Genomic DNA, 57671 nt, shown 5'->3' on the forward strand with positions numbered 1-57671 from the left:
GTGACAATAAAACAGTAGAAGTGCTTTTTCCGGAAGATCATTCCATTAAAGATCTTGCTGGTAAGACAGTCGTTTTTGAATTCGCGATCAAGGAAATTGCTTCTCCTTTGCCTGTGATCATTGATGATGCTTTAGCTGTTAGATTGGGTTTTGAATCAGAAAGTGTTATGAGAGATTTGCTGTCCAAACAAATCAATCAAAGAGTCGAAATAGTTATACGACAAAAGATTAAGCGTCAGGTTTTGGATTATCTTGATCAGAAATATAAATTTGACGTTCCTCCATCTCTCGTAAAAAATGAATACGATAATATTATACAGCAGCTTAAATCAGATCTGAATTCTTCTGGAAAAGGTGAGAAAGATCAGCTTTCTGTCGCTGAAGAAGATCAGGATTATAGGAAATTGGCAGAGCGTCGTGTTCGATTAGGAATTGTTATCGGCACAATTGGCGAGAATGAAGGCATACAGGTGACAGAAGATGAGATGAAATCAGCTCTTTATCAGCATTTGCGTCAATTTCCTGGAAATGAGAAAGAGATTATTGAGTATTTTCGAAAATCCCCTGATGCAGCTACCTCTGTATTACGTGCTCCGTTATTTGAAGAGAAAACTATAGATTATCTCCTAACAAAAGTGAGCATTACAGACAAAAAAGTTATGGCTGACCAGTTGCTCTCTCATTCAGATGAACTTGCATAGATTCCGTGAGAAGTAATTCTTGAATATTTCTAGTGCATAACGGTTTTGTGCGAAAAAGATTATTAGTCACGAATCCGACAAGAGCAAGAAGGGATGATTTTTTCTTCTTGTTTGGATTCTGGTTTTTCCTCCGGATTCCTCTCGGAATGATCTGGAGATTCGTATGCAGGAATGTCATCGAAATGTAATTTTTTACTATTTTTAAAAGAATTGTCTACGGCACGATATAGGAATGGATTATGTCCATAGAATATAGATAATTGACGATCTGCTTTGGATCTGTGATTATGGGGGGCGATAAAGTAGAGATAGAGAGCAGATGCCAGACCTGTACGATCTGCACCGCCTTTGCAGTGTATAAGAAGAGGTTTTGGAGCAGAACTCATTAATGAGACGAGATTCCTAATTCTTTCTTCATTTAGTTCTTTAGATGGTGACATAGGAAAATTGAGCAACTTTATCCCTAATTTTCGTGATATTGCTTCTTCTTTGGTATACCATTCAGCAGTATCTTCGCGAAGATTGATTATAGATTTTATTGCATGGTTTTTCCAAAGATATTCTATAAATTCATCATCTGGTTGTGCAGAGCGATAGACTATGCCAGGTAGTACTTCGTGGAAATTTTTTCTATGAGAGGAACCTACTAAAAAAAATAGCCCGTACGAGAGGATAGGCAAGAGGGTCAAGATAATGAAAAGTCTCTTTAAAACCCCTTTTTTAAAGGTAAGATTTCTCATAGTATATAACTCCATCTAAGATTTAGTTTGATCTAAAACTAGATTAGTCGTAAACCCTTGAAGCTGACAAGGTTATTTTTTCCAACAATGATATGATCATGAACAGCAATATTGAGGGGGGCGAGAATAGATATAATACTTTGAGTCATCTGTATATCAATATTTGAAGGATTTGGATTACCGCTAGGATGGATTATGCACAAGGATTACGGAACTTGCAGAAAGATCCAGACAACGGCGGACAATTTCACGAAGGTAAACGGGAGTATGATCGACAGTTCCTTGGCTTTGGACTTCGTCTGCGATGAGAACATTATGCTTGTTAAGAAATAATATACGGAATTGTTCGCGTTCTGCATGAGCCATTGTGGTTTTACAGTAGTCAAGTAAAGTTGACCAAGATTCAAGAACCTTGCTATTTGTTAATTTGCCTTTCAATATGCGTTGGGATGCTATGGATATCAGATTTAATTCAAGCGCCACTTGTTTTTCCAACTCCTGGAATTTCTTCTAAAAGATGTAGAGGAGCGCCGAATACACCGCCTAATGTTTCGAAACGCTTTAAAAGTGCTTTAGCAACAGATTTTGTATCTCGGCGTGGAATAATCCTAAAAAGAATTAATTCAAGTATTTCGTAGTCAGCTAAGTGCAATATCGCCTCCTTTGAGAAAGCGATCTCGTAAACGATTACGATGACCAGCATAATCTATGTCGTTTGTACCTGAAGAAGATATAGGGGAGCTACTCATAGATGAAACTTTTTTATCATATTAAATTTTCATTAAATAGGGGAAAGTCCAGGTCTTTCTAATCCACTGATAGAAGATGTAAAAATCTCGCATCCTGTTTTAGTGACTCCGACTGTATGTTCGTATTGTGCGGATAAAGAATGATCTCGTGTAACGGCGGTCCAGCCATCTGATAGAACCTTTACGTGAGGTGTGCCTAGATTCAACATCGGTTCTATGGTGAAAACCATGCCCTCTTGAAATTTTTCTTTGGAGGGATAACGTGGATCATAGTAGTGAATAATTTCTGGTTTTTCATGGAAAGAACGGCCTATGCCATGTCCACAAAAAACCTCAACAATAGAGCAACGTTCCATTCTAGCGTATTTTTGTACTGCTTTGCCAATTTCGTCAATGCTATGACCAGGCTTTACGGCAGAAATTCCTCTACAAAGTGCTTCATATGTGATTTCAAGAAGTCTTTCTGCTGAGCGTTTGATTTTTCCTACTGGATACATGCGACTGGAATCACCGTGCCAGCCATTTAGAATATAAGTAACATCAACATTAACAATATCCCCATCACGTAAAATCTTTTTTGAAGGTATTCCATGGCAAACTACGTGGTTTACAGAAATACAGCTTGATTTTCGATAGCCCTTATAATTCAGCGTTGCAGGAATTGCACCGTTATCAATGCCAAATTTAAGTACAAAATCATCAATTTCAACAGTTGTGATTCCAGGTGTGATAATAGATACCAAAGAATCAAGACAACGAGACGTTATCCGACAAGCCTCTCGTATGCTTTGAAATTCTTCCGAGGTATATATGTTGATGGGGGTTTTTTCCCCGAAAAGAGAGGAGGGCATATGATATTAACCTATTATCAAAAGATTGTTTGAAAATCAGATATATAATATCCAAAATTAAGATATATCGCACTTGGTTTGTGGAGTGTTTGGGTCATTTTTGGTTCTTATGCTCATAGAATATCACAAATCGGATACCGATTTATGAAATTGTGAAAAGACAATGCAAAAGAGCATTTCTACCACTTCCGACTATTTTATTAGATCTATGCAGAGAATGAAAGAAGTTTATCTTAATTTAGGCGAGAATAGTATACAAGCACGTTTTAGAAGCAGATTGTTTCTCCTCTGTACAGTATATTTCGTGAGGAATATTCAATATCCTTAATGCTAAAACTCTAGATAAGGATGCCATACGTATACGTGTGGATTGTGGTAATGGCATAAATTGAATCAAGAACCTTCTCTAGCCGAAGAATAAAAGTAGGATGATAAGGATGAATTTTGGCTTTTTTTGGGCGCAATATTGCTTGTGAATATAGTTTTTCCGAAAAGTTTTTGTTTATTGAGTTCTAAGAATATATTTTTGAGTGGTTTTTTTACCAAAATTTTAAAAAACGCCATCGGGATAGTTTGATTCTTATCCCACATCTTGTGGAAACTATGCAGTACATACTTTTGAGCAAAAAGGAGAAGATAGTATTATTATTGATGATTGTGGTACTGAGAAAATTCTCATAAAGAAATCAGGGATATGATTATCATATTGAATATTAAAAAAATTGCGTTGCAATCCGATATTTCAAGATTAATGAGGATAGCGATGTTTTTCTGATGATCGTATATTCTATAATTTTTCTTCGCGGATACGTTAATAATCCAATAAAGACATAATTTTGTGATTTTTTATCTTATGTTGTGATTTTCGCGTTTCGGATAGTGGGATGATGTCTTCGAAAAAAGAATCTTTGGTTGGATTGACACGAGGAGAATTGCAAGATTCTCTGGAGAAGATTGGTATTGCAAAGTTGCAAGTGAGAATGTGAGCATTTCAGATTTGGAAGTGAATCTATATTAGGGGGTGTTCGTGATTTTAATTTTATGACCAATATCTCTAAGGATGCATGGTGTCTTTTAGATCAAAAATTGCAGTATTGTCTATTCTGATTGTCTCTGCGTACTATATATTTTGGGCTTGAATTAAAAAAACGCTCCAATAGTTGCAGATAATCCTCGCACGATCATGTTATCGCTAGCTTTGGGTCCTTGCCAATCCAGGGATTTTTTAGCTGCAATGCCAAGAAGAGAACAGGTGTTGATCTCCAAATTATGATACTCATCCTCGTAGCTATATGTTCCGTTCCAAGCGTCCAATGCTAGATATAAGCTCTTTTTTTGTTTTTATTCGTAAGGTTGGGGATAGGAATTGAGCTTTCACTCTCCTTTCTTTGAAAACATATTTTTATATGCAAAAAAGGTTTGTTTAGGAATGGAATGCCCTGACTAATCCGATCAGTAGCAACGGCACCTCGATTCTCAATCGAAAAACACCTTCTTGAGGCATCGCAAAAGGACGATATAAATCACGCTTGGATTCCTATATATGACTATCAATCGTAGCCATTAAAGAAAGCATGGAATCTTCCCCAATATCAATGGATCGCATTGTTTTTGCGAGATAGTATGTTTTACTTATGAATCCTCGAGATGAGGTCAGATTGCGTTTTGGCGCGATGCATTCCCGTAAATTTCATATAAATATGTCTATTTGTTTGATTTAAAATACAAGGATTCTGAGCATTCTTATACCGAAATGTTCGTATCGTATTTGCGAATTTTTGATTGATATTTATTCTTCATGAATTGAGTTTTAAAGAGACGGTCTATCGTATCTATCAGAAATTCGGAGCATTTCCTTTTTATAAGAATCATAACGACTACTTTCATACCACAAGTCTACGGATTGCAATGTTGGCATCAAAAGCTCAATTTCTTTTTTTGCCACGACGATTATAAAATTTTTTCAAAAGCAAAGACTTTTCTTAATATTTTCCTTATTGGAAATGGTAATATTCTTCCATAGGACAATAGGATTGTTGATATAGTAATGTGCCCTTTTTTCTATAATAATAGATTAGGGTTCTTTATATCTTGTCATCTGATATGTATTATAGTCTACAATGTTATAAGGCTGTATAGGATATGAGATATTGATATATATTTTCTGGATTTATAGGTGTCCGTTTTCTAGGCTAAGAATTGAGTGAAAAGGGGGGAGGGTGTAATGGAAGACTTTCACCAGATTAGGCGTTTGCCGCCTTATGTTTTTGAAGAAATCAATCGGTTGAAAGTTGCTGCGCGTGCAGCTGGATCAGATATTATAGATTTTGGGATGGGTAATCCTGACATTCCTACTTCTCCATCTATTGTTGAAAAGCTGCGAGAAGTTGTGCAAGATCCATGCACACATAGGTATTCTGTTTCAAAGGGGATTCGGAATCTGAGAGAAGCACAATCGTCTTATTATGCGCGTCGTTTTGGTGTTCATCTTGATCCGGAAAGTCAAGTCATTGTGACTTTAGGTTCCAAAGAAGGTTTCGCTAATATGGCTCAGGCTATCACTGCTCCTGGAGACGTGATTTTATGTCCTAATCCAACGTATCCTTTGCATACTTTTGGTTTTTTGATGGCTGGTGGTGTAATTCGTTCGATTCCTATTGAGCCAAATAATGATTTTTTCGTATCTCTTGAACATGCAATGCGACATTCTTTTCCAAAGCCATCGGTGCTTATTTTAAATTATCCTTCCAATCCAACAACATATATCGCTACGATAGATTTTTATAAAGAAGTTGTTGTTTTTGCTAAAAAACATCAAATAATTCTCTTGTCAGATCTGGCATATTCTGAAATTTATTTTAATAATTGTCCTCCTCCTTCCATATTAGAGGTTCCAGGTGCCGTGGATTGTGCCGTGGAATTTACGACGATGTCGAAGACGTTTTCTATGGCTGGTTGGCGTATAGGTTTTGCGGTCGGAAACGCACGTTTGTTGTCTGCATTATCTCGCGTGAAATCATATCTTGATTATGGTGCGTTTACACCTATCCAATTAGCCGCAGCTCATGCTCTTAACCATTGTACTGAAGATGTGGAAAAGATACGCAAGATTTATAAATCACGTCGTGATGTTTTGGTAAAAACATTTACAGAAGCTGGTTTTGATGTACCATTGCCAGATGCTACGATGTTTGCTTGGGCGAAGATTCCTAAGCCATTTCGGCATCTAAGATCTTTGGAATTTTCTAAAATATTGCTGAAAGAAGCAAATATAGTAGTTGCTCCTGGTATTGGTTTCGGAGAACGTGGAGATTCCTATGTGCGGATTTCATTGGTAGAAAATGAGAATCGTATTCTTCAGGCTTCTCATAGTTTAAAGAGATTTTTTTCTAATCTCGACGAAAGAATAGATTAATGTTACATTTTTTTACATGGACTCAAAGGGTGATTTCTTGAATTTGCTGCCCTATATTTTGAAAATATTCGAGATAAGTTGGATGGGGGGGGATGGAAGGTATTTTAAAAGTTGGTATTGTAGGACTTGGCACAGTTGGTTCTTCTTTAGTAAGAATGATTCAGCAACGAGTCAATCAATTGCAGATTTCCTGTGGGCGGAAAATTGTTGTTTCTGCTGTGTGTGCTCGGGATAGAAGCCTTGATAGAGGCGTAGATTTTTCTGATGCTGAGTGGTTTGATAATCCCGCTACAATGGCTGATAAGGCAGAAATTGATGTTTTTGTTGAGCTTATAGGTGGGGAAGGTGATCCTGCGTATTCGGCTATACGCGTCGCTTTGATGCGAGGATGTCATGTGGTTACTGCAAACAAAGCTTTGCTAGCCAATCATGGTGTTGAATTGGCGATTTTGGCAGAAAAAAACGCCGCTATTTTCAGTTTTGAAGCTGCTGTTGCTGGTGGCATTCCGATCATTAAAGTCTTGAAGGATTCCTTGCCATATAATGAGATCGTGCGTATTTACGGGATTTTAAATGGAACTTGTAACTATATCCTCTCATATATGGACAAGATGGATGTTTCTTTCGAAGATTGCCTGCGTGAAGCCCAAAGTTGTGGCTATGCCGAAGATAACCCAGAATTTGATATCTGTGGGGCAGATTCTGCTCATAAACTTGCGATTCTTTCATCGATAGCATTTGGCGTAAATACGTCTATTGATGGAATGAGCTTTAAAGGTATTTCTAGTATTACTCTTGAGGATATCAGATCGGCTTCGGATTTTGGTTATCGCATAAAACTTTTAGCTATGGCTCAACGTACTGATGATGGGGGTATTGAAAGACGTGTATACCCCGCCATGTTGAAATGTGATTCTTCCATGGCTTTTGTAGATGGAATAACGAATGCGGTAGTCATCGAAACAGATATTTTAGGGAAATTACTTATGGTTGGTCCTGGTGCTGGTGGAGATGCGACAGCTTCTGCTGTATTAGGAGATATCATTGATATTGCCAAAATCCATCAGAAAAAATCTCTGTCTTTTGCTTTAGGACGTCCAGCTTCTTCCTTAACTTCTTGTCAATCCAATCGTGTGAATGAGCAGAAAAAAGAATATTTTATTCGTATGAAAATACGAAATTTTGAAGGTGTTTTAGATACAATTGCCTCTCAAATGGATAAGTTTTGTATTTCTTTGCGGATATTGACATGTCCACATAGTGACACTTCTTTTCAGGAGTGCTCTGTGGTCATGATAACGAATGCAATTTCGGAGACATCTGTTTATAGTGCAATTGAATTCATTAGTAATAACAATAGTTTAATTGAACATCCTCAAGTGATTTGTATTGAAAATTTATGAAAAAATAAGTGAATTTTGAATGGTAAGAGAAAGCATCAGGAATTCGACTTGCGATTCTTACTATGGCAACCCTGGGATGATATATTTTATACTTAAAAAACGATATCTTACGCTATAAAACCTTATTTTGATTTGGATAAAATTATATACCATCAAGTTCAACAAAATAATGTGTATAACTATGTGCTATTTGAGTGACGAGCATGCTATGTATGAGCGCATGTCATAAAAATACGAGATTATTTTCTAAAGGAAGAAATCATCAAGCTAGGTCATATCTTTTTTGAGAATATATTTCGTTATTTAAATTATTGATTTTACTTCAATTTCTAATTTTTATCCTCATCTTTATAATATGGTACGGAGTTGTTGTCTATAGAAGCCATGCGTGTAGATGTTTTTTTTCTGGAGAGGAAGGAGGGTGGAGGAGGGTGTAACTAAAGAAAATGATATAAACACCATTCCTGTCTATAGAAAAGGTAAGATCTTTTTTGGCATATAGAAACATTCATTTGAGAAAGGTATTTTAGGTCATAACTATTGCAATCTTTATTTCGATATTGCAGTTTTTTATAGGTATCGTGCAGTAATGAATTTATGTGCATTGAGATAATTGTTTTTGGTAAAATGGATTGCTTGGAGGTTTATAGTCACAAAAATTCTTTAGGATGATGATTTTATTTATAAGTGATTCGATTATGATTTTTGTTAAATTTTTCGTTTTTAGAAATGGAAAAATGATTCAAAAGTTGAGTGAAATTAAGTGATATTATCTAGGATTTTTCCGTGATAGAGGGGAAAAATACACCCGAAAAGTATAGTTATCATAATGAACATATATTGAGAACGTGTCAGCAAAAAGATGTATTTCTTTCAGGCGTTTATATCTATAGAGGTTGAAATTTTGAATTTTACGAGTATCCTTGAACCGATTTTCATACTATCCCATGTTGGTAGTTTATAAGAACTTTTCAAGTGTATTTTAAGTCTCAATCCCCGCGAGGATATTATGTACGATTTCTTTTTTGAACATTATTTTCATGCAGATTATTTTTCAAATAACCGCAATAATGGTCAATTTCGGATCTTTGCGTTTTATGACTTTTGAAATAACGCCATTTTCTTTTGCTTTTCTATGATGTTAAAACTATGCAGATTCGTCATCCGATGGATAAAATGTTTTTTGTTTTATGTCTTTATATCGGATACAGAATACTTGGATTCATTTGGTAAATATATTGTAGGAATTGAGTATGGATTTTTGATAGGAAAACACTTCTCTTGTTATAACGATATTATGTCGTTGACATCAAAAGTAGATAAACAAAGAACAAGGATTTTTGAAAACAAACCTTCTAATAATTCACCAGTAGAAAAACTCTCATATATCAACCAAAAAACACGTTGAGGAAAATATCAATGCACTTCTGAATGGACTTTTGCTGACTCTATCTTACGACGCTTCGCAAGAGTTCGTAACCGTAAAGCGTGTGGCTTTGAACCCTTGCGTCCCTGTGATCATATGTGTCCAAATTATCCTCAAAGGTTACAAGTCTATCAAAACACAAAGAGCGATCACTTTTTCGTGTTTTAAAATGATGTTTTTTTTTAATTAAGGAAGGTTTCCCTGTCTTGAACGATTCTAAGGCTTCTCAGGTTTTTTTAAATGTGGAACGTTCTGTTTCCGGATTGCGTTGGGTGTCTTTTCTGAATCAGAATGGTCTTAATCGTGCTCTCGCAATTTCTCAAGTCCATGCCATTCCCGATATCGTTGCCCGTGTTTTAGTCGGTCGTAATGTTGCTATGGACTATGCCAAATTTTTTTTAAAGCCGACTATTCGTTTATTGATGCCAAATCCTGCAACGCTTACAGACTGTGATAAAGCTGCACATCGTATTGTTAAGGCAATTTATAATTCTGAAAAAATCGCTGTTTTTGGTGATTATGACGTAGACGGTGCTGTTTCTGTCGCGTTGATGATGAGATTTTTCGCATATTTTGGCATTGATACTCGTATGTATATACCAGATCGTATCTCAGATGGATATGGACCTACCCCAACTTTAATGAAAAAGCTTATCGATGAAGGAGCTCAGTTTATTGTTACCGTAGATTGTGGTTCTACAAGCCAGGAAGCTCTGAAATTTGCTGTTTCTCAGGGGGTTGATACAGTAGTTATTGACCACCACCAAATGAAGGCGGAAGAAATATTTGCCTATGCATTGGTAAATCCAAATCGTCTAGACGATATATCTGCACAAGGACATTTATGTGCTGCTGGGGTTGTTTTTCTCGTCCTTGTATCTGCTTGCCGTATCTTGCGTCAAGATAATAAAATTTCGATGAAATATTTTGATTTATTATCTTTCCTGGACATTGTAGCCCTTGCCACAATATGTGACGCGGTGCCATTGATAGGATTGAATAGGGCATATGTTACGAAAGGCTTATTAGTAGCTCGTCGTCAATGTAATCCAGGTCTTCAGGCATTGATCGAACTTATGAGTGTTTCTGCACCAATAACGGCTGATCATTTGGGATTTATGATAGGCCCACGGATTAATGCGGGAGGACGTATAGGAGATTCCGATCTTGGAAGTCGTTTATTGATATCAGACGATCCTCATGAGATTAAAACCATTGCGTTGAAATTAGATTTGCTTAATAAAAATCGTCAGTTGATGGAATCGGCAATGTTAGAGCAGGCGGAAGCCGAGGTTTTGGCTCAATATGGGGATGCTCAGAAAGCTTCTGTTATTGTTGTAGCAGGAGATAACTGGCATCCTGGTATTGTGGGACTACTTGCTTCTCGTTTGAGGGAAAAATTTGATCGACCGTCTTTCGCTATTTCGTTTGACAATGACGGCAAGGGAATTGGTTCGGGGCGCTCTATTGAAGGATTTGACATTGGGAGAATGGTTTCCTTGGCTTTTGAAAAGGGGATTTTATTAAAAGGCGGAGGGCATGCTATGGCTGCAGGTCTCACTGTAGAGCGCATGTATTTTGATCAATTGAGGATTTTTTTTGAAGAATTTGCACAAAAGATAGTTCCAGATTTAGTGTCTATGCCGACTTTAAAGATAGATGGTGCTCTAAATGCTTCTGCTGTGAATGTGGAATTGATTGATATTCTTGAGTCAGCAGGTCCTTATGGCTCAGGACATCCTCATCCTGTATTTGCGTTTCCATGTCATAAATTGCGTAGCGTGCGTGTTGTTGGTCTAAACCATTTTCAAATGACATTCGAATCACAGGATTCTGTAACTCTTCAAGGGATAGCGTTTCGAGTAAAGGATACTCCGCTCGGTAAATTTTTAATGGAATCGCGAGGAAAGTGTGTGCATGTAGTTGGCAATTTATCTATCAACTATTGGAGAGGACAAAAACGCATTCAATTGCATGTATTAGATGCTTCTCCTGTCATGTAAATTCATATGTAGTGTCAAGGTAAAATAAAAACCTCATTATATTGCGAGCCGAGGAAGATTTTATGTCAACTTTAGGCTAGGGAACAGCTATTGGTCTATCTTTCCTAATTTTCCATTTATATCAATAGTTGAAAAATTCTCTATTAAATTTAGACTAGAGAATAATTAGGCGTCTCTCTTTTTGGTTATCTATTCTAAAAAATATCTTCATTATGTTCATTTTCCATATGGTGAACAACGGGTAGTCCTGTTTTTCGCAAGAGTACATGATTGCGTTGCTATTTTATCAAAAATCTGTGAGATAAACGCAATTGATGATATGGAAAGAATCTTAATTTTTCCGCTTTGTAAGATGGATGAGAGATGATTTTTATAGCAAAAACAGTGTTAGCATGACTTTCAAAGAAAATCATTTTAACTTTATAAGCTAGAAAAGAATAGTCTTCCTCCTAGTAGAGGATTGCCTTTGTGCCAAGGCATGTCCGAATGAAACGAGACTATAATATCTATGTGCTTCAAAGAAGACAAAGATATAAAATATGGTACGCCCTAGGGGAATCGAACCCCTCTTTCCAGAATGAAAATCTGACGTCCTAACCGATAGACGAAGGGCGCAAGGGACACCAAGTTTCTTTTAGAAAGGAACAATAATCTCCACAGGTACATCCTTATATATAAAAAAAAATGGAATTACAAGACGTGATTGCTCCTCTTGTTTTTCCGCACTCAGAGAAAAAGAACCAGAAGATGCCTCTGCTCAGCATTTAAATATTTCTACTCCTCAAATGGGATTTTTATCTCTCTAAGATTCGGGGGAATACTTTTGATAACAAAAGAATTTCAGGGAATGGTTAAAGGAAGTTTTACATATAATAAGAAAAGGATGGTCGGATTATGTTCAAATTTATGGAATATTGCATACGCTGGAAAGTTTCCTAATTTAAAGAGATTTTCTCAGCTATCAAGCTATTGTAAAAGCTTATTAAGAATGAAAAATATGGGTAATGTTAGTGTTGCAAAAGATATCCGCATAGCCATTATTCTAGAAAAGGGATTTTTTGGGTAATGAATGCGGTGTTCTTCCTCGAAGAGTATATCATATTTCATTATATCTTATGGCTGTTATTCCATTTTATTTTATAAAAGTATTTTTTAGATCTCTTTTATTATATTTCTCTCTTTTTTATGAGTTGAATAGTGAACTTAATGAGAAAGTTGCAATATTCTGTACGTGAATATTGTTGTAAGATTATGATTGTTAAAAAGGAACATTGATTCCTCATCTGAAATTTATGTAAAACATCAACATAAATGTAATAATTTTATCCGTCTGTATGAGGAAGATATGGATTTCCCATCTTGGGATGTATCGCAATGATTCTAGATGGTTTTATCATTGTCATTGCAATATTTATTTGAGTTCCAATAGGTATAAGAATTAGTTTTTGTCCAAAAATTTTTCAAAGAATACAAATAATTAGTGATTTTAAAGCTGTGATTTATTGAGGTCAGATATATTATAGAAACAATGCTATATTTAATATTTAAATATTCTTGAGTATGTAACATAATATGTTTATGAAAAATTTCACTGTCCTTATAAGAAAAATATAGTAGAAGAAATATAGACTGTTGATAGGAATATAAAGATAAATTGGTGATAAAGCCTTTACAGATCTAATTAAATTATTTTTCTTTATAGATTTAATATAAGTTGTTATATACGTTAATAAGACGTTTAACGTGTAAATATCATGAGTTTTTTTTAAAATTGGTATTGAAAAATAATAGGCTTGGTCAAGAAGATATAACATCTCATAATCAATGATATTCTAGGACATAATATGTTTCATTTAGATGCAGTAAGAAAATATTTTTTCAATAATATTACATATTATTTTGGAATTCTAAAATTGCATTTCGATGTATAGAAGTAGTTTTTCGTATAAATCAAGAGGAGGGACAATATTATGGATGAAATTTAGTTCGGATTTTACGAAGTTCATGTAACAATAGTATATTATCTAGATGTAATAATAAATACCAGTATCTGGTGGATTGTGTAGTAGAAGGAGTAGTTGTGTGACGAAAAATTAGTGTGGTGCTGTATGTGGGATGTTTTTATTGTCGTAAAATGATTAGTAAAACATCAAAAGGTTTTTTCGAAGCTTTCCAATGGAATGAGGAGAATCTATCAATGGAGAACATAAATGCCTCAAAAGAGGTTTCAAATACTGAAAATCCGTTAACTAATATCTCTGAACTTATTGAAGTCACTGGTGTTGTTAAGTGGTTTGATATAGCAAGAGGATTTGGTTTTTTTGCTCCAGATGATGATAGTTTAGGGGATGTTTTATTGCATGTAACATGTCTTCGTCGAGATGGTTATCAGACTATTTTTACAGGATCACGGATTATTGCCTTGGTTCAGAAGCGTGAACGTGGTTACCAAGCTTTCAAGATACTTTCTATGGAAAACAAGGTATCAGAAAATTCTTCTTCGTTTTTGACTAGTAAAGATCACATAGAAATTGTGCAGGAAGAAGATGTAGAGAAGGTGGTTGTTAAGTGGTTTGATCGCATAAGAGGTTTTGGCTTTCTGATGAGAGAAAATTCTTCGGATGATATTTTTATCCATATGGAAACTCTTCGCAAGTATGGTATAGCGGGGCTTTATCCCAAGCAAGAAGTTCTTGTTCGATTAGATAGGGGAGAAAAAGGTTTGATGGCTGTTGAAATCCATCCTGATGTCTCTGCGACATTGTTTAGTAAGTCGCACTAAGTTAAGAATTGAAATTCGTTTATTTTATTTCAAAAATAAAGTAGAAAGAGGACGGCACGAAAAGTTCAGTGTTAGGAGGCGTCCTCTGTTTTTTATCAGGTAAGGTTATATAAAAAAGGTATAATTCTCTTTTTTACTTTAAACGATATAGTATAAGTTCAAACCTCCGTTATTTTCCCCCTTAATATTCTCCTTTATTATTTTTTTTGGGAATATCAGAGAAAAATCTACAAAAAAAACCTGATTACATGAAACGTTATCGGAAATAGATGCGTTTTTTCTTTTGCAAGAAGAGATTAATGACGAAATAAATTTTCTGTAGATCTTCTTTTAGCTAAAAATAGACTAAAATAACTTTTGGATGAAGTGAACTCAAAGCGATATTTGAAACCAATAGAGGTTTTAAAAGATGCGTTTTCATCTCTTATAAGAGATGTACAGAAAACCTATGCGAGCATGTAGACAAATCGATTTATAGGAGGGAAGACGTGCGGAGTGGTACGGTAGATCCTATGGGTGAAGATCTGTTGATTGACTCTATGAGTTATATTTGTTGGTTTTCCGGATAAAACCATTTTAGCGATATCTGCGCGAAGTTTTTAACGATAAGAAGATTGATGATTTTAAAGCTCTTATTTCTTTTGTTTTTAAGGAAAAGGTGAGTAAATGGTCAGTTGTAGTAGTTAGGATTTGATTGATTGGACAAACTCGGAGAGTGTATTTTGGTTTTAAGAAGTCTTGGATGAGCCAAATGTCTCAGAAGAAACATCCTCAGAACAACAGGCGGAAGGAATGGCTCATCCAAGGTATATTAAAGTGATCTAAAGCCAAGTATTGAAAATCTCTCCTATTTTTCTGACGTTGCTTTCAATCCCTAAAGAGGAAAAACATAACGTTCGTTATCGTGAAAATTTTTAGAATAGAGCGGATATTATTTTCTAACATAAATCACATATCAGGTATTGGAGATTTTATTTTTAATATTTTGGTTGTTCGGGCATAGTAGCATGCGTACGCGCAGACATCTGGACAGAATTTTTGTCCGCAGCACGCGTACGTGTAGACATCTGAACGGAATCTATGCGCTCTGTTGCTTTTAAAGTATTAGATAGGGTTTCCAATTCTTCCTGTTCTTTTTTTAATTCTGTATCTGCTAGCCTTTATGGAAAAGTATCTCGCTTTCTATAAAAAAATTCTCATGCGATTTGCGTTGCTGTTGTTCTGGATATGTTTTTTGTTCAATGCTTGAATCATTTAGGAAATTTTTATATCTTGTTGTTTTCTGTTTGGCTTCGTTATATCTGTCATTTTTTTCTTTTAGAGTTATTTCAAGCTCTTCTATTGAAGTCTCCTTTGTAAGATCAATGGAATGAGCATCATAAGATGCTAAAGAAAAACATATCAAACTTAAGAATGAAGGGATAATATTTAAAACGATTCTCATAAAAAATACTTAAAAACAATAAATCTTATATCTTGGAAATTATTTTTCTGTTGCATATACAATCAGATATACCCTCTTTGAGCAAGACCACTGCTTATCGCAGTTTTGAATTCTCACCGCTAGACGTTAAAAATGAGTTATTTTATACCGATGATTTTGGTAATTCTCTTGTAAAGTTCATTCGCAAAGATCTTCAGAGGAACCAGCAATACATATTGCGTTGCATTTTATCTTATTATTGCATCAGATGTTATTACTACATGATATTATATTATATTGTATTCATATCCATATCTCAAATTTCCGTCTTGCGTTTTTTCCTTTTTCCTTTACCTCTAATATCTGCTCGCTTCCTGTATCTCAGCGCTCGCATTGCAGGTGCAATATCCAAGCCCTATCAAAAGATGATTGCAATAGCAAACTCTCCACAAGAATCTTCTCTTCTAAAGCTTCTCTAATTTTTTCTCCATATTTTTTAAAAATTAATTTTATGATAGAACATCAACTACATTGGGCCTGATGCCTCATCCTGAAAACATGATAGAAGAATTTCACGGGGAAATAGATGGGCATGGCATATTTGTATTTGTGCTTAAGCAGAAGTATTCAAAGCCTTGTCTGTTTTGCTGTTTTCTAGCACATATTGTCTATTGGAGATTTTTTTCAATCTTGGGTATACGGAATGGATTAGGCGCTAGTACGCTTTGAAAGCGCATAGATGCAGAGACTATGAGAATGCCTCTTATGAAATGCGCGAATGGATTTTGGCTGGGGGGGCGACTAAAATAAGTTTATCAGCTGAAGAGAAGTAGAAGCAGAATTGCTATTAAAAAATGAGGGATAAGCATAAAGAAAGCATCGCAGAATCGGTGCTTCTCAAATTGATATTTGAGCTATCAATGCCTCATAAACGGAGATGTTATCTTCATAAGAAGTTGATTTTACTTGGTAAAATAATTTTTTCTTTTAATTTTAATTGCGGTTTTCTGGACAGAAATCCTGGAGAGAATGTCTATCATATTCCTGCAAGAAAAGAGCGTCAAAGAATATATAACCCCAAGGGAAATATCTTAAAATTACTAAAATTCTTGGGATAAGATCTATTCTACTTGTAATCCAAGAAAACGCTTTTTGAATTTTGATACTTGTCCGTGACGATCATTGGATTTCTGTTTTCCTCCGATCCAAGCGGCGTGTGATAGGGGATCAATATCAAGATTCATAACAGCTCCCTCAGTTTTCCAAGTGGAGTAAGTTTCATATTTTGTACCATCTGTCATAACGACAGTGATGGGATGATACTCTGGGTGGATTCCTGATTTCATGTTTTTCTCCTAGTATAAAAAATCCTGTCAAAATAGACCCGTCAACCATTGTATAAGGAAATCAGATATTGGCAAGATCCTTTATCTAATATAAGGGATAAGACGATAACATAGTATGAGATATAACGGTAGTGGTTTCGATTGTTGTTGATATGAAAAATGCAAACAAAAAAGAGAGCGATGGAATCTCATTTTTGAGATTCCTATTATCGTATATTAAGCTTTGTCGATGGTTTTTTATTGGATCTTTGCTTTCACTCATTGTGTCCTCTGTCCTCACTTTGCGTTTGCCAGTAATGGTAGCTTATTTTTTAAAAAATCTTCAAATCGATTCATATTTTTTTACTATCGTTTTTATGGTTTTTCTTTTGGCTTGTGTGAGTTCATCGCGCTATTGCTTCGCGGCAATGCTTGGGGAGAATATGGCTGCGTATATGCGAAGAGATGCTTTTTCGAAGCTCCTTAGACTCCCCTCCTCTTTTTTTGACTCAAAAAATCATGGAGAAGTCTTTGCAGTATTAGTAAGGGATACGGAAAGCATTAAGACAACAATAGGATTGGGTTTATCTATTGTATTGCGCAATGTTATGGTATTTATCGGTGCCATATTTATGATGATTTGGATTAGTCCGAATCTTGCGATGATTATTTTAGGTATATTATCCTTGACGATCGTTCTGATTTTAGTGTTTTTAAAAGTTATACGCAACAAAAAAAAAATTGTTCAAGTTCAGGAAGGTAGATTATTAAATTTCATATCTGATAGGATTGGATCTATGTTCATGCTGCAGGCTTTTAATGCAGAAAATGATACCATTCGGCGTTATGAACAGCAAGCTGGAAATTTACATGAATTTGTTCGTCGAGCCATATTAATTCGCACACGTCTAACGTTTGTTTCTATCCTTTCTGTATCTTGCGGTATCCTTTTGGTTTTATGGCTTGGTATACGGCATGTTACATCTCAAAACATGTCGGGGGATATATTAACCCAATTTATGATTTATACATTTATGGCATTGGGTTCTATAAGATCTTTTGTATTGTTTTTGGAGGGAATATCACAGGCGATAAATGCTGTAGATCGGTTGCAAAATTTTATAAAATTAGAAATAGAAATCACTTCCCCAGCCGTTCCAATAGCATTGCCTTTGCCGTCGCGGGGACAGATTGCTTTTCGTGATGTTTCTTTTTGTTATCCTGGAACGCCAGAGAAATCTATTTTGAAGAATATCAGATTTACTGTTCGTCCTGGGGAAACGGTGGCTATTGTAGGTCTTTCTGGAGTTGGTAAAACGACTATTTTTTCCCTGGCGTTGCGTTTTTATGATCCCAATTCAGGTTGTATAGAGCTAGATGGTGTTGACCTACGTCACATTTCATTAGAAGAGATTCGTCGACATATTTCTTGGGTTCCGCAAGACCCAATTCTTTTGAATGAATCCTTGCATGATAATATTGCTATAGGATTTCCAGGATCGAAACGTGAAGATGTTCAGCGTGCGGCAATGGCTGCTCAGGCTCACGAATTTATAATGAATTTGGAGAGAGGATATGATACGATTATAGGAGAAAATTCTTTGGTTTTATCCACAGGACAATGTCAGCGTATTGCTATTGCTCGTGCCATTCTCAAAGATTCCCCAATCTTATTGTTGGATGAGATCACTTCAGCTCTGGATGCAGAAAATGAAGTAAAAATATGGAAATCTTTGCGTAAATTTCGGAAAGGGCGTACGACGATTTTAATTGCTCATCGATTTTCTGTCGTTCAGGAAACAGATACGATATTGCTTTTAGACAATGGAAGGTTATTGGAGCAGGGAATACATAAGGAACTTATTAGTAGATCTGGTCCTTATGCTCATCTGGTAGAGTTGCAGTCCTCTAGAAAAAGCATATTAGGGGCTTGTTTTGAGAAGGACGAGATGTGATCACCTTGGGAGGAAGTGAATTTATTTGAGGTGATTGCTTTCTAAATTAGGGATATGTTTTAAAATAAGTTTTTGAATATGAGGACAGTAGTTAATATGCTTCTTTCTGGGAAAACAGGCTCTTCAATTAAATCACATTTTGGATTTTTTAGGATTCTTGTTGGGAATTTTCCTCAAATATTTATTCCTTTTGGGGATTTTCCTCAAATATCTATTCCTTTCCTTGTGTCTTGTGCGAAGCGTTTTTGATTCTATTGTATCGCTTCTTGATGATGCAGAACATGGTTTTATTTTATAGGAGTGCTTGTTTTTTTTCTTTATTTTTTGGGGAGCATTGATGGCATAGAAGTGATTAATGCTGTAGTTCAATCTTTGGATATTCGTAAAGATAAGAGCATTAGTATTTTGTCTTCGCTGAATATAGATCATATTCCATTGAACCGGAGATATCCAAAAGCAGTGCCATCGATAATGGAAGTGAATAGAGATGTTGTTGAATTTGATAACGGCTGGGAAGAGACAACAAAGTGTCGTATTGAATGAGATGGTAGAAAAGTATTTGGAAAATCAGTTTTTATAAAATTATCTCAAATAGAAGTAGAAAACCTCGTACATTGTTATATACTTGCTAAGAACAAAGGGAGAATTTAAAAAGGTTGATGATCTCAATTGAGATGAGATGCGTAAAAAAGGCAAAAAATCTATGTTGGCTTTAGATAAGACCATAAACAAATGAAAAATCCCTCCCAGATACGTAGGAAGAGCCACTGCCATTTTATAAAATCAGAAATCGCTGAGAGGGGTTGCTTGAGCACAATTTTCGTTTTACATGATTCTATCCCCTCAAAACAGTATAAGGAATCCTGTTCCAAAGCTTTGGTGAGGGAATGAACAAGGTGTTTCTTTGAAAGATGGTTAGTTATTCATCTTCCAAGCGGAAAGCCCATGTATGTTTGATATTGGGAGGAGCTTGCGAGAAGCTGTTGTCTCTTTTCGTATGGGAATAAAACAAATTGTTCATTTGACAATGAGCGATGATTTTCCTTTTTCCCAGGCATTTGTAGTGATAGAAAGTTGTTCTAGGAGATCCCTTAGATTGTTTTAGGGAAATTAATAATATCAGGCTTTTTTTTATTAGATAGGGAATTGATGTTGTGGATAAGAGTAAGGCATTAGAGGCGGCGTTATCGCAGATAGAACGTTCGTTTGGTAAAGGGTCAATTATGAAACTTGGCTCTAAGGGTAATATTGTTGGCGAGGTTGAGATTATTCCTAGTGGTTCTTTAGGATTGGATATCGCGTTAGGTATTGGTGGTTTGCCGAAAGGTCGTATTACCGAGATTTATGGACCAGAAAGTTCTGGAAAGACGACGTTAGCTCTTCACACAATTGCACAAGCTCAGAAAAAAGGGGGAGTTTGTGCCTTTATTGATGCGGAACATGCATTTGACGCTATCTATGCTAGAAAGTTAGGAGTTGATCTTAAGAATTTGCTTGTTTCTCAGCCAGATACTGGTGAACAAGCATTGGAAATTACAGATACGCTGATTCGATCGGGAAGCGTTGATGTTTTGGTAGTGGATTCCGTCGCAGCGCTGACTCCGAGAGCTGAAATTGAAGGTGATATGGGTGAAAGTCTACCCGGAATGCAGGCACGATTGATGAGTCAAGCGCTACGGAAGCTTACTGCATCTATTTCGCGCTCTAATTGTATCTTGGTTTTCATTAATCAGATACGGATGAAAATAGGTGTTATGTTTGGTTCTCCTGAAACAACAACAGGAGGTAATGCTCTTAAATTTTATGCCTCTATCCGTCTGGATATTCGTCGTATAGGTGCTATTAAGGATCGAGATGAGATCACTGGAAATCAAACGCGCGTAAAGGTTGTTAAAAACAAGATGGCTCCTCCATTTAAACAGGTGGAATTCGATATTATGTATGGAGAGGGTATTTCTCGTGTTGGTGAGTTGATTGATTTGGGTGTAAAGGCTTCTATCGTTGAAAAATCAGGGGCATGGTTTTCATATAAAAGTCAACGTTTGGGTCAGGGGCGTGAAAATGCGAAGACATTTTTACGAGAAAATGTTGAAATAGCAAATGATATAGAAGCATTGTTGCGTCAAAACGCTGGATTTGTTGCGGATAGTCTCCTTTTGCCGGATGTTGTTGCGGATTCTAATAAGAATTATGAGGATGCCAAGGTTCAATAAATCTTTAATTTGATCAGGATTGTCGTCGCGAAGATGTTTTGAGAATTTGGATGAATTGCATATAGAATTAGTGTGGTAATCTAGAGAATAGTAGTTCTTTAGATATTAGCTGAAAGCTCTGGCCGATGAGCGGTTTAAATAGTATTCGAAAGACATTTCTTGAATTCTTTCAAAAAAATGGACATGAGATCATAGCGTCTTCTCCACTTGTTCCACACAATGATCCAACATTGATGTTTACCAATGCGGGTATGGTTCAGTTCAAAAATATTTTTACGGGACAAGAACAGTGTGCGTATCAAACGGCTGCAACGGTACAGAAATGTATCCGTGCTGGTGGCAAGCATAACGACCTTGATAACGTTGGCCGCACGAATCGACACCACACTTTTTTTGAGATGTTAGGCAATTTTTCTTTTAGTGGTTATTTTAAGGAACGTGCTATTAGTCTCGCTTGGGATCTCCTTACCAGGGAATTCAATATTGATCGTCGTCGAATTGTAGTGACAGTTTATCACGATGACGAAGATGCTTTTAAGCTCTGGAGAAAGATTTCAGGTTTATCCACTGATAGAATTATTCGGATTAACGGCAGCGATAATTTTTGGTCAATGGCGGATACAGGTCCATGTGGTCCCTGTTCTGAAATTTTTTTTGATCGAGGAGAGAATATTCCAGGAGGATTGCCAGGATCTTCGGATGAAAATGGTGGTCGTTATGTAGAGATCTGGAATCTCGTTTTTATGCAGTTTGAGCAGATAAGCAAGCAAGAGCGTATTGCCTTACCAAATCCATCGATCGATACTGGGATGGGATTGGAGCGTATTGCTGCTGTTTTACAGGGAAAAGAAGATAATTACGACATAGATACATTTAGAACTCTCATATTCGCTTCCGAGCAGGAAACGGGAGTAGAATATCGAGGGAAAAAGGTATTAAATCATCGTGTCATTGTCGATCATCTGCGATCATCTGCGTTTTTAGTTGCAGATGGTGTGTTGCCGGCAAATGAAGGGCGCGGGTATGTTTTACGGCGTATTATGCGTCGTGCTATGTGTCATGCCCAATTATTAGGAGCTACGGAACCCCTTATATATCGTCTTTTGCCAACTCTTTTTAAAGAGATGGGATCTGCATATCCTGAATTAATCCGAGCACAATTACTTATTTCAGATACGCTTCAGTTGGAAGAGATGCGATTTCTTAAAACATTGAATCGTGGACTTCCTTTATTGGATGAAGTATCGGCGCATTTGGAGAAAAATGAAGTTCTCGATGGAGATGTTGCTTTTAAGTTATACGATACGCACGGTTTCCCTTTAGATCTTATGCAGGATATTTTGCAAGCGCGTGGTTTAGGTGGCGTGGATATTGTGCGTTTTGATCAATCTATGGAGGCACAACGGGCTAAAGCACGGTCGCATCGTCTTAATTTTGGAGAAAAGGCAACAGAAAAAATTTGGTTTATGATTAAGGAAGAATACGGTGTGACTCAATTTGTGGGTTATAAGACCAATGATGTCCATGATGCTGTGGTGCAAGCCATAGTAGAGAGGAATAAAGTCATTGAAAAGGCGACAAAAGGGCAAGAAGTTCAGATCGTAGTGAATAAAACACCCTTTTATGCTGAATCTGGAGGTCAAATAGGAGATATTGGTAGTATAACTGGCATAGGAGTTCATCTTCGGGTTATTGATACACAGAAAAAAGAGGGGTTATTTGTTCATCGTGCCGTAGTTGAAGATGGTTTGTTGCAAACAGGTATGCCTATTACGCTAGAAGTAGATATCGAAAATCGTCACGAGTTAAGCGTTCATCATTCAGCGACGCATTTATTACATTGGGCATTGCGTGAAATGCTTGGTTCTCATGTCGTGCAAAAGGGATCGCGTATTATTCCAGAGAGATTGCGTTTTGACATAGTCCATTCAAAACCAATAGCCGGTGATGAGATAAAATCTATTGAGGATATGGTCAACGATATTATCGCTCACAATCTTCCTGTTACAACAAGAATTATGGGTATAGATGCTGCGATAAAATCGGGATCTACGGCTTTATTTGGTGAAAAATACGGGGAGAAGGTTCGAGTTGTTTCTATAGAATCCAAAACTGCAGAAGTTCATTCTTCTGAATTGTGTGGTGGTACTCATGTTTCTTTTACAGGAGAAATTATGCTACTGCGTATTATCTCTGAAAGTTCGGTTAGTGCAGGTGTTCGTCGTATTGAGGCTGTCGCAGGAAGGGCAGCACGTGCTTACTTGGTTGAGCAAGATGAAACAGTAAAATCGCTTGCAATGTTTCTTAAGGTGCAGCCATTTGATGTTTTAAAACGCACGGAAGAAATTTGGGAAGAGCGACGTAAACTTCAGCTTTCTATTGCTCAGAGAAAATCGATATTTAATGACAATAATTTATCTCTTCGAAGAATTTCGGAGATCAATTTTATAGGCCAGGTGGTTTCTGATGTTAGTCCCAAAGATATCAAAGGATTAATTGATAGAGCTCGAAAAAAGATAAAGTCTGGAATTATTGTACTGGTTTCTGTTTCAGAAGAAGGAAAAGCTTCTGTTGTTGTTTCTGTTACGTCAGATCTAGTTGATCGGTTTAATGCTGTTGACCTTGTTCGTTTGGCATCGACAATCCTAGGAGGTAAGGGAGGAGGGGGACGTCCTGACATGGCTCAATCTGGTGGACCTGATGGTAAGAACGCTGCAAGAGTTATTGAAGTGATAGAAGAATTTTTAAGCAAGAAAGACGGCATATAACAGATCTTTTTTTTTCAAGAAGAGCATGGTCATAATCTATTTTTATTGCGCTTTTAGGTCGTTTTGACTGCGATAGAATAGGATTATACGATAGGTAAGCATTCTTTTTCTCTTGGGAATTTTGTTATTGATGGGCTTTTTAAGATAATGATCTTTTAGAAAGAAGGTAGATATGCTAAATAGGGAGGATTGTTGTTTTCAGAGTAGGTTTTTCCGTATTTCAAAAAGATATTTCTTTTGTAAAATAACGTCATTGAGAACTATCTAATTGATATAGAATACTTATTGATAAAAAAATTATAGTAAAAATGACGTAGTCGATTTTCTTTTTTATAACAAGAGGATTATATTTTCTGTGGATATGTTTACGTTGGAAAGTCGTCAGGACAATTTCGTCACGAGTCTTGAGTTTTTCCAAAAAAATCGTTTGCGTGTCTTGAAGATCTTTCCCAATTTTGGGAAATTGATTGTTAAAATTTTATATGATTTTCTTAATACGAGGCGTATAATTTCTTTATAATGAGCGCAATTAATTTTCTTTTTATAGAAAAATTAATGTAAACGAACCATCTTTGATGGGGTCTCGTACTAGATCTTGTTGTCTCATCTTTTCTTATATTAATTTTCCGCTTTAACCAGGATGAATCATCTTTTCAGGCCTAACGATTCTATCATATTCTTCAGCAGAGATGAAACCACAGGCGATAGCTTCTTCTCTGAGACTTGTTCCATTTTTATGAGCCGCCTTTGCGATAGTCGCAGCGTTGTCATATCCTATTTTAGGCGCTAGTGCAGTGACAAGCATCAAAGAACGGTTAAGTGAAGCTGCGATATTTTCTTTACGTGCCTGAAGACCAGTCATGCAATTAGAGGTAAATGACATAACAGAATCACTTAAAAGCTGTATAGACTGTAGAAAATTATAAGCAATCATGGGTTTGTAAACATTTAATTCAAAATGTCCTTGGCTATTAGCAAAAGTAATGGCAAAATGATTTCCAAAAATATGTGCACAAACTTGAGTCAAGGCTTCACACTGGGTTGGATTGATTTTCCCTGGCATTATAGAAGATCCCGGCTCGTTTTCAGGTAATGCCAGCTCTCCAAGACCAGCACGTGGACCTGATCCTAAGAAACGAATATCGTTGGATATTTTAAAGATAGCGGTAGCCGTTGAGTTGATTGCTCCATGACAGAAAGTGATTGCATCGTGTGCAGCGAGTGCCTCAAATTTGTTGGGAGCAGTTATAAACGGTAATCCGGTAATATCCCTTATATTTTGTGCAATCTTTTCGGCAAATCCAATAGGAGAATTAAGACCTGTTCCTACAGCTGTTCCTCCTTGTGCAAGTTCATAAAGTCCGTTCAAGGTAATTTCGATGCGTTCAATGGATTTTTTTACTTGTGTAGCATAACCTGAAAATTCTTGTCCCAGCGTCAAGGGGGTGGCATCCTGGGTATGGGTGCGTCCAATTTTTATAATATCCTGAAACTCATCTACTTTTTTTACCAAGGACTTTTGGAAATATCGTAGAGATGGCAATAAACGGTGGACTATTTGCTCTACACAGGCGATATGCATCGCTGTTGGATAGGTATCGTTTGATGACTGGCTCAAATTGACATGATCGTTAGGATGAACAGGATCTTTTGAACCGACAACTCCTCCCAAGAGCTCTATCGCACGATTAGCAATGACTTCGTTAACATTCATATTTGACTGTGTGCCAGAACCAGTTTGCCAGACAACTAAAGGAAAGTGATCATCTAACTTTCCAGTTATAACTTCCTCAGCAGCTTCGATAATTGCATGTCCAATCTTAGGATCAAGTTTTCCTAGCTCTATATTAACATGTGCTGCGGCTTTTTTTATGATTCCGAGCGCACGTATGATGGCGAGGGGCTGTTTTTCTTCACCAATTTTGAAATTTTCGAGAGAACGTTGTGCTTGAGCGCCCCAATAACGATTTTTTTCTACTTCGATCATGCCGAAGCTATCTTTTTCAGTGCGAGTAATAATGGTCATTGTTTCTCTGTGTTTCCTTGTTTCTCAATAACTGGAATGTTAGTTAATAAAGCCATCATGAACGGGAGCGATTATATGTCTTTTTGCTTATGAATGCAAACAGAGAGGCTGATATTACGATAAGATTGATGAAGGAATGCTATTGGTTTTTTTTCAATTATATTGCAGATATTTTCTTTGCCAAAATGAGATTATCGTGGATTTATGTACGAAAAGACTGTTGAAGGAGAATAAAATCCTAATACAATAGGCTAAAAGGAGAAAAGAAAAGGATTTTTGGATGAATATCCCAATCAATTTGTTCAGTTTTTTGTATTTTTTGTATTATTCACAGAAGGTTATGAGAAAAAGGAGATCTCTCTGGAGAGATTAGGAACGGGCAACAGAAATTTTATAAGTGTTTAAGGTTTTCCTTTTTGAGGATATTTAATCAATGTATCAGGAGTAAAAGGCGAGTTAAGGCATGCATTTTTAGGTTCTTGATTATGTGGGTTGTCATTTTCATTTTTGATCTTCAATGCTAAATTTCGAATAGAAACGGTTAAAGATCTTTTTCAATTTTGAATAGAATGGGTCTCTCCATTAGCCTCAGAGGAAAGTTAATATGCTAGTTTGGAAAACTTTCGACAGGGTGATATTTTGAACAAGTGCGGAGTATCATTCAAATTTATCGCATGAGAACTTCGACTAACGTATTTTCTCCAGAAACAACTGAAAAATCTCGAGAGTAAGTTTTATCTTTATTGCGGGCAAAGACGACGTAATCTCCTTCAGAGAGGATCATAGAAGGAAAGGCTCCCGCACTGTCGCCAACTATATCACCGCTGGGTGTTGATATTGACCATGAGGTATTAGCGATGGCTTCTCCACCTTCTTCGGATACAAGTTTGAATGTTATTTTAGCTGCTCGATTTTGAATGGTTATATCAAGAAGTTTTCCTGCTTCTACCTTAACGATAGTGCTTACCATTGCATTATAATTTCCATAATGGGAAGTAACTTGATAATTAGCGGCATTTAACCGTACGAGTGTTCCAGAATTCACTTTATTAACGATCATCAGGGTTTTTTGATTAGGATCCTCTTGTAAGGTATGAATAGCAAAATTTAGCTCATCGTCCGTAATAATTTTATTGGGTTTGTAAGCGCTATATAAACGTATTCCTCCTGCATTAAGTATTAATACTTGTTTTTTGACTTGACCTGTTTGGGGTACATTCAATTTTTGGACAGTGCCAGAGTGACCGAAAGAAGCACTCACGAGATAATTTCCTGGGAGCAGTTGAAGATTGATCTGTCCTCCTCCTGAAATTTTTGTGATAGGTGATAATTCCCCTTTTTTGTTCAGAGAAACATCGAATACATTCCATAATATTCCATTGCGTATTGGTTTTTCATGTTCAGTTAATCGTGCTTCGAAAGAGATTTTTTGCGGAGTGAGAAATTTATTACCCTTAGAAAAATCGACAGGAAATCTAGATGTTTTAGGTGTTGCATGAATGTTACTAATGTCTTCTTCCTTGGCATATGATGGAAAAGAATAGATTCTCATCATTATGGTGCTGATAATAAGAGACAGAAAAAACTTCTTCTTGGTTTTGGATGAAGGCGAATCTAATTTCATTTATTATTTCCGTGTTGTATTAAATGGGATTGTAGTTCCCTTTATGCAATCAGGATTATATCCAAATTTTAGCGGACAGCTATCTCTAATAGTACTTTAACTATAAATCGATAAGAGCAGAACCAAGGTATGTTTTTTATATCACGTGCATTTCGCCTATTATAAATCAATCCGATACTGAAAATCTATTTTTATATATTGAGAAATATTTATTTTACTCAATACGTTTGAAGCATTTTCGAAAGATTTCCAAGGATTACTCATATTTTATATAAACTTTTTTTAATAGGATATTGCAATTTTTCATTTCATTTCTAGGTTTGGTTTTCTTTTTTAAATTAATAACATACACAAAATGCAAGCTGAGTCTTTAAATGCCAAGGCGAATTCTCTTTTCTACTTAAAAAGATCAGCATAAGGTCTATTGATTGTCAAAAATATAGTGGAAGACTATGGATGATAACTTGAATTGAAAAATATTTCTAAGGATTATGGTTATGGGTCGTTATAATGTGCATTTTTCTTTTCCATAGGTTTGATCTCGGAGACTGTATTACTCGTGACAATGGAAAATTTACTGATGACATTTGATATTCTTATCATTGATGCTGAAAAAGATATCCGGGATACGATTTCTCGGATACTCAATGATGAGGGATATATGATTCGCACTGCGCATAATTCGGATAGCGCTCTTATAGAAATTGCTAATCGTTTGCCACAATTGATTTTATTGAATATTTTGATAAATGGTTCTTTAGAAGGTGGTTTATCCTTACTGGATAACATTAAAGAAAATTATGCAGATATTCCTGTAGTGATGATTTTTGGTCATGGGGATATTGAAGCGGCAGTTTCATCTATAAAACATGGGGCTTTTGATTTTATAGAAAAGCCTTTTAAAACAGACAGACTCTTGCACACAATATATAGAGCAATTGAAAACTCACATCTTAAACGTGAGGTCTATGAGTTAAAGAAAAAAATTGGTGGAGAAGAAGAACTTATAGGAATTTCAGGGGTTATTTCGCAGTTGCGTCAAGCGATAGATCGGGTGGCTTTAACGAATAGTCGTATTCTGATTTATGGTTTGTCGGGTGCGGGTAAGGAGCTTGTTGCACGTCTTATTCATAAAAAATCAGCAAGAATCAAGGGTCCCTTTGTTGTTTTAAAAGCTGCTGATATAACTTCTGATCGCATAGAAAGTGCTTTGTTTGGAAAGGAAGATACGTTAGGAAAAGCACAAAAAATTGGTTCTTTAGAAGAAGCACATCAAGGGACTCTCTATATTGATGAAATTGTATATATGCCACGTGATATACAAGAAAAAATTTTACGGACACTTGTTCAAAAGAAATTTAAACGTGTAGGTGGATTAAAGAATATTACAGTAGATGTGCGTATTATCTCATCTACGGCAGTAAATCCACATGACCATATTGCAAAAGGATTGCTGAGAGAAGATCTTTACTACCGTTTAGCAGTGGTACCAATTCGGGTTCCGAGTCTTGTGGAAAGAAGAGAAGATATCCCTCTACTGGTAGAGAGTTTAATAAATCAAATTTGTTTTAGATTGGGAATTCGTCCGCGTCGTATTAGTAACGATGCCATGGCGATTTTGCAAGCTTATGATTGGCCTGGAAACGTTCGCGAATTAAGAAATCATCTGGAAAAGATCCTTGTTTTAACGCGCGACGAAGATCCAGAATCAGAGATTACTACAGATATGTTGCCAGCTGATCTTAGTAGATTTCTACCAACAGCTTCTATAGAAGAGAATCAGCAAATCATGAATTTATCCTTGCGTGAAGCGAGAGAGATTTTCGAGAAGAATTACCTGACGGCACAGATAAACAGGTTTAGCGGCAATATTTCTCGTACTGCAGAATTTGTGGGTATGGAACGTTCGGCATTGCATCGTAAACTAAAATCCTTAGGTTTATGAATAGTGATACAAATCTTGTTCAGCATAAAAAGTTCAAAAACTATTCATTGTTTCCTTCTCCGGAGTCCAGACTGACAATCATGACCACAACAAATAATCAATGAGCATAGTCACGTCTATATCAGATGTATCCATGGGAAGAAATTCATCAAGATTTTTTTAAACGCAGTGACTCTTGTTAAAACGAAAATTCTCCTGGAGGCTTTTGGATATTTTGTTTTCTATTGAAAGCAATTTAAAGAGAGAACGTGGGATAGATTTCCGATCTTTCTATATTGTACCTATTGGAAATCTCAAAAAGTTTATATTTACTGTAGTAAAAACAGTAATTTTCCTCTCAATAGAGTGGTATATTTCCTTTTTTTGAGAAATAGTCGCATTTGTTAAGATAACCATCTTTCTTTTCTTTTTAACTGAGCTACCAATAGACGTTTTATTTAAAGACAATCTTAACTATTGTTAAAGCAGGACAAGAGCTTTTCAAGGAGTACGAAAATACCAGAGAAAGCGACGACAAGATATACGCTTTTTTGGGTTTACTGATGGTATTGTGAAAAAGCCTAAGTAAAAGTTGCGGGATTGCAATTAAGAATATGTAGGCATATCCACGATGTCTTATTTAGGATCCGGGGAAATTAAATCTTTGTTTTTAGTGTATTTTAATGATAATTTTATAAATTTATCCATTTTATACTATGAAATAATTGATTTTAAATCCAATATTCTATTATACAGTATACACGAACGTGCTTATGATATTTATGATTTCTGCCACTTTACAGGGTTAATAAAGCGGAGGAATTGATTTGCGATTTGTTGTGAATTGTTTTTATAAGTTAGATTTCGACTTCCTATAAGCTTATGATTCATGGTTATGATATTTTTTGGAGTAATAGCAAATTATTTTTTACAATAGGTTGAGATATGGAGTGTTCTATGAGTTTGGATAATTCCTCGTCTATATTTGTCAATCGACGAGGGATGATGTTGGTTATTTCTTCACCTTCCGGAGTTGGAAAATCTACAATAGCCGACAGTATTCTTCGATCTGATAAGAATTTTGATATATCGGTGAGTGCTACGACTCGCAGTCGGCGTCCAAACGAAGTGGACGGAAAAGATTATCATTTTTTGAGCCTAGAGCAATTTGAGAAGTTGCGGGATTCTAATGCTTTTATAGAATGGGCGAAAGTACATGGTCATTTTTATGGTACGTTGCGGGATCCCATAGAGAACAATATATCCCGAGGAAGGGATATGCTCTTTGATATTGATTGGCAGGGAACATTTCAACTTCGGAAGAATATGAAGTCAGATATCGTTTCGTGTTTTATTTTGCCACCAACGATGCGAGAGCTTCATTCTCGGTTATGTCATCGTGCAAAAAAAACTCAGGAAAGTCAAAAATCCGTTGAGCTACGATTATGTAATGCCTATACAGAGATAAAAAAATGGAACAACTATGACTATGTTATTATCAATGATAGTTTAGAAACTTCTTTAAGGACGTTGAGGTCAGTGATTGAATCAGAACGAATACGTCGGCAGCGTATTGACCGTGGTATAAGTGGTTTTATAAAAGGATTATTACAGGAAAAACTATGATGAAAATCCATGCAGATTAAGGGTTTTTATCTAGAGGAATAGGACCCGGGACTGGCAGGGAGCACAACGGTTTTTTTGTTATTAAGGAAGACACGGTGATTTATGTGTGCGTGCACGGCGCGTGCGAGTACTTGTGCTTCCACATCTTTTCCTATTGAAATGTAATCTGTAATGTTTTGTGTGTGTGAGACGCGTATGGTATCTTGCTCGATGATAGGACCTTCATCGAGTGTGGGTGTCACGTAGTGAGCAGTGGCACCAATGAGTTTTACGCCATATTCGAAAGCTTGTTTATAGGGATTCGCTCCTTTGAAACAAGGTAGGAATGAGTGATGTATATTGATAATACATCCCAGCATTTTTGTGCAAAATTCATCAGAAAGAATCTGCATATAGCGTGCTAAGATAAGCAATTCTGTGTCGGTTTTTTCTATTATTTTTGTTAATTTTTTTTCAGAATCTTTTTTATTCTGTGGTGTTATAGGGATATAGTAAAAGGGAATACCGTAGCTTTCGACTAGTTTTTGATGATCCAAGTGATTAGATACTACACCGGTAATATCCATGAGGAGAGTGCCAGTATGCCATCGATATAATAGATCATGAAGGCAATGGCTAAAACGCGAAACCATTATGATGGTTCTTGTGAAATCTCTCGTATTCCGAATAAAAAACTCCATTGAAAATTTCTTGGCAATATCCTTAAAATCTTTGTGAACTTCTTCTAAGTGGCTATCTTCTTCTGGGGTAAAGCTGACCCTCATAAAAAATCTCTGAGTATCTGAATCATCGAATTGAGATGAATCTGAGATGTTGCAATGTTTTTTGGATAAGTATCCGGCAATTTCAGCAACGATTCCTCGTCTTGAGGGACAGGTAACAGTCAAAATATAATTAGACATTTGGCTAACTCAAACTTGTGGTTCTTGATATGCGTAAAAAATATATTTCCTAATAGTGATGCTATTCTAATTCTTGTGAAAAGAAAAAACCATACGATTTTATAGACTATTTTAGAGGTTAAAATCACTTGTATCACAACAATTCATACTTAACTTATTTATTTTATTCTATTCTAGCTGTCTATTTTGAATGAAGAAGGAAATATTTTGTGTTTACTGAGTAAGTTGAGAAATAAGAGATTTTTAAAAAGTATAATTTTATGTAAAACGGGAAATTTTGCCATTATTACGGCATGTAGCATTCTATGTATTATGATGTTGACAGGATTAGCGTTTGATGCCGTGAGAATCATGTATTATAAATCATGTCTGCAAGAAGCTGGAGATATAGCCGCTCTTACCAGTATGGAATATTTTGAGAACCTAATCCTAGAGGATGGATCTACTCAGGTTTCAGTAATATCAAAGAAAATTGATGATACTATTGATTATAGTCGTAAGATTTTTAAATTAGAAATTGCACAGAATGTTAAATTTATTCCAGATTTAGCACTCAAAATGAGTCAAACAGCAGAAGTGTCGTTAGACAAGAATCAATCAGAAAAAGGATATAAGTTATTATTTCGGCCATCATATGAGATGCCACTTAGTGGATTGTCTTTTGGATTAAAAGCATTAGGGATGAAATCTATTGTCATTTCTACAGATAGCGTTGTGAATACATTTAATCAGTCTTCACTCTCCAAACACATAGATGATTTAGCAATTTCAATACATGCGGATGTTACAAATGCTGAATGGACATCGCAAGACAAAAACAAGATAAAAGATGCAATATATTCAGTAGACGGCGTGAAATTTTTTTTAAAACAACTTGCACGTTCGCTGAAACAAGATATTCCTGATGTTGATAAACATGTTTACGCAGGTGTTTCAGAATTTGGTATGGATACGAAGATTTTAACATGGATGCAGCATGGAACGCGCGGTATATCAAGTGCTACTTCATTGATATCTGTACGGGCAGAAGACGATTTTCCCAATATAGAGGATTCTCTTGCAAGAACAAATGTTACTTTGACAGGAAAAGAGAGGCTCCACGATCCTATGAGATTGATAGATAATTATCATATTATGATACTTCGCAATAAGCCGATTCCTGATTACTATCATCATAGCGAGCGTTTTATAAAGAAAATCGAACATCTCTGTCATTTAATGTCAGAGAATCGTAAGAATCCTGATTTTACTCCTTTAACTGAAAATTCTCCTGCTGAAGGTACTGTGCGAATTATTGTTATGGGAATTTCTCCTCACCCAATGGCCGCTAAAATAGGAAAATTATGTGCTACATTTCAGGATGATTATTACGAGGCTTATACAAAAGAGGAAATAGAGAAACAGGCTCAGTTGATAAGTAATAAATTGGTAGGGGATATCAAGGATAGATTTTCTTCTCGTGGACTAGTCAAGCTTATTCGATGAGGTAATAAAACGTGCATAAGTGAAAAGCGATCGGTTTTCTTTTTATTAAACATTCTGATATTTATAAAAAATATGTATTTGATCTCTTGCTATACGAGAGAGATTTCTCTGGACGAGAAAAAGAAATATCATGAAAAGTGATTGGCTTCTACGATGGAAAGGGCAATATATCTTTGATGTGAGAAGTTTTTTGGACATTTATATTCTATTTTCCCTTTTTCAGAGAAGTGTCATCTTTGAGTGACATGCAGATTTTGGTAAGAATTAAAACAAGAAATATTTCTGGTGACAACGTTTTTAAAACTTCTTGGGGGCTGATATGGGATAGGGCATCATATTATACTGTAAGATAAATTTTTGGATTGCGAGGATTGAGAAGAAAAGATCGGTAAGAGATAAGAAAAAGTGATATATTCCATAGGTTTAATAGTCATATTATTCAGACTTTTTGCATTGGGGATATGGGATATATATGAGTTCAGTTGAAGATTTAAAATGATTTTTTTCGGTATATATTTTTCCATGGTGTGGTTTTGATAGCATTTTTCTACGATGTATGATCGTTTTGTTGAAAAACAATAAGTTGAGATTTATGAAGTATTTTCAGTTTTTTATGATTTATATCACGCAGTTTGAGGAGTAAAATTCGCCGACAAAAATTTTAAAGCCTTTTTTACAGGTGCTGGTTTGGAATACAAGATATCGGATAATATCTCTGTATTCTTTGGGTATAATGACCAATTTTCCGAAAACACTATATTGTTGCACTCACTGCTGCGGTGGGTTTAAAAAGGTGTTTTATTTTAATATATTTTATAAAAAATATTGCATTAAGTCGTTCGTATATATCCTTTGGGAAAGATTTTTCTGTGTTATCCATTTCTGATAGAGAAATTCTATTGTTTTTCGTAAAAAAGAATTTTTATAAGCATGTAAGATGGTATGCCGTATCTATTTTCGCGATGGTAGTTGTTGCTACAATGACGGCATTGAGTGCGTGGATTATGCGTGATGTCATCAATGAAATTGTTTCCCGTGATATCACTCGTATTTCTTTTGTTTCTGCTACGGTAGCAGTGATATTTCTCATAAAGGGAATCGCATCTTTTATACAAAATTATTACTTAAGCTGCGCGGGTAATTCTATTGTTGCTGAACAGCAACGAAAAATCTATAGCCGTCTTTTGCAGCACGACCTTTACTTCTATGACAGCAATCATTCGTCACAGTTGCAAGTTCGCTTTATTCATGCTGCGCAGGCAGTGCGAGGTGTTATTGATACGCTCGTTACGTCTTTTATAAGGGATTCTTTGTCTCTATTTGGGTTGATGATAGTGATGGTTATTCAACATCCTCTATTGTCCTTATTTTCACTTTTAGTTGGTCCTTTATGTCTTTTGGGTATTCGTTTGCTGGTTAAAAAAGTACGTCATCTCATGGCACAGGGGATTCTTGCCCTTGAGAAGATTATTCAAACTCTTCAGGATACTGTTGTAGGAATTCGGGTTGTAAAGGCTTTTGCAATGGAAGAGATTATGTGCCAGCAAATGTATAGTGCAATAAAAGAAGTTGAAGATCGCTCTAATAGTATAGCTATGTTAGAATCTGCAACGAGTCCAATTATGGAAACCATTTCGGGATTGGTCATAGCAGGGGTCATTATTTTATCTGGTTTTTTTATTGCAAAACAAGAAAATACCCCCGGTGAGATCATGTCTTTCGTAACAGCATTACTCATGGCTTATGAACCAGCAAAGCGTATTGCTCGCACGCGTATTAGCTTGGAAGGAGGTATGATTGGAGTTCGTTTCATGTTTAATCTTCTCAATCATCCTATTGCGATAAAGGAAAGTCCTCATGCAAGGCATATGCTTTCTGGAGCAGGAAAAGTTGTATTCCGTGATGTTGATTTTTCTTATAAAAAAGAGCATCCGGTTCTTGCAGGAATCAATATATGTTTTCATGCAGGCAAAACGACAGCTTTAATAGGACCTTCAGGAAGTGGTAAATCGACGATTATTAATTTGCTTATGCGTATGTATGATCCATCATCTGGTGTGATTGAGATTGATGGTATTGATATTCGTGATTTAACTTTTTCTTCCCTGCGAACCTGTATTTCATACGTTGGACAGGATGTTTTTTTGTTTTCTGGAACGGTGCGGCATAATATTCTTATTGGTCGTCCAATGGCAACAGAGGACGAGCTTATAGAAGTTTCCAAGGCTGCGAATGCACATGATTTTATTATGAATTTACCTCAAGGATATGATACCGATATAGGAGAGAATGGTAATGGTATTTCTGGAGGGCAAAAACAGCGTATAGCCATTGCACGTGCTATGCTCCATAATGGTCAGATCCTCGTCATGGATGAAGCGACCAGTGCTCTTGATACCCATGCTGAATTTCTCATTCGCGAATCGATGATGCGTTTGATGCAGGGGCGCACTGTGATAGTGATTGCGCATAGGATATCGACAATCGCGCAAGCTGATCACATTATTGTTATAGAGAAAGGAACAGTTTCCGAAGAAGGAGATCCGATGTCTTTGCTTCAGAAAGAAAATGGATCATATCGAAAAATGCACAGTTCCCAGATTCTTGCAGATCTTCTCTGAAAGAGACGAAATATTAGTCTCTTTTGCATATTTCTGATAGTGGATTCAGACGAGGAGGCCAAGCTAATTCATGATAGTGCGATTCCAAAGATAAATTAGGATTATAATTTGGATCTTTGCGTATAATATGTTTCCAGCGTTGTGCCATATATTTTATTTCTTTATGAAATCTTAGTTTTTTTTCTGGTGTATTGTCCAAGCCGCGCGTGTGTGATTCATGATGGTATAGCTCCGCATAAGGTGTCCAAACGCTTCGATATCCTGCTTCCGAGATTCTAAGACAAAAATCTACATCATTAAATGCGACAGCTAGATTGTTCTCATCGAAACCACCAAAGGTTGTAAAAATCTGTTTGCTCGTGAGCATACAAGCTCCCGTCACGGCGCTTACTGAATGTATAACTTTGTTTAATCCAAAATATTGACTAGTACCTTTGGGAGCTTTTAGGTTTTTATGACCTGCTATACCTCCCATTCCGATGACTATACCGCCATGTTGTAAAGTATTGTTATAATACCATAAGCATGCACCGACGGATCCAACCTTTGGCTGAATAGCTATTCCCATCATTTCATATAACCATTCTCCGGTAATAACTTCAGTATCATTGTTTAAAAAGCAAAAGAAGTCTCCTTTAGCGGTTTTTATGGCGCTGTTATTAATTTTTGAATAGTTAAAAGGTTGTGTTTGATCATGTATAATTTGAAGGTTTTTATACTTTTTCTTGATTCTTTTCATATAGGAGAGGGTTTCTAATTCATATGAGTTATTGTCAATAAGGATTATCTCATAATTAGGGTATGTGGTTTTTGCATAAATGCTTTGCAAGCAATTTTCTAGAATAGAAACATGATTTTGAAACGGGATAATAATACTTACGAGTGGGACAGGCTTGGGAATACTATAATGGGTACGGTATCCGACGGTAGAGAATTCTGATTTTGCTACTATATCATTGCGCTGAAAGTGATCATTTAAGGCACGTTTGCCTGCAGTCACAGCGTAATTCTTATTATCTAAGGACTTGGATGTGCTATCATCATGACTACGCCAATGATAAAGAACCAGTGGTATATGTATGATCTGGGCAGGATTAATTTTGTCTAAAAATCGTAATGCAAGATCATAGTCTTGCGCGCCTTCGAATCCTTCTCGGAATCCTCCAATTTCTTTGAAAAGATCTGCTTTATATACTCCTAGGTGGGAAATCATATTGTGTGCATAGAAAAGATCGATATTGAAGTCATATTTGAAATAAGGAGAAAATCGTTTCTTACCGTTTTCGCTTATTTTATCTTCGTCAGAATAGATGATTTTGGCGTTTATATTGGAATTAATTTCTAAAGCAATATGAAATAGCGCTGTTGGATGAAGTAGATCATCGTGATCTAACAAAGCAAACCATTCACCCTTTGCCAATTCTACTGCACTATTAGAGGCAACTGAGATTTGTCCTCTACTTTCTCGAAAAACGACTTTGATACGAGAATCTTTCTTCGTATACTCTTTGAGCAATGAGATAATACTTTGATCATTGGAGTTGTCTTCAGCAATGCACAGTTCCCAATGAGGATAAATTTGATTTCGCACAGATTCTATAGCCATTCTTAGCCAATCTATTTTGACCTTATATACGGGCATAATGACAGAGATAAGAGGTTTTTTATTCCATCGTGAGATTTCCTTTTGCATAATGTTTTGTGATTTTTGGGATACATTATCAAATTTAGACAACCATTCTTTGTAGGATTTTTTTGATTTGCGAGTTAGCTTTAATTTTATTTTTTTTAAAAATATTTTTATATAATTCTTGCTTTGCAAAAACATTTTTAGCTTCATTTCTCTATGGATTTTGTCAATCTCTTTGTTCAGGGGAAGATCGCCCAGATTTTTAATTTAGTCTTTAATATGTTTATATTAAGTCAGTGCTATTATGGCGATATTTGATTTGCGATAATCTTTCCATATATATCTCATCTTTGTTCTATTTGTTGTAAGGTTCTTAATCTTTTAAAAATGCATAGAATTACCTGCCTAGACTTTCTCGTAGCAACTCATACTCTTTCACCTTTCTTTTAAAATATAATGTAAAGTAGGTGATCCATACGAGAAGTCAGAGCGTTTTATATTTTGGATTGGGGGAAATTTTTATTTCAGAAAAGATTCTAGCTAGGGACTTTTTATTGAAAAGAGAAAGGTTTTTTTTAAAAAATTTCATCGTCGAACAAATATTTTTATCCATAAAAAATAATGTTTGATATTCAAGAATTTTTATACATAAGCTCTTAAAGAGAGTTTCTCTATGAGCTACAAGTAAAGGATGAATATGAAAAATTTTCTTAAAATAGCGTTGTTTTTAAAAATTTTTCGTCGAAAAATCATTAATATTGCTCAAATTTACTCAGTTAAAATTGATTTTATAGACTTAACAATATATATACTAAGATAGTATATACTCCATACTATATATTTTATTTTGGCATGTGAAAAGGGAAAAAAGACAAAGGACTAGGTATACATCTCGGATTTTGAGAATTATTTCCCTTGGAAAATTGAATCTTCTCGATTCAATTGTCGTCTTTTAAGAAGTTTATTTTTCCTCTTTGGGGGATCTTGCGTTGACGGATGCGTTTTTCTCTGAGGTTTTTTACAAATCCTAGATTGAGAATTAAAGGCTACATTTTTTAATATTATTTTGGTGTATGAATTTCGATGGTGATTGTTAATCCTGTGCGTGTTCTTAAAGCAAAAAAAATCAAAGATAATCGAGGTTGGTTTTCAGAATCTTATAATGATAGAGCGTTAAGAGATATTGGTATAGACGATGTTTTTGTGCAAGAGAATCATTCTTTTTCCTCTTCCATAGGTACAGTAAGGGGACTGCATTTTCAGAAACCACCTCGTTCGCAAGCAAAGCTTGTGCGATGTATTGTTGGTCGAGTTTTTGACGTGGTTGTGGATATACGCAAGAATTCTCCTACCTGGAGTCACTGGGTTGGACTAGAACTTTCTGCGAGAAATCACTTGCAAATTTACGTCCCAGTTGGATTCGCACATGGTTTCATGACGTTAGAACCAAATACAGAGGTCATTTACAAAGTAACGAATTTTTATTCTAAAGAGTATGAATCAGGGATTTTTTGGAAGGATGTAAGTATAGGTATTGAATGGCCAAGATTAGAAAACATATTTCCCAATTTATCTGAAAAAGATATGTTGCTTTCACGTTTACAGGAGTTAGATAGTCCTTTTGATTATAACGGAATGCCTCTTTTTCCTCTTGATTTAAATCAATATATAACATGCGTTTAATTATAACCGGAGGGGCAGGTTTTATTGGATCAGCAGTTTGTCGATATTTCGTAGATGAGTTAAAAATACATGTTTTGGTGATAGATAAATTGACTTACTCTGGGAATTTAACCTCTCTGAAAGAGGTTTCTCAGAATAAGTTATTTTCGTTCTTACAAGTCGATATTTGTGATCGGAATAGGATTCGTTGCGCGTTTAAAGAATTCCAGCCAGATGCTGTGATGCACTTGGCTGCAGAGAGTCATGTAGATCGTTCTATTTGTGATCCCCAGGAGTTTATTACCACTAATATCGTGGGAACTTTTGTATTGCTAGAGGAAGCGAGATTATGGTGGTCATCTCTTTCTGGAAGAAAAAAAGATCAATTTCGTTTTTTACATGTTTCCACAGATGAAGTATACGGCTCTTTGGAGAATGGATCATTTTGTGAGGAGATGCCATACAATCCGTCTTCACCATATTCTGCGTCGAAAGCTTCCGCAGATCATTTGGTTCTTGCGTGGGGACGCACATATGGATTTCCAGTTTTGATTTCACATTGCTCCAATAATTATGGACCGTACCATTTTCCTGAAAAACTTATACCACTAGTTATTACCAGGGCTATAAAAGGAGAGAGTATTTTTATTTACGGTGATGGTCAAAATGTGCGTGATTGGCTTTATGTCGAAGATCATGTTCAAGCATTACGTTTGATTCTCAGCAATGGAAGGATCGGAGGAAAATATAATATTGGCGGGGAGAGTGAGCGACATAATATTGATATCGTTTTTCACATTTGTGGTTTGTTGGATTCTTTGATGCCGAAAGATTATCTTCATTCTTGTTTGGTTCGTTTTGTAAAAGATCGTCCTGCCCATGATCGTCGTTATGCTATTGATTATTCAAAAATAAAAAGTGAAATAGGATGGTTTCCTCAAGAGAGTTTTGAGAGTGGAATAGAGAAGACTGTTCATTGGTATTTGAACAATAGTTGGTGGTGGAGATCTCTGTGTGGTGATGTTATGATGAGGGGCCATGCCCAATGGAATAGTTTAAGTGAGGATTCTGGTAATCGGAAATAATGGTCAGGTTGCGACTGCATTATCTTATTTCTCTAATCAAGAAGCAGAAGTAATCAGGATAGGACGTCCAGATATTGATCTCGCGACACCGAAAAATTTTACAAAAATTTTTTTAAAGTTTTCTCCTGACGTTATTGTTAATCCTGCGGCATATACAGCTGTAGAAAAGTCGGAAAATGATCCAGAAAGGGTCTTTGCTATTAATGCAACTGGTGCTGGTGTTGTTGCGGCGGCAGCCGCAGAAATTGGCATTCCTTACATATATGTATCAACTGATTACGTTTTTGATGGATCTGCTTGTGTTCCTGTTCGTGAAGATGCTGATACGGCTCCTCTCAATGTATATGGAAAGAGTAAGTTGGCAGGTGAAAGAAATGTCATTTCCTTTACGAACAATTATGTTATTTTGCGTACGGCATGGGTTTATTCCATGATTGGTAGAAATTTTTTGTGTTCTATATTAGAAGCGGCAAAAGTTCGTCATGAATTGGATGTTGTTTGTGATCAATTTGGAACGCCAACTTCAGCTTTTCAGATTGCAATTTCTATTCTTAAGATTGCACGTAATTTGGTAGATAATTCTGATATTGCTTTGCGTGGAGTATTCCATATGGTGGCGAATGGTGGTCCTATCAGTTGGGCAGATTTTGCTGAACATATTTTCTTGATATCAGCGAAATATAGCGGTCCTGTCGCTGAAGTTCGTCGAGTTTCTACTCGTTTTTACCCTACAACCGTACGTCGTCCGATGTATTCTTGCCTTGATTGTAGCAAATTGGAGAAAATTCATAATATACGGATTTCGAGTTGGAAAGATGGCCTTTACAATGTTTTTTCTCATAATTTTAATAATACGAAGGTAATTTTAGAGAAAAATTTCATACGGAGTAGCAAATAATGAAGGGTATAATTCTTGCCGGCGGATCAGGTACACGCCTTAGCCCAATTACAGATGCTGTCTCTAAGCAGATATTGCCGATTTATAACAAGCCGATGATTTATTATCCTTTGAGTATTTTGATGGATGCTAATGTCCGGGAAATATTGATCATTTCCACGCCAAGGGATCTTCCTGTTTTTAAGAATCTTTTCGGCACAGGAAAACAGTGGGGAGTGGAATTTTCTTATATAGAACAACCGTTTCCTGGTGGTTTAGCACAAGCTTATATTTTAGGATCGGATTTTGTTGGTGATTTATCTTCGATTCTTATCCTTGGGGATAATATTTTTTATGGATCCGATCTTTCTGCTATTTTTCAAAGGGGGTGTATGCGACAGAAGGGAGCGACAATAGTTGCTTACCATGTTCGAGATTCGAAGCGTTATGGTGTTGTTGAGTTGGATTCTTGTAATCGGGCAATTTCTATAGAAGAGAAGCCTGAGTTTCCAAAATCTTCTTTGGTGGTTACGGGGCTCTATTTTTATGACAAGGATGTTGTTGAAATTGCACGCAGTCTAAAGCCTTCTGTTCGTGGTGAATTGGAGATTACGGATATTAATCGCCATTACATGGATCAAGGGTCTCTTTCGGTAGAAGTTTTGGGACAGGGTAGTGCGTGGTTTGATGCTGGCACATCAGAATCATTGTTGGACGCTTCGATGTTTGTTCGAGCTCTTGAAGAGCGTCAAGGATCGTATATTGCTTGTCCTGAGGAAGTAGCATACAGAAAAGGTTTCATAAATAGAGATCATTTTTTGAAACTTGCTAGAGGATTTGGAGATCATCCTTATGGACGATATCTGCGGGGAGTTGTTGAGGAAAATATTGGAAGCGTATCGAGTGTCCTTTCGTGAATCTCTGGTTTAGCTATGATAAGGTTTCCTTCTGTATATCGGCTTATTCCTCGTCCTGATTTGCATGATTCTTCCTTATGTAGCCTTCGATTGATATCGTCACAGGAGAGGAGTTTTGTTATCTATTTGCCTTTAAGTAGTGATACCATAGGCTATTTTTTGTTTACTTCTTTTTCTAAATCATGGAATTTTTATAGTGAAAATCTCATCATCGATAAGATCGGTCCTCTTAAGGGGTGTTTTTTTTGGTTGCGATCTCTATTTGTTTTTGGGCGAGATAATAAATTATGTTTTGGCGAAAATCGTATTTTCGCATATGGCTCAAGGCGGGCAAAGAGATCTTTTTTAAAGTCCAACCGTCATATGAGGATAAGGGGTCTACCCTTTGATGGAAATAAAATCCATAATTTCCCGCAGTTATTGTATGGATGGGATGATTCTATAGCGAAAAATATTGACTTACAGATAGCAACTAAGGCGAGAATAGCTATCGTTGTCCATATTTACTATGTTGATCGTTGGATGGAGATAGCCAATCTTCTGTCAGGACTAGGTTTCACTTTTGACCTTTATATAAGTCTTGTGCGAGAAAGTTCAGAAATACGATCGGAAATTTTGCGGCGTTTCTCGTGTGCACGGGTATATGTAATGGATAATTATGGAAGGGATATCCGTCCCTTCCTTGTTTTTCTTGAAGAAGGGAAACTTGATAAATATGATTATATATGTAAGATCCATGCTAAAAAATCAAGGGATGGAAGGCATTCTTGGTGGGAAGGAGATCTGTGGCGGCGGTGGATTTTCTTTGATCTTCTTGGTGCATCTGGTGTCGCTTTAAAAATTATCGAGACTTTTGATAGGTGTGATACGATAGGAATGATAGGTTCACGAGCATATCGCTATCCCAACAACTATTTTGCGCACGATAAGGCTTGGGGAAAGAATTACTCATCGGTTCTTTCTATTGCTAGAAAGATGGGAATTCTTTCTGAAAATTGTAAGCTTGACTTTTTTGGCGGTACAATGTTTTGGGTGAGGCGTAAAGCTCTTGATCCCATAAAATATCTAGGACTTTCAAAAGATTTCGCATCGAATAAAAATGAAAGTTTAGATGGAAACCTCGAACATGCCATTGAGAGATGTTTTTCTCTCTCTGTTATGCAAATGGGTTTATGTCTTGGTGATGTTGATTGTATACTAGGAACGTCTTCGAGTCAGATGCCTCAAATTTCTATTTCAGAAACTTAGAGTTTATATGATATTATTTTTAAGTATTTTGACAAAATCTCATTTTAGAGTTCTTCTAGGAAAGGGAAGAATTTATTAATCACTTCCCTAAATACTATGATATATCCAATAAGAAACAAGGGATTATAAAGATTTCCAATCTTGAGAAGATATTAGAGAAGAATGTATCAATCGCTGCCCAATCGAGATCGCTTTCGCTTGTAACTTTTGAATTCCTATAAAATACGAAATATTGTTTGCGAGTACGAACCCGTGCCTTCTATAGAAAAAAGCTATATAGAAGATATTTGCGCTACTTACAATTGTCTCAGATTCTGTGCTTTGTTGTGCAGTATACGGGGCACATAAGATGGGGAAAATACACGATTTATTAGGAATTTTCAATCATAAGGTGATAGATTCTTTTTTTTCAGAAACTACGTCTGTTTTATATATGATTTTTAGTTCTTTATGTGATATAGTCTACTTCTATATGGAATGAGGATACTAGTTTATTTTAAAGAGAGAACGTCGTTTTTTGCGAGATGTGTACGGTGTCGCAATTACAATCCTAAGCTTTAGTTATGTGACTTGTTTCTATATATGATTGCATGGCATCGTACGATGGGTGTCTGCGTCGTTATTTCTTATAGGATTTTTAATCCGTTTGACGGAGCTTTTTTATGTTACACGAGACGCCTCTTATGTCGACGATTATATGGGGGTTTGTGCTTGCCTTTTTGTTTGGAGCTATGGCAAATCGGTTTCGTCTTCCGACGCTCGTGGGATATCTAGTAGCTGGTATTCTCGTAGGTCCTCGCACTCCGGGGTTCGTTGCTAGTCAATCTTTGGTTCCCGAACTTGCAGAAATAGGAATTATTCTATTGATGTTTGGTGTAGGATTGCATTTTTCTTTGAAAGATCTCCTCTCAGTACGTGGTATTGCTATTCCTGGAGCTATTATCCAAATTTTTTTGGGTACGTTTCTTGGTTGTTGTTTGGGAATGGGCATAGGATGGTCTCTAGGAGGGAGTTTAATATTTGGTTTAGCTCTTTCCATTGCATCTACAGTTGTGCTTTTAAAAGCGCTCCAAGAACATCGTATACTTGAGACAGATCGTGGAAGGATTGCCGTTGGTTGGTTGATAGTAGAGGATCTTGTTATTGTCCTTGCGCTTGTTTTTATACCCGCAGCTATCAACATTCATTCAGGAGCTTCTCTTTCATCCGATCCTTTGGTTTTTATAGCCAGCCGGCTTACAGGAATTGATTTTGGAATTGCCGGAGTTATCCTCATTACTTTACTGAAAGTTATGGCTTTTGTTGGAGTGATGCTTATCTTTGGACGTCGCATTATTCCTTTTATATTGCATAAGATATTCTATACGGGATCGCGTGAATTATTTCGTCTTGGTGTGTTGGCTATAGCACTTGGTGTTGCTTATGGAGCATCAAAGTTATTTGGTGTGACTTTGTCGCTTGGTGCTTTTTTTGCAGGTATGGTTTTGGCAGAGAGTGAGCTCAGTCAAAGTGCCGCACAAGAGAGCCTTCCTATGCGTGATGCTTTTTCGGTTCTTTTTTTTGTTTCTGTAGGAATGTCATTTAATCCTCAGGTTCTTATCAGTAGTCCCTTCATACTATTGATGACGATAATGATCATCATTTTTGGGAAATCTTTGATAGCCTTTATGATAGTCATTGCCTTCAAGAGATCTGTTATGACGGCTTTGACAATTTCAGCGAGTTTAGCACAGATTGGAGAATTTTCTTTTATTTTAGTCGCTCACGGAGTTAAACATGGTCTGATACCAGAAAATGCTAGTGATCTTGTTATGGCATCGGCTATTATCTCCATCATTTTAAATCCGCTTGTGTTTGCATTATTTGGATATATACGACCTTTGCTTGAATCTTTCCTTATCAGCTTTTGGGGACAGACGGAAAATGAAGACAGAGAATGCTTGGTTGAATCTTGTGCGTTTGCGCGAGCGATGCCAAGCTCTCATACTGCAACCATTTCTGATCAGGAGGAGGAAACTGTCAGTCAAAAGACTATACTTACTGATCATGCCGTGTTAGTTGGTTATGGGCGTATTGGTACAATAATAGCTCAAAATCTTAAAGCAGCGGGTATTTCTTTTCTTGTCATCGAAGAGTCTGAAAAGAGGATAGAGGAATTGCGTGCATTAGGTATTGATGCTGTTTATGGTAATGCTACAACTGGCGACGTGCTTTTAATGGCAAATATTGTTGAGGCTCGTTCGCTCGTTGTATCTATTCCAAATGCTTTTGAAGCAGCTTATATCACTGAAGAAGCAAGGAAAGTTAATCCGTCCATTCTTATTATTGCAGTTGCCCAATCCGAAGCTGAGGTAGAGCACCTTACGAAATATGGAGCAGATACTGTCGTTATGAGCGCACGTGTAGTTGCATTTGGTATGTTGGATAGATTGAATCAGGTTCACCATGAAAAGGTTGTATATGATCAATGCACGGATGTTTTAGCATTAGATACTCAACCAAAAAAAATCTCTGACTCAAATAATCAATCTAAAGCAGACAACTTAGATCAGTAAAACGTTCTTTTTTGCTTAATGATTGTTATTGTTCGTGATATCAAGGCTTACTCTTTTGTTAAGGTAGGAATGTCATGTCATTTGGGCTTTGGATGTTTTATGTTTTGTTTTAAATTGATTCGAAGTGTTTTTTGGTGTTAAGGGTGGATATTTCTTTCTTTGTTTTTGTGAAGGGAGAGATTTTTGCTTTTTTTCAAAGCAATTAAATATCTCCGTGTTTTTCTGGAAAAAGGTATAGATGCGAAATAATTCTTGGCTTGTTGGTTTATATGCGGTTGTCGTTTTTCTAGGCACTGTGATTGCTGTGCCTAGTTTTCTTCCACAATCTTTGGTTGATGATTTTCCGTTTTTTATGTCGAAAAAATCTGTTTCTTTAGGATTGGATTTGCGCGGAGGATCTCATCTGGTTCTTGAAGTAGATGAAGAAGATTTAGTGCAAGAACGACTTCAAACAGTTCTGGGTGAATTACGCCTTTTTTTAAAGAAAGAAGACGTAAGTGTAATTTCGGCGCGTCGATTTAAAGACAAGATTGCTATCGTATTTGCAGATTCTGCTTTACGGGCTATTGCTGTTGATCGGTTAAAGAATTTTTTTCAAGATGTCGCATTTAAATCGAGATCTTATCGTAGAAGCGATTTCTTGATTACAGAGAATGCCGAAAAAGGTATAACCATTGCATTAAGCCAAGATAGTATTTCGAATATGGTCTCTTCTGCTGTTGAACGGAGTATAGAGATTATTCGTCAGCGTATTGATCAAATTGGTGTCAGTGAACCGACAATCCAGCGTGTGAGATCAAATCGTATACTTGTCCAGCTTCCAGGAGAACAAAATCCAGCGCGTTTGCGTCAACTTTTGGGGACGACTGCTAAAATGAGCTTTCGTATGGTGTCGGAAAAGGTTGACTCTCAAATGGGATTTTTGCCACCTGGTGTCAGTCTTTTGAAAGATGATTCTGGACATGAGTACCTTGTAAAAGATCAGGTTGAGATTGCCGGTGAACATTTGAATGGTGCTTCTGCTAATTTTGATTATAAAACCAACAGACCTATTGTTAGTATTAGTTTTGATGCGATTGGTACTTCCCGTTTTTTTGATGTTACACGGCATAATGTGGGTCGTATTTTTGCTGTAGTACTCGATGAAAAAGTATTGACTTCTCCGATTATTAATCAAGCTATTCCTAATGGTAGGGCACAAATATCCGGTAATTTTACAATAGAAACAGCAGGCGTATTGGCTGCTATGTTGCGTGCTGGTGCCTTGCCTGCCAAATTCAATATAGTAGAAGAGAGGATTGTAGGCGCCGATCTCGGAGCTGATTCGATATATCAAGGGTTATGTACAAGCTTGATGGGCTTTGCTCTTGTTGTGTTGTTTATGATGGTTCTCTATGGAAAGTGGGGACTTCTTGCTAATTTTGCGCTTCTATTAAATCTCATTCTTACTATTGCGTCTTTAACTTTGCTGGGTGCGACTTTAACTCTTCCAGGTATAGCAGGAATTGTTCTTGGAATAGGATTGGCTGTTGATGCCAATGTATTGGTGAATGAGCGTATACGTGAGGAAAGCAGAAAAGGTCACAGTGCTTTTTTGAGCATTGATACAGGTTTTTCCCGTGCGTATTCTACCATTGTTGATTCTAATGTTACTGCGCTTATAGCTACTGCGGTCCTCTTTTTTTACGGAAGTGGTCTTGTTCGTGGTTTTGCGATTACTATGGGTTTGTCGATTATTATTTCCATGTTTACGGCAATTTCTATTGTTCGTTCCATGATGATTTTCATTGTGCGGTATAAGAAGATTAAACGCATAGACATGAAACCATTGTTACGATTTTCTCTTATTCCAGACAATACTACTATTCAATTTATGAAAGCACGTTTTTGGGGAATCGGAACGTCTGCTATTCTTTCAATTTGTGCCGTTGTTCTCTTGTTTACGCATGGATTAAATTGTGGCATCGATTTTCGGGGTGGGATTCAAATAGGAGTTTCAACGGATCAGCCTTTGGATTTATCTGTTATTCGTTCTAAATTAGAACCTCTCCAAGTAGGTGAAATTTCTTTGCAGGGTTTTGATGGTGATAAAAATTTTCTCGTTCGATTGGGATATCAGCCTGGTAATAGCGATGCTCAGTCTCATGTATTGGGGTTGGTTAAGAAAAATTTAATGGAAATTGGCCCTTTTGTGCACGTACAGCATACAGAGATCATTGGACCTAAAGTTTCAGAGGAATTAATCAAAAAGGGAATTTTATCTGTGATCATTGCGGCTATTGCAATGTTAATTTATATTTGGATTCGTTTTGAATGGCCTTTTGCTGTAGGAGCAATAGCGACTCTAATATTAGATATAACAAAAACATTAGGTTTTTTTGCGTTAACCCAATTTGAATTTAATTTGACAGCTGTGGCTGCTATTTTAACCTTAGTTGGCTATTCGGTTAACGATAAGATCGTGGTATATGATTGTATGCGCAGAAATATGCGATTGCATCGTTCTCTTCCTTTGCGTGACCTGATAGATAAATCCATAAATGAGACTTTAGGTCGCAGTATTTATACTTCTGCAACAGCCTTTCTTTCTATGTTACCTATGGCAATTTGGGCAGGTGGATCTGTGTCAAGTTTTGCAGTTCCCATGGAATTTGGAATTTTTATAGCAGCTTCTTCATCTGTTTTTATTGCTGCGCCAATACTTTTATTTCTGGGAGATTGGCGTCGTCGTCATAGTAGGTAGACGCTGCGGATAGGGGATTTTTGGAGTAGCGGATAGGAAACTTTTTAATATCACGTCATTTTACGTTCTTGTTTTGAGATGTTGAGATATTGAGATATAATCCTAACGTCTTTGCTATGATGTAGGATAATCCTCTCATCAATTTGAGCTACACTACTATTAATTGTGGCAAGAAATTGATTTTCTTAATAGAACTAAGATATCACCTTTTAAACTCTCTTTCAGTAACCTACTTTCAGTTCCAAAATACTTATTTTTGATTTCAATATTGATGTCTCATCCTCTCAATCTTCTCCTTTAACTGTCAATTCAGAAACACAATCTTTCAATTGACTTTTGGATGATGTGCCGTATCTGTTACACGATATCATCATTGCGTTAGAAGGATATCCCGAGAGAGTGAATAAAAAAGCATAATTCTAAAGACAAGAAAAGAATCATAACTCAACCTCCAAATACATAAAAATAAATACATAAAATAAATAATAGTATTTATCCTCAATAAAGATTCTCTTATTCAAGTTAAGACTTGCACGGTATTTAATTGTTAGAGGCGTTATTCCTTTGCGGTTCTTCGCTTCTTCTCTCAAGAGATTGTTTCTTTTATTTGCGGGTTTTCGTACACGAATAATATCGTTAGAAAAAAGATTTAGTAAAGTCGCCCACCCAAAAAAAGCAAGACTAAACAAACAAAAAAATAAATCAAAAACAATAACTTATTTTTTAAGTATTGATTCATATAGGAAAAAAAAGATTTTCGATTTGAATATATGGTGCTGCAGAAGAGAATCGGACTCTCGACCTCTCCCTTACCAAGGGAGTGCTCTACCACTGAGCTACTGCAGCATTGAAGACAAAAATGAAGCTTTAACATATCGTATTGAGAAAGTTATAGCTATTAGTTTCTTATAAAATAAACAATGCAATTCTTTATCAAAGACAAAAAATGAGGCTTTAATATATCGTATTGAGAAAGTTATAGCTATTAGTTTCTTATAAGATAAAGAATGCAATTCTTTCGACGATAAGACTATAAAAGATCAGGTAAATTTTGTATAAGATCCTCTGTACCTTGTGTCTTATGCAGAAAAGGGGAGATGGTTGGTGAGAGATAAGGACGACAATGAGAAGGAAGTGGAAGTTTCTACCCTTAAAAAAAAAGTTGTAAATTCTCAGGAACTTCGCAAAATACGGTCGGCACAGATGTTACGAAAAAATTTGCATCGTCGTAAGGAACAGGGACGAGCACGTCTTAAAGATCAAGATATATAGTGCAATAATAATGGGATTTTCTAGATTTTGCTTTTAGAGTATTCAAGATAAAATGCGCTTGATTGCAATTTATGGTTTTATCCTTGATTTTTTTAGAAGAGGGGGTTCGGGTTTTCTAATCCGTAAAAAGTATGGATCGTATAAAAATTATTGGGGGAAATCAGCTTAATGGTGTTATTCCGATTTCTGGTGCAAAAAACGCATCTTTACCATTGATGATATCGTCGCTGTTAACTCGTGAAGAAGTGACATTGGAAAATGTTCCGCATCTAGCAGATGTGGAGCTTCTTATGCGTATTTTAGGAAATCATGGAGTTGACATATCTGTTGATGGAAAACGCAAAAATCAAGATGATGGTTATGCGCGTACGATGCATTTTAGATGTCGTAATATCGTTGACACTACTGGATCATATGATCTTGTATCTCAAATGCGAGCAAGTTTCTGGGTAATTGGTCCTCTTTTGGTGCGAGAAGGGCATGCGCGCGTATCTTTACCAGGCGGGTGTGCGATTGGGATACGGCCTGTTGATTTGTTTATTGATTCTCTAGAATCTCTTGGCGCTATTATAAAAATCGATGGTGGTTATATAGATGCTCGTGTTCCCAGCAAGGGATTAATTGGAACGAATTATACGTTCCCTAAAGTCTCTGTTGGCGCTACGCAAGTCATGATGATGGCAGCAAGCTTATCACAGGGCGATACGTCTATTCATAATGCTGCATGCGAACCAGAGGTTGTTGATCTTGCTCATTGTCTTAATTCTATGGGGGCAAAAATTTCTGGGATGGGTTCTTCTACAATAACGATAGAAGGAGTCACCAGTCTCTCTGGTACGCGGTATAAGATTCTTCCTGATCGGATTGAAGCAGGAACTTATGCGATGGCGATCGCTATGACAGGTGGTGATGTCGTATTACAAATGACGGATCCTTCGCTCTTAGATACTGTTTTTGATGTAATGCGTCGCGCTGGTGTGGATATCAATCTTGTAGATGGAGGTGTTCGTATCCGCTGGAATGGGGATAGACTCAGGCCGGTTGATGTTACAACGTCTCCTTTTCCTGGTTTTCCGACTGATTTGCAGGCGCAATTTATGGCAATGATGTGTCGTTCTTCGGGTGTTTCTTATATTACTGAAACGATTTTTGAAAATCGCTTCATGCATGTACAAGAATTAGCTCGTCTTGGTGCGCAGATTGTTCTTTCTGGTCAAACGGCTAGAGTTGAAGGAGTAGATCAACTTCGGGGAGCTCCGGTCATGGCAACAGATTTACGAGCTTCAGTTTCGCTAGTTATTGCAGCCTTAGCATCTCAAGGTGAAACTATGATTTCTCGCGTATATCACCTTGATCGTGGTTTTGAGTTTCTGGAAAAAAAACTGAGGAGATGTGGTGCTTTAATAGAGCGTGTTATTGGATAGTATTCGAGAAATGACCTTCTAAAATGAGCTGATATTTTAAGGATGATGCCATGAGATTGTTGGGCGCTTTTGGAAAAATTAAAATGATGTTTCTTGAATTTTTCGATTCGCACCGAACACAAATAACGTTATGCTATTATGATCTTGTGCTTAATGAGTAAAATCTTGATTTTGGATAAGTTTTTTATGCCATTGTTTTTAGACTTCATGATTGTGGCTGATAAAATCATATGCATCTGATATTTTTTATACTCACGAACAGGAAAGATTATATTCATAGTATTGATGATCTAAGGGGATATTTTTAAAACAGAAGAATCCCATACTTATTTATGCTAATCCGATTTTTATATAGTGTTTTATGGATGATTTTGGCTATTATCTTGTAATGACTCAGGGAAGTGGTTATCCACTAATTCTTATCCCTTTTAGCATAGAGGAAAATTATATACCTATATGTAAATATATACTGTCGTATCCGTTTTTTTTGAAATAGATGGATAGGTCTTGCAAGTAAGATTTAGGATCATTGTGAGAAGTCGACATTCATCATATTTCTGCGATGTTTCTTGTTTGTTCTTTCAGCATTCTCTGATTCAGAAAGGGTGCTAGATTTCTTTTACAGGTTGGCAACGGTTTTCTTATCTCTTATATATATATTGTTTTTTAGCTATGTGCCCAGTTTCAGCCTTTATCTCGGGGTTCACTAGCTTTAAGTTTGTCTTCTAAGCATTTTCCCATATGAGAAAGCTGTTATGCTTCTTATCTCTAAGTTTTGCTCCAACCAGTTTAGTTTTTGTTTTTCTACGTTAATCAGGTTAGAGTTCTGAATTCTTTTTTCATGCTTCAAGACCTAGATACTTCTCTACGCACAGGAGATAGTTTTTTGAAAAAATTTTAATGGTTTTTTTTTTATCACTGTTATATATTCTATTGTTTTTCAAGGAATGTAAATCGGAGGTTTCTGCTTGTACGAAAAACATAAAATAGCCATCTACAAAAGGCAAGATCAGGATAACATCAGAAGACAATTGAAGAATAAATCGGGAGATTTCTTGCTCATAAAAACAGGAATTCTCATAAGAATAACACTTAACTTCAAAAGTCGATAGAAGAAGATGCCTTTTACGCAACGGGTGAAATCGCAATTTTGCCATAGTACAGGTTTCGCTGCTTCGGGAATCCATGCTTTCAGATAGGTTGTTCATGTTGCCTTGATACAAAAATGGATTCCAGAAAAGTTATGTCATGCTTTGAATGCTGATTTCTCTTCAAGATTTATTTGCAGAATTTGTTCAACAGTAGAAACCAATTCGGATTCAGGAATCATGGTTTGTGCTACACGAGCTTCTCGCCAAGAGGCATTGCTTGTGATTTCTTGCGAAAGCTTTTTACCCTTAGCTAGATCTTTGATTTGTAGCATTCCCTCAGATAATTCTTTCTTGCCTTGAATAATAGCAATAGGGCAGTTTCGTCGATCAGCATACTTTAATTGATTCCCAAAATTTTTTGAAGATCCTTGAAACATTTCGGCACGTATGCCTGCTGCGCGTAGCGCTTGGGTATACATTTGATACCTTCCAAGGCTATCGATATCATGATCCATGACAGTTACGAGTACAGGGCCTTCTTGTGGTGACAATGATTCTATGTTTTGTAGGCTTTCCAAAGCTACAACAAGTCGTGATAGACCGATAGAAAAACCAGTTGCAGGTACAGATCTGCCATTGAATCGTGATACGAGACCATCATAACGTCCCCCGCCACCAACAGCTCCAAAGACTACAGACTGTTTCTTTTTGTTCAGAACCGGAAACAACAAAGAAGCTTCGTATACAGGACCTGTATAATATTCCAATCCCCTAATGACAGAAGGAGATATTTTAATACGATCGGAATCATATCCAGATTTTTTAATGATATCACTGATAAAATTCAGTTCAGCAATTCCTTCTTCTCCGGATGCTGTTCCTTTTACTAACTTGTATAATTCTTTAAGAGAATCCTCATGGTTGATAGAAACAAAAGATATGATTGTATCTATTTGTTCAGACGTGAGGTTGGCGCCCTTTGTAAAGTCACCAGATTCATCCTGACGTCCCTGGCCAAGTAATGCTTTTACTTCTTGTAGTCCGAATTTATCTAGCTTATCAATAGAACGCAGAACGGCTAATCTTTGTTCAACTTTATCTGCTCCTCCTAATCCAATTTTTTCTAGGATTCCATCAAGTATCTTGCGATTATTGACGCCGATTTGGTAATCATTGCGCTTTACCCCTATAGCTTCAAGTGTATCTGCCATCATCATGCACATTTCGGCATCCGATGTTCCTTGTTTTGCTCCAATATTATCTACATCGCACTGAACAAACTGTCGCAATCGTCCTGGACCTGGCTTTTCGTTACGAAAAACTTGTCCAATACGATATGTTCGATATGGAAAAGTTATTGCATTAAAATTTTCTTCCACATGACGCGCTAAAGGTGCGGTAAGGTCATAACGCAAGCTCATCCATTGACTGTCATCATCTTGAAGAGAAAAAACTCCTCTATTTGGTCTGTCATCATCAGGAAGAAATGTTCCTAAAGCGTTAGAGTATTCAAATAAGGGGGTCTCAATGGGATCAAAGCCATATCGTTCATATATATCTCTGATAGTATCGATAATTTTAGTCCGAACACGAACTTCTTTTGATGTATAATCAACAAATCCACGAGGTAATTCTGCCTTCAATTTTGGTGACTTTTCCATATTTTCTCACAAATATTATACGGGATTTTTATCCCTATGCAAAAGCAAAATATTTCGCAAAAATTGCTTCCCAAATAAAATCCTGAAAAAGGCTCACGACGTATGATTCACTACAACAAGTGATATACTTTATGTCAGAAGAATTTCCCTTACAACAAATACATAATCTTCAAAAAAAATATAGAGGAAATCCCTTATATTGCAATCTATTCTGAATATTTTGCGTATTATATCAACAGTATATATCCGTTTTATAAACTGGTATGTTATGTTAATTTCTCGAATAAATTGCAATTATGGAAATATTTTACAACAAAATATTGTAAAATATCATTGAAAGAGTTGTCGTAGTCGAAATTGTTTCATTTGAGGGTCTTTTTAGTGAACTATTTTCAAAAATCGAAAAGGTGTTATTGCATTTTCTGAGCAGATTGATAGTCTTTGAGAGCCTCTTTTGCGTAGTGTTATTTTTATATCAGTATTTTTGATTTTCGGGAGCCTTTTATTTTGTTCACTCAAGTTTATGCGCAATCACAATCGTCTATTTCATCTTCAGGTTCGGTAACCTCACCTATGGAAATGGCTGTGCTTTTTTCCGTCCTGATTTTCGTTTGGTATTTTTTGCTCATTCGCCCGCAACGTCAGCAGGCAAAAAGACGTGAAGATATGTTAAATAATTTGAGAAGGGGAGATTCTATTATCACGGGATCTGGGATAACGGGTAAAATAACAAAAGTTTTTGATGACTTGGAGGTCGAAGTGGAAATATGCGAGGGTGTACGTGTTCGTGTTATTCGCTCGTATATCTCTGATATTCGCTCAAAATCGGAACCTTTATGAGTCTTTGGTTTTTATTGGATATTAGTGCCAGGGAAGTGATTGATAAGTTCCTCCTCCCTATCAAGGTTGATGCTATTTCTTCTGAAGAGTGATGAAGAAATTTTATTGCATATAATGAATTCGAAGACTTGGCTATATGCTATCAAGGGCTGATAAAAAAGAATCCCTTGAGGGATGTCGGTTTATTCTCTCAAGAAGCCATTTTTCTGGTATTTTGGAGGTTTTTTTGGGGAGGGTATGCCGATAAAAAGATTAGAAAGAAAAAAATATTATTTAATTGATGCTGAAAAAGGTAGAGATAAAAAACAATGTTTTGTCCTCCTTGTCGCAATCGACTTGGGCTTATCGATGAATCTTTTCTTGATAATCGTCATAACTTTTTGATTGATCTTGATTCTCTGTGGTTTTGGTTGTTGATTGAATAGGTATGGTTTTTTAGAGATTTATAATCAATGACTAAGGTTTATAAATGGTTATATTATCTCAATATAGGCGGAAAGGTTAAGTCGAAGTATCCTTTTCCTTAACCCTTCTTCCATCCTTCTGGTTTTTGAACGAGAGAGGAACACGTTTTAACGCTTATAAGATACTCTAAGCTAATTTCCCATGTTGTTTGAGAAGGAGGATATCATTAGATACCGTTAGGATTGCTGTAGCTATCAGAGCTTTGTCTACAGCAGTTTTAGTCTTCTTCCATTTTTTAATATATTTTATAAGGCTTATTCCATCTTTTCCGAATTGAGCAATTTCTGTATCTGTGCTTTGAGCAATGGACTCCATTGCGGCTCCCAAATGTAATAATCTATCTGCGACTTCCTCGATTGTTCCGTCGAAGAGATGATCCGCAAGATGAAGCTTTCCGTTTTGTATGTATAGGGATGAAGATTCGGGGATAGGGGGATTATTTTGTAATGGATCGGCACTACAAGACGCTAAAGATATCAAAAATGCAGATAATAAAACAGCTAAATACTTAAAAATCATCATAAAAACCTCTCGTATAAAATACTTAAAACAATATATTTTTATATTAAAAAAAATAATCACTAATATATAAATTAATATTATATGATAAAATGATTTTCTTTAAGTATGTTAAAACATAAAAAATGATTATAATTAAAAAATAAATTTTTATATATTTATATTTAAGATTTATTTATTTTTAATTTCAATTTTTTACAATATAAAAATTTTTTAATATAATCTAATATATATCTATATACTAATAATCACTAAAAATCGTTCTTTTTCTATTTTATAATATAAAAATACCCTATTTTTACTTACTTTAAACAAAATTACAGGCATAAATCATGTCGAAAATCGTATGATATTTGCTTTGCACCCTATTGCTAATCCTATCATCATTTTCTTACATAGCTTTTAAATATCAAAAATATCTCTCCAATTTTCAGGAGGATGATTCTAAAAGTTGAAACGTCAATAATTGAGGATGGTGTAAAATGTATTGCTATCTTTGACGGGGAAAAAGCTCATTCCATAAATAAGCTTGGCATCGTTACTAGTGCTATTTGTTGAAGGAAATCATCTGGAAATTCCAAGCATTTGATTCACCATGAAAAATCCGATACTGGCTAAAATATACGTTGAGTCATTTTATTTTAAAAAAAACTGAAATTTGTCCCAAAAGAAATTTGATAATATTTCATCATCACCATCACTTTCTTGTATGAGTTTTGTAACTTTAACAGTTGCTTTGCAAAAAAAAATAAGACCCAAACCCATCGTCGAAAAGACGAATAAGATTCATAATATTACGAAAACCAACATAGAATAAAAGAATTTTCTTGTTATAGGAGAAGGGATAAAATAGCATGCAGCATAATATAAAATGCTATAAAAACAATATTTTAATCAATAATCATGAGAAGATTTTATATAAAAAACGCATATGCGTATTAGCGATCGAAAACCTTGTTGCCAGAAAAATCCAAATTAATAGGTGCAAAACCAAACTGTATAGGTAAAAGCATCATGAGGTTTCAGTGCTTTTATCAAGAAGAGGATGATGATTGCTTGAAAATCCTAGTGGATCTTTATCTGGTTGTAATCCGTTTGTATATCCCCCACCATTCATTGAGGTTTCTTGAGTCGATTGTTTGCGAAGATTTTTTAATTTTTTAATTTCGTCTCGTATTCGTGCGGCTTTTTCAAAATCAAGATTTTCTGCTGCAAGTAGCATTTGTTTTCGTAATAATTTCAAGTGGGAATCTAGATCTTTGTTTGACTGCGAGAAATCTGCGATATTTTGTATAAAAGGTGTACCATGATATTCCTCTGCAAAGCTGGGATCCATGACTTCAAGTATTTTTTCTTTCACTGATTTTGGTTTTATATTGTATTTTGTGTTGTGTTGTATTTGTTTTTCACGCCTTCTTGCCGTTTCTTCCATCGCTGATTGCATGGATTTTGTTACCATATCAGCATAAAGAATAACTTTGCTATTAACATTGCGTGCTGCACGGCCAATGGTTTGTATCAATGAAGTTTTTGAGCGCAAAAAACCTTCCTTATCCGCATCAAAAATAGCTACAAGTCCGCATTCAGGAATATCAAGTCCCTCACGCAAAAGATTGATTCCTACCAGAACATCAAATTTTCCAAGACGAAGATCACGTATAATTTCAATGCGTTCTAAAGTATTCACTTCGGAGTGTATATAGCGTATGCGGATAGAACG

At 36.1% G+C, this 57671-nt stretch carries 38 protein-coding genes, 2 tRNA genes and 1 pseudogene (1 of these 41 running past the window's edge); 25 read left to right on the plus strand and 16 right to left on the minus strand.

The features are described 5' to 3' along the window. On the plus strand, positions 1-701 hold a 701-nt coding region (locus tag H0G72_RS00985), incomplete at its 5' end, for a trigger factor (RefSeq protein WP_409049303.1). A gap of 62 nt (positions 702-763) precedes the next feature. Here H0G72_RS00985 and H0G72_RS00990 read toward each other — a convergent pair. The 3 genes and pseudogenes from H0G72_RS00990 to map all read right to left on the minus strand — a co-directional run bounded on the left by H0G72_RS00990 (position 764) and on the right by map (position 3041). After that, positions 764-1441, minus strand: coding sequence for a dual specificity protein phosphatase family protein (locus tag H0G72_RS00990; RefSeq protein WP_182016727.1), 678 nt, complete (start codon positions 1439-1441; stop codon positions 764-766). A gap of 38 nt (positions 1442-1479) precedes the next feature. Continuing rightward, positions 1480-2190: pseudogene (radC, locus tag H0G72_RS00995) on the minus strand (RadC family protein). A gap of 32 nt (positions 2191-2222) precedes the next feature. Further along, on the minus strand, positions 2223-3041 hold the full coding sequence (gene map / locus H0G72_RS01000) for a type I methionyl aminopeptidase (protein WP_182016729.1): 819 nt from the start codon (positions 3039-3041) through the stop codon (positions 2223-2225). A 2224-nt stretch (positions 3042-5265) separates the two neighbouring features. On the opposite strand from map, the gene H0G72_RS01005 reads away from it, so the two are divergent. From H0G72_RS01005 to recJ, 3 genes are all read left to right on the plus strand, one after another. Beyond that, on the plus strand, positions 5266-6456 hold the full coding sequence (locus tag H0G72_RS01005; RefSeq protein WP_182016731.1) for an LL-diaminopimelate aminotransferase: 1191 nt from the start codon (positions 5266-5268) through the stop codon (positions 6454-6456). 92 nt (positions 6457-6548) lie between these two features. After that, positions 6549-7859: a homoserine dehydrogenase gene (locus tag H0G72_RS01010; RefSeq protein ID WP_182016733.1), complete on the plus strand. Its 1311-nt coding sequence runs from the start codon at positions 6549-6551 to the stop codon at positions 7857-7859. Between the two features lie 1632 nt (positions 7860-9491). Further along, positions 9492-11288: a single-stranded-DNA-specific exonuclease RecJ gene (gene recJ / locus H0G72_RS01015; RefSeq protein ID WP_182016735.1), complete on the plus strand. Its 1797-nt coding sequence runs from the start codon at positions 9492-9494 to the stop codon at positions 11286-11288. Between the two features lie 540 nt (positions 11289-11828). Here the strand turns inward: recJ and H0G72_RS01020 are convergent. Next, positions 11829-11903: transfer RNA gene (locus H0G72_RS01020), tRNA-Glu, on the minus strand. Positions 11904-12111: 208 nt separating this feature from the next. Here H0G72_RS01020 and H0G72_RS01025 point away from each other — a divergent pair. Then, on the plus strand, positions 12112-12354 hold the full coding sequence (locus H0G72_RS01025) for a hypothetical protein (protein ID WP_182016737.1): 243 nt from the start codon (positions 12112-12114) through the stop codon (positions 12352-12354). 1131 nt (positions 12355-13485) lie between these two features. Next, on the plus strand, positions 13486-14070 hold the full coding sequence (locus H0G72_RS01030) for a cold-shock protein (protein WP_182016739.1): 585 nt from the start codon (positions 13486-13488) through the stop codon (positions 14068-14070). A 977-nt stretch (positions 14071-15047) separates the two neighbouring features. Here the strand turns inward: H0G72_RS01030 and H0G72_RS01035 are convergent. The 3 genes from H0G72_RS01035 to rpmE all read right to left on the minus strand — a co-directional run bounded on the left by H0G72_RS01035 (position 15048) and on the right by rpmE (position 16839). Beyond that, positions 15048-15191, minus strand: a complete 144-nt coding sequence (locus H0G72_RS01035) for a hypothetical protein (protein WP_182016741.1) — start codon at positions 15189-15191, stop codon at positions 15048-15050. 32 nt (positions 15192-15223) lie between these two features. Beyond that, positions 15224-15514 carry a hypothetical protein gene (locus H0G72_RS01040; RefSeq protein ID WP_182016743.1) on the minus strand — a complete coding sequence of 97 codons (291 nt, stop codon included), beginning with the start codon at positions 15512-15514 and terminating at the stop codon, positions 15224-15226. Positions 15515-16614: 1100 nt separating this feature from the next. Further along, a complete protein-coding gene (rpmE, locus tag H0G72_RS01045) occupies positions 16615-16839 on the minus strand; it encodes a 50S ribosomal protein L31 (protein WP_182016745.1) in 225 nt (74 codons plus the stop codon). Positions 16840-16970: 131 nt separating this feature from the next. Between rpmE and H0G72_RS01050 the strand changes: the two genes are divergently transcribed. From H0G72_RS01050 to alaS, 5 genes are all read left to right on the plus strand, one after another. Further along, positions 16971-18773 carry an ABC transporter ATP-binding protein gene (locus tag H0G72_RS01050; protein ID WP_310649468.1) on the plus strand — a complete coding sequence of 601 codons (1803 nt, stop codon included), beginning with the start codon at positions 16971-16973 and terminating at the stop codon, positions 18771-18773. A gap of 348 nt (positions 18774-19121) precedes the next feature. After that, positions 19122-19316 carry a hypothetical protein gene (locus tag H0G72_RS01055; protein ID WP_182016747.1) on the plus strand — a complete coding sequence of 65 codons (195 nt, stop codon included), beginning with the start codon at positions 19122-19124 and terminating at the stop codon, positions 19314-19316. A 406-nt stretch (positions 19317-19722) separates the two neighbouring features. Continuing rightward, positions 19723-19878, plus strand: a complete 156-nt coding sequence (locus tag H0G72_RS06110) for a hypothetical protein (RefSeq protein WP_220456071.1) — start codon at positions 19723-19725, stop codon at positions 19876-19878. Positions 19879-19927: 49 nt separating this feature from the next. Then, the gene (gene recA / locus H0G72_RS01060) at positions 19928-20986 is read left to right on the plus strand and encodes a recombinase RecA (protein WP_182016749.1); all 1059 of its coding nucleotides are present in this window, start codon (positions 19928-19930) and stop codon (positions 20984-20986) included. A 125-nt stretch (positions 20987-21111) separates the two neighbouring features. Then, on the plus strand, positions 21112-23754 hold the full coding sequence (gene alaS / locus H0G72_RS01065; protein WP_182016751.1) for an alanine--tRNA ligase: 2643 nt from the start codon (positions 21112-21114) through the stop codon (positions 23752-23754). Between the two features lie 631 nt (positions 23755-24385). Here alaS and fumC read toward each other — a convergent pair. Next, entirely contained in the window at positions 24386-25780 is a 1395-nt protein-coding gene (gene fumC, locus H0G72_RS01070) for a class II fumarate hydratase (protein WP_182016753.1), read from the minus strand. Positions 25781-26447: 667 nt separating this feature from the next. Then, on the minus strand, positions 26448-27404 hold the full coding sequence (locus tag H0G72_RS01075) for a hypothetical protein (RefSeq protein WP_259345078.1): 957 nt from the start codon (positions 27402-27404) through the stop codon (positions 26448-26450). Between the two features lie 580 nt (positions 27405-27984). On the opposite strand from H0G72_RS01075, the gene ntrX reads away from it, so the two are divergent. Both ntrX and gmk read left to right on the plus strand, forming a co-directional pair. Then, positions 27985-29349 carry a nitrogen assimilation response regulator NtrX gene (ntrX, locus tag H0G72_RS01080; protein ID WP_182016755.1) on the plus strand — a complete coding sequence of 455 codons (1365 nt, stop codon included), beginning with the start codon at positions 27985-27987 and terminating at the stop codon, positions 29347-29349. A 936-nt stretch (positions 29350-30285) separates the two neighbouring features. Continuing rightward, entirely contained in the window at positions 30286-30954 is a 669-nt protein-coding gene (gmk, locus tag H0G72_RS01085) for a guanylate kinase (protein ID WP_182016757.1), read from the plus strand. 26 nt (positions 30955-30980) lie between these two features. Here the strand turns inward: gmk and purU are convergent, their stop codons facing one another. Further along, positions 30981-31856 carry a formyltetrahydrofolate deformylase gene (purU, locus tag H0G72_RS01090; RefSeq protein WP_182016759.1) on the minus strand — a complete coding sequence of 292 codons (876 nt, stop codon included), beginning with the start codon at positions 31854-31856 and terminating at the stop codon, positions 30981-30983. 312 nt (positions 31857-32168) lie between these two features. Between purU and H0G72_RS01095 the strand changes: the two genes are divergently transcribed. Then, on the plus strand, positions 32169-33341 hold the full coding sequence (locus tag H0G72_RS01095) for a hypothetical protein (protein ID WP_182016761.1): 1173 nt from the start codon (positions 32169-32171) through the stop codon (positions 33339-33341). A gap of 869 nt (positions 33342-34210) precedes the next feature. After that, positions 34211-35962 (plus strand): ABC transporter ATP-binding protein, encoded by a 1752-nt coding sequence (locus tag H0G72_RS01100; RefSeq protein WP_310649469.1) that lies wholly within the window; start codon positions 34211-34213, stop codon positions 35960-35962. A 13-nt stretch (positions 35963-35975) separates the two neighbouring features. Here H0G72_RS01100 and H0G72_RS01105 read toward each other — a convergent pair whose 3' ends face one another. After that, positions 35976-37802, minus strand: a complete 1827-nt coding sequence (locus tag H0G72_RS01105) for a glycosyltransferase family 2 protein (RefSeq protein ID WP_182016763.1) — start codon at positions 37800-37802, stop codon at positions 35976-35978. A gap of 873 nt (positions 37803-38675) precedes the next feature. Between H0G72_RS01105 and rfbC the strand changes: the two genes are divergently transcribed. The 7 genes from rfbC to secD all read left to right on the plus strand — a co-directional run bounded on the left by rfbC (position 38676) and on the right by secD (position 48679). Further along, entirely contained in the window at positions 38676-39275 is a 600-nt protein-coding gene (gene rfbC, locus H0G72_RS01110) for a dTDP-4-dehydrorhamnose 3,5-epimerase (protein ID WP_182016765.1), read from the plus strand. After that, complete coding sequence (gene rfbB / locus H0G72_RS01115) at positions 39266-40339, plus strand: dTDP-glucose 4,6-dehydratase (protein WP_182016767.1); 1074 nt, start codon at positions 39266-39268, stop codon at positions 40337-40339. Before rfbC ends, rfbB begins: the two co-directional genes overlap by 10 nt. Then, positions 40314-41237, plus strand: coding sequence for a dTDP-4-dehydrorhamnose reductase (gene rfbD, locus H0G72_RS01120; RefSeq protein WP_182016769.1), 924 nt, complete (start codon positions 40314-40316; stop codon positions 41235-41237). The genes rfbB and rfbD overlap by 26 nt, the downstream gene beginning before the upstream one ends. Further along, on the plus strand, positions 41237-42133 hold the full coding sequence (gene rfbA, locus H0G72_RS01125) for a glucose-1-phosphate thymidylyltransferase RfbA (RefSeq protein ID WP_182016771.1): 897 nt from the start codon (positions 41237-41239) through the stop codon (positions 42131-42133). Before rfbD ends, rfbA begins: the two co-directional genes overlap by 1 nt. 15 nt (positions 42134-42148) lie before the next feature. Beyond that, complete coding sequence (locus tag H0G72_RS01130; protein WP_182016773.1) at positions 42149-43381, plus strand: rhamnan synthesis F family protein; 1233 nt, start codon at positions 42149-42151, stop codon at positions 43379-43381. A 662-nt stretch (positions 43382-44043) separates the two neighbouring features. Beyond that, a complete protein-coding gene (locus H0G72_RS01135) occupies positions 44044-45936 on the plus strand; it encodes a cation:proton antiporter domain-containing protein (RefSeq protein WP_182016775.1) in 1893 nt (630 codons plus the stop codon). A gap of 238 nt (positions 45937-46174) precedes the next feature. Further along, entirely contained in the window at positions 46175-48679 is a 2505-nt protein-coding gene (secD, locus tag H0G72_RS01140; RefSeq protein ID WP_182016777.1) for a protein translocase subunit SecD, read from the plus strand. Between the two features lie 771 nt (positions 48680-49450). On the opposite strand, the gene H0G72_RS01145 is transcribed toward secD, so the two are convergent. Beyond that, a tRNA-Thr gene (locus H0G72_RS01145) sits at positions 49451-49525 on the minus strand. Positions 49526-49783: 258 nt separating this feature from the next. On the opposite strand from H0G72_RS01145, the gene H0G72_RS01150 reads away from it, so the two are divergent. Together H0G72_RS01150 and murA are read left to right on the plus strand one after the other, a co-directional pair. Continuing rightward, positions 49784-49951: a hypothetical protein gene (locus tag H0G72_RS01150; RefSeq protein WP_182016803.1), complete on the plus strand. Its 168-nt coding sequence runs from the start codon at positions 49784-49786 to the stop codon at positions 49949-49951. Between the two features lie 131 nt (positions 49952-50082). Then, positions 50083-51375, plus strand: coding sequence for a UDP-N-acetylglucosamine 1-carboxyvinyltransferase (gene murA, locus H0G72_RS01155; RefSeq protein WP_182016779.1), 1293 nt, complete (start codon positions 50083-50085; stop codon positions 51373-51375). A gap of 839 nt (positions 51376-52214) precedes the next feature. Here the strand turns inward: murA and H0G72_RS01160 are convergent. Together H0G72_RS01160 and hisS are read right to left on the minus strand one after the other, a co-directional pair. Further along, positions 52215-52583: a hypothetical protein gene (locus H0G72_RS01160; RefSeq protein WP_182016781.1), complete on the minus strand. Its 369-nt coding sequence runs from the start codon at positions 52581-52583 to the stop codon at positions 52215-52217. A gap of 38 nt (positions 52584-52621) precedes the next feature. Then, positions 52622-54127 (minus strand): histidine--tRNA ligase, encoded by a 1506-nt coding sequence (hisS, locus tag H0G72_RS01165; RefSeq protein ID WP_182016783.1) that lies wholly within the window; start codon positions 54125-54127, stop codon positions 52622-52624. A 504-nt stretch (positions 54128-54631) separates the two neighbouring features. Here hisS and yajC point away from each other — a divergent pair. Further along, positions 54632-54967, plus strand: a complete 336-nt coding sequence (gene yajC, locus H0G72_RS01170) for a preprotein translocase subunit YajC (RefSeq protein WP_409049305.1) — start codon at positions 54632-54634, stop codon at positions 54965-54967. 591 nt (positions 54968-55558) lie between these two features. Here the strand turns inward: yajC and H0G72_RS01175 are convergent. After that, complete coding sequence (locus H0G72_RS01175; protein WP_182016785.1) at positions 55559-55954, minus strand: hypothetical protein; 396 nt, start codon at positions 55952-55954, stop codon at positions 55559-55561. Positions 55955-56963: 1009 nt separating this feature from the next. Further along, positions 56964-57671, minus strand: partial view of an excinuclease ABC subunit UvrB gene (uvrB, locus tag H0G72_RS01180; RefSeq protein ID WP_409049304.1) — the 3' portion only. Its footprint extends 1719 nt past the window's final position; only the last 708 of its 2427 coding nucleotides appear in the window; its start codon lies off the right edge, out of view — the gene reads right to left on this strand; its stop codon occupies positions 56964-56966.

This window comes from Candidatus Liberibacter sp., assembly GCF_014048425.1.
GTDB lineage: Bacteria > Pseudomonadota > Alphaproteobacteria > Rhizobiales > Rhizobiaceae > Liberibacter.

Excerpts from the sequence above, each read along its gene's own strand:
- H0G72_RS01030 (WP_182016739.1), top strand. The coding sequence starts at position 13,486 with ATGGAGAACATAAATGCCTCAAAAGAGGTTTCAAATACTGAAAATCCG.
- rfbA (WP_182016771.1), top strand. The coding sequence starts at position 41,237 with ATGAAGGGTATAATTCTTGCCGGCGGATCAGGTACACGCCTTAGCCCA.
- gmk (WP_182016757.1), top strand. The coding sequence starts at position 30,286 with ATGAGTTTGGATAATTCCTCGTCTATATTTGTCAATCGACGAGGGATG.
- purU (WP_182016759.1), bottom strand. The coding sequence starts at position 31,856 with ATGTCTAATTATATTTTGACTGTTACCTGTCCCTCAAGACGAGGAATC.
- H0G72_RS01175 (WP_182016785.1), bottom strand. The coding sequence starts at position 55,954 with ATGATGATTTTTAAGTATTTAGCTGTTTTATTATCTGCATTTTTGATA.
- rpmE (WP_182016745.1), bottom strand. The coding sequence starts at position 16,839 with ATGAAATCAGGAATCCACCCAGAGTATCATCCCATCACTGTCGTTATG.
- H0G72_RS01160 (WP_182016781.1), bottom strand. The coding sequence starts at position 52,583 with ATGAACAACCTATCTGAAAGCATGGATTCCCGAAGCAGCGAAACCTGT.
- alaS (WP_182016751.1), top strand. The coding sequence starts at position 21,112 with ATGAGCGGTTTAAATAGTATTCGAAAGACATTTCTTGAATTCTTTCAA.
- H0G72_RS01005 (WP_182016731.1), top strand. The coding sequence starts at position 5,266 with ATGGAAGACTTTCACCAGATTAGGCGTTTGCCGCCTTATGTTTTTGAA.
- map (WP_182016729.1), bottom strand. The coding sequence starts at position 3,041 with ATGCCCTCCTCTCTTTTCGGGGAAAAAACCCCCATCAACATATATACC.
- fumC (WP_182016753.1), bottom strand. The coding sequence starts at position 25,780 with ATGACCATTATTACTCGCACTGAAAAAGATAGCTTCGGCATGATCGAA.
- ntrX (WP_182016755.1), top strand. The coding sequence starts at position 27,985 with ATGACATTTGATATTCTTATCATTGATGCTGAAAAAGATATCCGGGAT.
- H0G72_RS01075 (WP_259345078.1), bottom strand. The coding sequence starts at position 27,404 with ATGAAATTAGATTCGCCTTCATCCAAAACCAAGAAGAAGTTTTTTCTG.
- H0G72_RS01130 (WP_182016773.1), top strand. The coding sequence starts at position 42,149 with ATGATAAGGTTTCCTTCTGTATATCGGCTTATTCCTCGTCCTGATTTG.
- hisS (WP_182016783.1), bottom strand. The coding sequence starts at position 54,127 with ATGGAAAAGTCACCAAAATTGAAGGCAGAATTACCTCGTGGATTTGTT.
- H0G72_RS06110 (WP_220456071.1), top strand. The coding sequence starts at position 19,723 with ATGTTTGATATTGGGAGGAGCTTGCGAGAAGCTGTTGTCTCTTTTCGT.
- H0G72_RS01105 (WP_182016763.1), bottom strand. The coding sequence starts at position 37,802 with ATGAAGCTAAAAATGTTTTTGCAAAGCAAGAATTATATAAAAATATTT.
- H0G72_RS01135 (WP_182016775.1), top strand. The coding sequence starts at position 44,044 with ATGTTACACGAGACGCCTCTTATGTCGACGATTATATGGGGGTTTGTG.
- secD (WP_182016777.1), top strand. The coding sequence starts at position 46,175 with ATGCGAAATAATTCTTGGCTTGTTGGTTTATATGCGGTTGTCGTTTTT.
- rfbB (WP_182016767.1), top strand. The coding sequence starts at position 39,266 with ATGCGTTTAATTATAACCGGAGGGGCAGGTTTTATTGGATCAGCAGTT.
- H0G72_RS01040 (WP_182016743.1), bottom strand. The coding sequence starts at position 15,514 with ATGAGAATCGTTTTAAATATTATCCCTTCATTCTTAAGTTTGATATGT.
- H0G72_RS00990 (WP_182016727.1), bottom strand. The coding sequence starts at position 1,441 with ATGAGAAATCTTACCTTTAAAAAAGGGGTTTTAAAGAGACTTTTCATT.
- H0G72_RS01095 (WP_182016761.1), top strand. The coding sequence starts at position 32,169 with ATGATGTTGACAGGATTAGCGTTTGATGCCGTGAGAATCATGTATTAT.
- murA (WP_182016779.1), top strand. The coding sequence starts at position 50,083 with ATGGATCGTATAAAAATTATTGGGGGAAATCAGCTTAATGGTGTTATT.
- rfbC (WP_182016765.1), top strand. The coding sequence starts at position 38,676 with ATGGTGATTGTTAATCCTGTGCGTGTTCTTAAAGCAAAAAAAATCAAA.
- H0G72_RS01010 (WP_182016733.1), top strand. The coding sequence starts at position 6,549 with ATGGAAGGTATTTTAAAAGTTGGTATTGTAGGACTTGGCACAGTTGGT.